General features: G+C 67.3%; 45 protein-coding genes (1 of these 45 running past the window's edge). 20 read left to right on the forward strand and 25 right to left on the reverse strand.

Annotated features, from left to right (window positions below; all coding sequences use genetic code 11):
* The coding region (locus tag C0V75_RS19705; RefSeq protein WP_216821484.1) for a peroxidase family protein at positions 1-8005 on the reverse strand (8005 nt) is incomplete at its 3' end.
* Positions 8006-8657: 652 nt separating this feature from the next.
* On the opposite strand from C0V75_RS19705, the gene C0V75_RS19710 reads away from it, so the two are divergent.
* The 4 genes from C0V75_RS19710 to C0V75_RS19725 all read left to right on the forward strand — a co-directional run bounded on the left by C0V75_RS19710 (position 8658) and on the right by C0V75_RS19725 (position 12911).
* Positions 8658-9320 (forward strand): response regulator transcription factor, encoded by a 663-nt coding sequence (locus C0V75_RS19710; protein WP_101922702.1) that lies wholly within the window; start codon positions 8658-8660, stop codon positions 9318-9320.
* 229 nt (positions 9321-9549) lie between these two features.
* Entirely contained in the window at positions 9550-10068 is a 519-nt protein-coding gene (locus C0V75_RS19715; protein WP_101922703.1) for a hypothetical protein, read from the forward strand.
* A gap of 236 nt (positions 10069-10304) precedes the next feature.
* Positions 10305-11690 carry a glutamine synthetase family protein gene (locus C0V75_RS19720; RefSeq protein ID WP_101922704.1) on the forward strand — a complete coding sequence of 462 codons (1386 nt, stop codon included), beginning with the start codon at positions 10305-10307 and terminating at the stop codon, positions 11688-11690.
* A 60-nt stretch (positions 11691-11750) separates the two neighbouring features.
* Positions 11751-12911 carry a sialidase family protein gene (locus C0V75_RS19725; protein ID WP_101922705.1) on the forward strand — a complete coding sequence of 387 codons (1161 nt, stop codon included), beginning with the start codon at positions 11751-11753 and terminating at the stop codon, positions 12909-12911.
* A 23-nt stretch (positions 12912-12934) separates the two neighbouring features.
* Here C0V75_RS19725 and C0V75_RS19730 read toward each other — a convergent pair whose 3' ends face one another.
* The 3 genes from C0V75_RS19730 to C0V75_RS19740 all read right to left on the reverse strand — a co-directional run bounded on the left by C0V75_RS19730 (position 12935) and on the right by C0V75_RS19740 (position 18073).
* Positions 12935-13957: an SCO family protein gene (locus C0V75_RS19730; protein ID WP_101922706.1), complete on the reverse strand. Its 1023-nt coding sequence runs from the start codon at positions 13955-13957 to the stop codon at positions 12935-12937.
* A 17-nt stretch (positions 13958-13974) separates the two neighbouring features.
* Positions 13975-16308, reverse strand: coding sequence for a multicopper oxidase family protein (locus C0V75_RS19735; RefSeq protein WP_101922707.1), 2334 nt, complete (start codon positions 16306-16308; stop codon positions 13975-13977).
* 364 nt (positions 16309-16672) lie between these two features.
* Positions 16673-18073 carry a GspE/PulE family protein gene (locus C0V75_RS19740; RefSeq protein ID WP_101922708.1) on the reverse strand — a complete coding sequence of 467 codons (1401 nt, stop codon included), beginning with the start codon at positions 18071-18073 and terminating at the stop codon, positions 16673-16675.
* 81 nt (positions 18074-18154) lie between these two features.
* Here C0V75_RS19740 and C0V75_RS19750 point away from each other — a divergent pair, with 81 nt between their 5' ends.
* Genes C0V75_RS19750 through C0V75_RS24005 form a run of 7 tightly spaced genes read left to right on the forward strand, consistent with a single transcriptional unit; the run spans position 18155 to position 24255 of the window.
* Complete coding sequence (locus C0V75_RS19750) at positions 18155-19096, forward strand: PilN domain-containing protein (protein WP_158241896.1); 942 nt, start codon at positions 18155-18157, stop codon at positions 19094-19096.
* Positions 19093-19617: a GspMb/PilO family protein gene (locus C0V75_RS19755; protein ID WP_101922710.1), complete on the forward strand. Its 525-nt coding sequence runs from the start codon at positions 19093-19095 to the stop codon at positions 19615-19617. The genes C0V75_RS19750 and C0V75_RS19755 overlap by 4 nt, the downstream gene beginning before the upstream one ends.
* Positions 19614-20093: a hypothetical protein gene (locus C0V75_RS19760; RefSeq protein WP_101922711.1), complete on the forward strand. Its 480-nt coding sequence runs from the start codon at positions 19614-19616 to the stop codon at positions 20091-20093. The genes C0V75_RS19755 and C0V75_RS19760 overlap by 4 nt, the downstream gene beginning before the upstream one ends.
* A gap of 33 nt (positions 20094-20126) precedes the next feature.
* Positions 20127-22130 carry a type II secretion system secretin GspD gene (gene gspD / locus C0V75_RS19765; RefSeq protein ID WP_101922712.1) on the forward strand — a complete coding sequence of 668 codons (2004 nt, stop codon included), beginning with the start codon at positions 20127-20129 and terminating at the stop codon, positions 22128-22130.
* Between the two features lie 10 nt (positions 22131-22140).
* Positions 22141-23346, forward strand: a complete 1206-nt coding sequence (locus C0V75_RS19770; RefSeq protein ID WP_101922713.1) for a type II secretion system F family protein — start codon at positions 22141-22143, stop codon at positions 23344-23346.
* A complete protein-coding gene (locus C0V75_RS19775; RefSeq protein ID WP_101922714.1) occupies positions 23330-23695 on the forward strand; it encodes a type II secretion system protein in 366 nt (121 codons plus the stop codon). Before C0V75_RS19770 ends, C0V75_RS19775 begins: the two co-directional genes overlap by 17 nt.
* Entirely contained in the window at positions 23692-24255 is a 564-nt protein-coding gene (locus C0V75_RS24005; protein WP_101922715.1) for a type II secretion system protein J, read from the forward strand. The genes C0V75_RS19775 and C0V75_RS24005 overlap by 4 nt, the downstream gene beginning before the upstream one ends.
* On the opposite strand, the gene gspG is transcribed toward C0V75_RS24005, so the two are convergent.
* Complete coding sequence (gspG, locus tag C0V75_RS19785; protein ID WP_158241897.1) at positions 24213-24632, reverse strand: type II secretion system major pseudopilin GspG; 420 nt, start codon at positions 24630-24632, stop codon at positions 24213-24215. The two genes, C0V75_RS24005 and gspG, sit on opposite strands and share 43 nt — an antisense overlap.
* A 22-nt stretch (positions 24633-24654) precedes the next feature.
* Positions 24655-25194, reverse strand: coding sequence for a prepilin peptidase (locus tag C0V75_RS19790; protein WP_101922717.1), 540 nt, complete (start codon positions 25192-25194; stop codon positions 24655-24657).
* Between C0V75_RS19790 and C0V75_RS19795 the strand changes: the two genes are divergently transcribed.
* Positions 25184-25810, forward strand: a complete 627-nt coding sequence (locus C0V75_RS19795; protein WP_143710466.1) for a hypothetical protein — start codon at positions 25184-25186, stop codon at positions 25808-25810. The two genes, C0V75_RS19790 and C0V75_RS19795, sit on opposite strands and share 11 nt — an antisense overlap.
* Here C0V75_RS19795 and C0V75_RS19800 read toward each other — a convergent pair.
* From C0V75_RS19800 to C0V75_RS19820, 5 genes are all read right to left on the reverse strand, one after another.
* The gene (locus C0V75_RS19800; protein WP_101922719.1) at positions 25807-27099 is read right to left on the reverse strand and encodes an enolase C-terminal domain-like protein; all 1293 of its coding nucleotides are present in this window, start codon (positions 27097-27099) and stop codon (positions 25807-25809) included. The genes C0V75_RS19795 and C0V75_RS19800 overlap by 4 nt on opposite strands.
* A 36-nt stretch (positions 27100-27135) precedes the next feature.
* Positions 27136-28356: an RNA polymerase sigma factor gene (locus C0V75_RS19805; RefSeq protein ID WP_101922720.1), complete on the reverse strand. Its 1221-nt coding sequence runs from the start codon at positions 28354-28356 to the stop codon at positions 27136-27138.
* Positions 28353-28721 (reverse strand): YciI family protein, encoded by a 369-nt coding sequence (locus tag C0V75_RS19810; protein ID WP_101922721.1) that lies wholly within the window; start codon positions 28719-28721, stop codon positions 28353-28355. The genes C0V75_RS19805 and C0V75_RS19810 overlap by 4 nt, the downstream gene beginning before the upstream one ends.
* 43 nt (positions 28722-28764) lie before the next feature.
* Positions 28765-29202, reverse strand: a complete 438-nt coding sequence (locus tag C0V75_RS19815; protein WP_101922722.1) for a hypothetical protein — start codon at positions 29200-29202, stop codon at positions 28765-28767.
* A gap of 97 nt (positions 29203-29299) precedes the next feature.
* Positions 29300-30172: a LysR family transcriptional regulator gene (locus tag C0V75_RS19820; protein WP_101922723.1), complete on the reverse strand. Its 873-nt coding sequence runs from the start codon at positions 30170-30172 to the stop codon at positions 29300-29302.
* Between the two features lie 100 nt (positions 30173-30272).
* Between C0V75_RS19820 and C0V75_RS19825 the strand changes: the two genes are divergently transcribed.
* From C0V75_RS19825 to ilvD, 4 genes are read left to right on the forward strand one after another with little or no spacing between them, the layout of a single operon-like run.
* Positions 30273-31835: a proton-conducting transporter membrane subunit gene (locus C0V75_RS19825; RefSeq protein ID WP_101922724.1), complete on the forward strand. Its 1563-nt coding sequence runs from the start codon at positions 30273-30275 to the stop codon at positions 31833-31835.
* A gap of 19 nt (positions 31836-31854) precedes the next feature.
* Positions 31855-34233: a YbcC family protein gene (locus C0V75_RS19830; protein WP_101922725.1), complete on the forward strand. Its 2379-nt coding sequence runs from the start codon at positions 31855-31857 to the stop codon at positions 34231-34233.
* Positions 34230-35066, forward strand: coding sequence for a DUF6671 family protein (locus C0V75_RS19835; RefSeq protein ID WP_101922726.1), 837 nt, complete (start codon positions 34230-34232; stop codon positions 35064-35066). Before C0V75_RS19830 ends, C0V75_RS19835 begins: the two co-directional genes overlap by 4 nt.
* Before the next feature lie 22 nt (positions 35067-35088).
* Entirely contained in the window at positions 35089-36819 is a 1731-nt protein-coding gene (gene ilvD, locus C0V75_RS19840; RefSeq protein ID WP_101922727.1) for a dihydroxy-acid dehydratase, read from the forward strand.
* Positions 36820-36821: 2 nt separating this feature from the next.
* On the opposite strand, the gene C0V75_RS19845 is transcribed toward ilvD, so the two are convergent.
* The 13 genes from C0V75_RS19845 to C0V75_RS19905 are packed head-to-tail and all read right to left on the reverse strand — an operon-like array spanning position 36822 to position 52085.
* Positions 36822-37598, reverse strand: a complete 777-nt coding sequence (locus tag C0V75_RS19845; protein WP_101922728.1) for a methyltransferase domain-containing protein — start codon at positions 37596-37598, stop codon at positions 36822-36824.
* A 25-nt stretch (positions 37599-37623) separates the two neighbouring features.
* Complete coding sequence (locus C0V75_RS19850; RefSeq protein ID WP_101922729.1) at positions 37624-39231, reverse strand: amidohydrolase; 1608 nt, start codon at positions 39229-39231, stop codon at positions 37624-37626.
* Positions 39224-40075, reverse strand: a complete 852-nt coding sequence (locus tag C0V75_RS19855; RefSeq protein WP_101922730.1) for a dimethylsulfonioproprionate lyase family protein — start codon at positions 40073-40075, stop codon at positions 39224-39226. Before C0V75_RS19855 ends, C0V75_RS19850 begins: the two co-directional genes overlap by 8 nt.
* Positions 40068-40907 carry an ABC transporter permease subunit gene (locus C0V75_RS19860; protein ID WP_101922731.1) on the reverse strand — a complete coding sequence of 280 codons (840 nt, stop codon included), beginning with the start codon at positions 40905-40907 and terminating at the stop codon, positions 40068-40070. The genes C0V75_RS19855 and C0V75_RS19860 overlap by 8 nt, the downstream gene beginning before the upstream one ends.
* Positions 40904-41818: an ABC transporter permease gene (locus C0V75_RS19865; RefSeq protein ID WP_101922732.1), complete on the reverse strand. Its 915-nt coding sequence runs from the start codon at positions 41816-41818 to the stop codon at positions 40904-40906. Before C0V75_RS19865 ends, C0V75_RS19860 begins: the two co-directional genes overlap by 4 nt.
* A gap of 4 nt (positions 41819-41822) precedes the next feature.
* Positions 41823-42938, reverse strand: coding sequence for an ABC transporter ATP-binding protein (locus C0V75_RS19870; protein ID WP_101922733.1), 1116 nt, complete (start codon positions 42936-42938; stop codon positions 41823-41825).
* Between the two features lie 2 nt (positions 42939-42940).
* Complete coding sequence (locus C0V75_RS19875) at positions 42941-44044, reverse strand: polyamine ABC transporter substrate-binding protein (protein ID WP_101922818.1); 1104 nt, start codon at positions 44042-44044, stop codon at positions 42941-42943.
* Positions 44045-44085: 41 nt separating this feature from the next.
* Entirely contained in the window at positions 44086-45303 is a 1218-nt protein-coding gene (locus C0V75_RS19880) for an SRPBCC family protein (protein WP_101922734.1), read from the reverse strand.
* Positions 45300-46436, reverse strand: coding sequence for an aromatic ring-hydroxylating dioxygenase subunit alpha (locus C0V75_RS19885; RefSeq protein WP_101922735.1), 1137 nt, complete (start codon positions 46434-46436; stop codon positions 45300-45302). Before C0V75_RS19885 ends, C0V75_RS19880 begins: the two co-directional genes overlap by 4 nt.
* Positions 46436-47620, reverse strand: a complete 1185-nt coding sequence (locus C0V75_RS19890; RefSeq protein WP_101922736.1) for an aminomethyltransferase family protein — start codon at positions 47618-47620, stop codon at positions 46436-46438. Before C0V75_RS19890 ends, C0V75_RS19885 begins: the two co-directional genes overlap by 1 nt.
* Complete coding sequence (locus tag C0V75_RS19895; RefSeq protein ID WP_101922737.1) at positions 47617-49128, reverse strand: NAD(P)/FAD-dependent oxidoreductase; 1512 nt, start codon at positions 49126-49128, stop codon at positions 47617-47619. The genes C0V75_RS19890 and C0V75_RS19895 overlap by 4 nt, the downstream gene beginning before the upstream one ends.
* On the reverse strand, positions 49115-50728 hold the full coding sequence (locus tag C0V75_RS19900) for an NAD(P)/FAD-dependent oxidoreductase (RefSeq protein WP_101922738.1): 1614 nt from the start codon (positions 50726-50728) through the stop codon (positions 49115-49117). Before C0V75_RS19900 ends, C0V75_RS19895 begins: the two co-directional genes overlap by 14 nt.
* Positions 50721-52085 (reverse strand): aspartate aminotransferase family protein, encoded by a 1365-nt coding sequence (locus C0V75_RS19905; RefSeq protein ID WP_101922739.1) that lies wholly within the window; start codon positions 52083-52085, stop codon positions 50721-50723. The genes C0V75_RS19900 and C0V75_RS19905 overlap by 8 nt, the downstream gene beginning before the upstream one ends.
* A gap of 150 nt (positions 52086-52235) precedes the next feature.
* Between C0V75_RS19905 and C0V75_RS19910 the strand changes: the two genes are divergently transcribed.
* Positions 52236-52880 carry a TetR/AcrR family transcriptional regulator gene (locus tag C0V75_RS19910; protein WP_101922740.1) on the forward strand — a complete coding sequence of 215 codons (645 nt, stop codon included), beginning with the start codon at positions 52236-52238 and terminating at the stop codon, positions 52878-52880.
* On the opposite strand, the gene C0V75_RS19915 is transcribed toward C0V75_RS19910, so the two are convergent.
* Complete coding sequence (locus C0V75_RS19915) at positions 52865-53755, reverse strand: LysR family transcriptional regulator (RefSeq protein WP_101922741.1); 891 nt, start codon at positions 53753-53755, stop codon at positions 52865-52867. The genes C0V75_RS19910 and C0V75_RS19915 overlap by 16 nt on opposite strands.
* 105 nt (positions 53756-53860) lie before the next feature.
* Here C0V75_RS19915 and C0V75_RS19920 point away from each other — a divergent pair, with 105 nt between their 5' ends.
* The 3 genes in view from C0V75_RS19920 to C0V75_RS19930 are tightly spaced (each overlapping or abutting the next) and all read left to right on the forward strand, a layout consistent with a single transcriptional unit that may run on beyond the window.
* On the forward strand, positions 53861-56050 hold the full coding sequence (locus C0V75_RS19920; protein WP_101922742.1) for an alpha-ketoacid dehydrogenase subunit alpha/beta: 2190 nt from the start codon (positions 53861-53863) through the stop codon (positions 56048-56050).
* Complete coding sequence (locus C0V75_RS19925) at positions 56047-57087, forward strand: acyl carrier protein (RefSeq protein WP_101922743.1); 1041 nt, start codon at positions 56047-56049, stop codon at positions 57085-57087. The genes C0V75_RS19920 and C0V75_RS19925 overlap by 4 nt, the downstream gene beginning before the upstream one ends.
* Positions 57084-57671 carry the 5' end (the start) of an aldehyde dehydrogenase family protein gene (locus C0V75_RS19930; protein WP_101922744.1) on the forward strand. The gene runs 915 nt beyond the window's last position, so the window shows 588 of its 1503 coding nt (coding positions 1-588); it begins with the start codon at positions 57084-57086; the stop codon falls past the right edge of the window. The genes C0V75_RS19925 and C0V75_RS19930 overlap by 4 nt, the downstream gene beginning before the upstream one ends.

Raw genomic sequence — 57671 nt, forward strand, 5'->3', positions numbered from 1 at the left:
CGACCATGACACCCGCCGAAGACCCCGGCATCAGCACCACACCCTCGACAACCGGCGCCGTCGTCCCGCCGCCCGTGCCGGAGCCGGAGCCCGAACCCGTGCCAGTGCCCGAACCCGAGCCGGTGCCCGAACCCGAACCGCTGCCCGAGCCGCTGCCGACGCTGTCGTCGTCGCCATCGTCATCGCCGGTCCCGCTGTCGCCACCGCCGACCGTATCGTCGTCGCCGTCGTCATCATTGCCGCCGTTGCCGGTGTCGTCATCGCCATTGCCGTTGCCGTCGCCATTTCCGGCGCCGTCACCGTCGCCGTTCCCTGCGCCGCCGCCATTGTCTTCATCCGAGACTTCGAAGATCCGCTCGTCGAGGCCGGTGAGGCCCGTGTTGCGCATCACGATGTCGGCGAAGCTCTGGCCTTCGACGAAGTTCGGGTAGAGGTCGAAGTTTTCCAGCCGGTCGATATAGTAGAAGCGGTCGCCTTCCTGGAGCCGGTCGAGCTGTTCGTGGATCACCACCCAGAAGGTCGAGCCCACGATGCCGCCGTTGACCTTGGCTTCGGCCAGGCCGCCGACCCAGAGATCGACGCGGTCGATGCCTTTCACGGTGAAGGTGCCGTCCCCGTTATCGACAAGGTCGATATCCGGGTTGATCGCCGCGAAGGCATCCGCCGCCGCCTGGTTTTCCAGGACGAGATCGGGGTAGGCTTGGCGGAACTGGTTCAGCACTGCCGCCGACAGGTTGTTGCGGGCCCCGAAATCCTCCCAGCTGACATAGGGTTGCAGCAGGTCGGCATCGACGAAGCTGAGCGCTTCTTGGATGAAGGGGCTTTGCGAGGCCAGAAGCGCCGCCTTGACCTGGTTCAGCGTGCCGATCCCCACATCGCGGCCACGGGCCACGTTGAAGGAGAAGAGGTCGGCGCTGACGCGGACCAGATCGTTGCGGACGCCATCCACCACGTTCACGTCCACCTCTTCGGCGGCCTGTCCGGCGATGCCTTCGAGGACAGCACCCGCGCCATATTGCAGGTAGCCGGGCTGCGGCACGTAGCCATATTGGGCCAGTGTCGCGAGGCTTTGCGTGAAGGCGCCTTCGGCATTGGTCGGGTTGAGGAAGGCATCGAAGAGCGACACCTGCGACACCGTTCCATCCTCGTTCGTCACCGCGATGGTCTGGCCGATCATGGTGTGGCCGAAGCGATAGACCGCCGAGGCGAATTCATGGCTGATCGCCGCATTCGCATCGGGGTTCCATTCGGTGAAGCCATGGTCGCCCTCGCCGCGGATCCCTTCGCCGCCGAGCAGTTTTTCGGCGAATTCGGTGAAGACGACGCGCTGATATTCGGCCTCGTTCACGATCTTGGCGGCCTGGAAGAGTTCTTCCGCCGTCAGGACGGTGCCGTTGTCGGCATAGACGCCTTCAAGCTGATCCACGTGGAAGTTGTGGTTGCGGGCAAAGATCGTGTGCATCGAGGTAAGGGTGATGTTCTCGTTCACACGGCCGTCGCCTGCCACGATATGGTCGAGCAGGTTGATGTAGGGGTTGGCATCAAGAAGGAGCGGCTGCCCCTCGCCCATGAAGTTGGCGGCGAGTTGCGCCACGACGGCGGCGTTGAAAGTGCCGTCGGCATTCTTGAGTGCCGGGTAGTATTCGAGCAGGGTCTGACCGCCGTTGGGCAGGTAGTCGCCCTGGAAGATCGTGCCATTCTCGATGTGGTGTTCCAGCACCTCGCGCAGTGTGGGCAGGAGTTTGTAGCCCGGTGCCGAGGGATCGTCCGCGCCCAGAAGGACGCGGGCGCCCAGACCGCCGCTGCCGTCGCCTTCGCGCAGAAGCTGGCCGATCATGCTGGTGGACCCATAGACCTGGTTCTGATCCACGAAGGGCGAGGTGATGTTGAGGTGCTGTGCGGCACCGTCTGCATCGAAACCGTCCACCGAGGCGCGGGTCAGGTCGGCCGGGTTCTGGGCGCGGGCGCCCGTGCCGGGTTCACCGATCTGGACCGTGCCGGCACCGCCTTTCGGGATGAAGCTGAGGCCGTGGTCGAAGTATTGCGCGAAGGCCATGAAGAAGATGTTGGCCTGCGAGCTGGGTGCGAGATCGGCCTCCTGCGTGCCGATGATGTTGGAGATGCTGCGCGGATCGAGCCCGTCGAAGATCGGGTTGATCTCGTTGTTGACGCCGCCTTCCTCGCGTTCGCCCGAGCGGTTGGGCGTGATGCGGATGAAGGGTTCGCCATGGGCGCCCATCGTCGGGTTGTCGGGATTGTTGCCGACACCGGTCAGGGTGCGCACGCCGAGCGCGTTGGCCGCATCGTCGTTGCCATCGGGATTGATGCCGCGGACAAGGTCGAGGAGGCCTGCCGCATCATTCGCCGTCAGTAGCGGCGCCGGGGTTTCGCCGCCACCCGAAGTGCCGGCCGGAACCAGCAGCGGCAGGGCGGAGAGCGAGCCGGTGAAGGTCACCGAATGGGTGCCGTTCGACATGGTCACGGTGCCGTTGCCATTGGCCGTGGGCGTGTAGCTGGCCGGGTTGGCGCCTGCCGGAACCTCGATCACGTCCTGCGCCCGCAGGGTGCCGACCACCATGTCGGTGCCGCCGCCGGTACGGAAGAGGATCCGGTGAGCGGATTCCAGTGTCGTGATATCGACCGTGTCATTCTCGGTCGAACCGTCGATGGTGATGGTGGAGAAGTTGAGGCTGGTCGGGTTGAAGTTGCCGATGGCAACGATGCTGTCGCCGCCGACGCCACCTTCGTTGACCACACCGTCGCCGTCATTCGCCGTCGCGTTGAAGGTGTTGATGGTGATCTCTTCGATATTGTCGAGTTCGGCGATGAGCGTCGTCACGGTGCCAACGGTGCGCGTGATGACGATTTCGGTGCCGGTCGCCAGCGGGCCGAACTGCGACTCGAGCAGTGCGCGGTTTGCACTGTTCGCCGCGCCGTTGCCCTGGACGGCGAAGATGCGGAAGGTTTCGGCCTGAGCGTTGCCGTTCACGACGAAAGTGTCGCCGATTGCCGTATTCGCGCCGCCATCGACGATGTCTCGTCCGCCGCCCGCTGCCCAGATGATGGTGTCATCACCTGCGCCGCCCGCGATGACGTCGTCACCTGCACCGCCGTTGATCGTGTCGGCGCCGCCGTCACCGTTGAGCACATCTGCCGCCGCGCCGCCGTTGATGATGTCGGCCCCGGCCCCGCCGTTGATGAGGTCGGCATCGCCCTGACCGTTGATGACATCGGCACCGTTGCCGCCGTCGATCGTATCCGCGCCACCAGCCCCGTTGATGGTGTCGGCGCCGCCGAGACCATTGATGAGATCATCAGCCGCGGTTCCGTTGAGGAGATCCGGTCCATTGGTGCCTTCGAAGGCGGCAATCACGCCCGTCTCGCCGGAGATGATCTGGGTGACATTGCCCTGCCCGTCGGTCGCGGTGACGACGACGCGCAGCGGTTCGCCCAGTTCATCCGCGGTCGGCACGAAGGTTGCGCCGGTTTCGCCGTCGAGATCGGTCCAGGTGCCGTCATGCAGGTGCTGCCATTGCAGCGTGAAGGTCACCGGCAGAGCCGTGTCGATGATGTTGGCCACCGACACCGTCAACGCCTGGCCCACGACCGGGGTCAGGTCCGACAGGGTGATGTCGGCGGTCGTCGGGGTGTCGATGGGGAGGGAGCCGACCGCCACGCGCTGACCGCCGAAGAATTCCAGCGCTTCGATGTTGCGGAGCGTGTCGGTGCCTTCGTTGACGAGTTTCAGCGCCTCTGCCTCGGTGAAACCAAGGGCTTCGGGATCGCTTTCGGTGACATGGGTCACGATCACGCGGCCATCGGCCAGGCGGGTGACGGTGTAGTTCGCCCGCACGTCCCAGAACTTGGCCACGTCGGTGGCCGAGTTGGTGGTGTCGCCGTCCACGACTTCACGGACCATGACGAGCTGGCCGGGCGAGATGGAGCCGTCCAGCAGATGCGTCATGATTTCGGACAGGCTGTCGATCGATTCCGGCACGCCGTTCGGGCGCGGTCCGGTGATCTGGATGCGCACGTTGAGCCAGTGGTCACCGTCGATGAAATCATCGCCGCCGCGGCCCATGATCGTGTCGGACCCGCCGCCGCCGAGCAGGATGTTGCCCTTGGTGAAGGCGGCATCCGTGGCGTTGACATAGGCGCCGAGCAGTTCGCGCAGGCCGTCGATCCGGTCGATGCCTTCCTGGGTCAGTTCATGGCCCGCGAAGGTGGTTTCGTTCTGGCCGAGAGTCACCGCCGGGTCGAGATCGTTGCCGGCACGGTCGTCACCCCAGATCATGTCGTTCTGATCGAAGCCCGAGGCGCCTTCGACGCGGTCGAAGCGGTTGCGCAGAACGTCCTGCTGGTCGGTGGCGAAGAGCTTGCGGTTGAGGTCGAGATCGGCCTCGATTGCCACGTCCTTGTAGGTCACCCAGTCGAAGCCGAACATGCCTTCGGCGCGGATGACGCTTTCGCCCATGACCATGATGTCGTCGCCGCTTTCGGCGTCGAAGTCGGTTTCGTTGTCACCGGCGAACATGATATCATGGCCGATGATGGTGGAGTTGAAGAAAAGTTCGGAGTTGTCGCCCGAGATGACGTCGAACCCGCCCTTGCCTTCGATCCAGTCATCGCCTTCGTTGCCGTTCAGAAGGTCTGCACCGGCGCCGCCGAGGATGAAGTCGTTGCCTTCACCCGCCGTGGCATGCTTGGCATCGTCTTCGCCCATGATCAGCACGTCGTTGCCGTCGCCGCCGAAGATCAGTTCGGCCGCGCCTGCGCCGGAATGGAGCACGTCGTCGCCGTCATCGCCATGCAGGAAGGAGACATCGCCGCCGTCGAGGATGATGTCATTGCCCGCGCCACCATGGAGGTGGTTGACGCCTGCGCCGCCGATGATGAGGTCGTCGCCGCCGTCGCCCCAGGCGGTATCGTCGCCGACATCGCCAATCAGGATGTCGCGGCCGCCGAAGAGACCGGCAATCGCGCTGGTCCCGCCGAGCACCACATGTTCGCCGCCGGTGAATTGCAGGCGGTTGTCATACTGGCGGGCGCCGACGGTCTGGAGGACATCTACATCCCGTTCGACCTTTTCGCGTCCCAGGCCGCCGAGGAAGGGATCGAAGGCTTCGTCGATCGGGTCATCCTCGAACTGGTAGCGGGTATCGACTTCGAGGATGTGGTCCACGTTGCCGAACACCTCGCCGGGCAGGTGGCTGCCGCCGTTGCCGAAGTCGGTGTTCTTCATGATGATCGAGGCGAAGGAGTTGTTCTCCAGCTCGTTCAGCATGTTCAGACCCTGGGTCCGGGTCAGGTAGTAGAAGCGGTCGTTGTTCTGAAGGTTCTCCATCTGCACTTCGAAGACGAAGGCGAAGGTGGAGCCGAGCATGCCGCCGAAGGGCATGATCTTTTCGGCCAGACCGCCGATCCAGAATTCGACATTGTTCAGGCCGCCGAGATCGCCGGCATAGATGCCGGTGCCCTGAAGGAAGGCCACCCGATCCGGCGGGGCATCGGGCCCGCCGAGGACAAGGTTCATCGCGGCGATGCGCTTGGCATCCACGGTATCGGCCAGAAGAATGGTTTCATGCGTGCCATAGGCCGCGATGAAGTTTATGATCGAAGCCGGGTTCTTCAGGTTCGAGGCGTATTCGATCCAGTTCGCATAGGGTTTCAGCCAGTCGGAACCCGAGGCTTCGTAGAAGGTCTGGCGGGCGGTCTGGAGCGAGGGGATGCCGGTGTCGCGGCCGCGTGCGATGTTGAGCGCGGCAAGGTCGAGCGGCAGGCCGACGAGGTTGTTGCGCAGGGCGCTGGTGACGAATTCGTCAATCGCATTGCCGGTTTCGCGGATCACGCCGCGGATGACGGCCCCGGCGGCTTCGGCATCGGTGACGCCCAGTTCATCGAAGGCGATGGGGTTGAGGAAGGCGTCAAGCAGCTTGGCCGAACCGGAGGTATCGGCGACCTGCTGCCCGGTCGCGGTATCGAGCACCTTGGAGAAGGCGATGGTATCGACGTTCTCGGTCAGCATCGAGTGGCCGAAGCGATACACGACATGGGCGAATTCGGCGACGATGGCCGGGTCGATGTCGGTGATCGAGTTGAAGATGAAGGCGTCGATGGCCGGATGCACGCGGCGGCCGAATTCTTCGAACACCATGTGCTGATACTGCATTTCGGTGGCGAAGCGGGCCGACTGGAAGAGACGCGCGCCGTCCCAGTCGAGTTCGGTGGTGCCGATCTGGGCGAGCGAGGTCAGATCCGTCGAGAGCCACTTGTTGATGAATTCAAGATCGTTGGTGGCAAGGATCGTGGCCTTCATCTCGGCAACCTGGCGGTTGTGTTCCGAGTGGAAGATGTGGTGGACGGCGGTCAGGCCGAAATTCTCGTTCGCGCGGCCGTCGCCGGCGATGTAATGCGCGTTCAGGAGTTCGTCATCATAGGTGGTGAAGACGCCGAATTCGTTCGGGGTCTGCGGATTGCCGGCGATGCTGTCGGCATCGGCCAGCTTTTCCTCCAGCCCGCGGGGGCCGGTGCTGCGGTCGGGGTCCACGAAGCCGGGATTGGCGTCATGGGCGATGTCTTCGAGGAAGGCATGGCCCGTCGGGATCGCGCCGATCGTGTCATGCACATCGGCATAGGAGGTGAGGACGGCGGTCGGCTGGCCGGTGACGCCATCGACCTTCATGATCTGCACCTTGCCATCCTGGAGGATGAGGTTGCCGTAAGCATCGGTGGCCAGCAGCGGCACGCGATGGACGTCGAGATCGGAGAGTTCGATCCCGAGCATTTCGAGCGCCTGACGCTTTACATCCGCCCAAGTGGCCATGCCGTCCCCTGCGCCATGCAGCAATTCCCCCGTCGGGACGGGCATGAACTGCGGGTGCAGGCCGGGATTGGCAGGGTCATAAGCCGGGTTGGCGACCATCTTGTATTCGCGCAGGAAGACCTGGTGCGAGGCGTGAGAGGAATAGGTCTGGTTCTGGTCCACCCAGGGGGTGGTCTTGTTGGAATGTTCGCGGATGTCGTCGCTGGGGATATCGTCCGCGGTGCCGAAGATGCCGTCGGCGCCCGGCAGGTTGGGGGTGCCGACGATGCCGTCGGGCCCGGCCTGATTGGTGGCGCGGGTCAGGACCATGAAATTGGAGCGGCCGCCTTCGACATAGAGCGGATCATCCTGGGCGAGGGGGATATAGACGGTGCCGGAGCCGCCCTTGCCGACGAGATCGAGCCCGTGGTCGAAGAACTGGCCGAAGAGCGTCATCCAGGTGTTGAAGGGCGCGGTCAGGCCTTCGTCCGGCGAGACATCGGGGATGAGGATGTTGATGTCGCCCTTGGGCGAAAGGTCGACCGGAATGGAGTACTGGAAGACCAGGGAATCCACACCGGCGCGTTCCGTGGCGACGATTGCCTGCTGGGCGGCGATGGCTGCCGCGTCGGGGATGGGTGCGGCCTGGAGCGTTTCGAGGACCTTCAGCGCGTCGGTGTATTCCGTATAGGCGGTGATGATGGTCTGGGCGGTGGGAACGACCTGGTTCGATGCCACGCCCGAGAAGCGGATCAGGGCGGCCGAGACGGCGGCGATGTTGGCCAGCGACTGGTCGGCCACGAGGTTGGAGATCAGGCGCGGGTCGCCGTCGATGACGTTGCCCGAGGTCTGGGTGTAGCTGTTGTTGCCTTGCGTGGGCGTCGCGAGGAAGCCGAAGCCGGGTGCGACCGGACCGGCATCCTGGAAGACCGGGTCGAGCAGGCGCGGCATGACCTGATCGGCCGAGCCCCAGAGTTCGCGGCCTTCGATCAGGTTGTTGTAGGTGCCGTCCACCGTCCGAACCCCGAAGGGCAGGTGCGGATCGGGGACCAGCGCGCGGAGCGCGTTCCCGATCTCGATCTGCTTTTGCTCCATCGTCAGGTCGGTGCGGGCCATGATCGTGGCCGTCACGGTGGCGTGGGCCTCGGAGATTTCGATCTGCTTGAGAATGAATTCGAGGTCGTGACGGTTTGCGGTGACCATGTTCGTAATCCTGTGTCGAGGGTGATGCGCGTTGCGGCCGTGCGCGAATGGGAATGATTTACGTTCGCAAGTTGGGGGCGTTCCGACAAATGGCGGGGGTCCAACGATCCATCCGTCTACGGTCCAATGCGGGATGCGACCTTGGTCTGAAGAGGTCGGAGGCGGCGGTGTGCTGTTGGCGTGGCGTGGAGGCGGGGGGTGGGGGAAAGGGCATCCACCTTTCGTTTAAGGCGGGGTTTCGGGCGGGAATCCGCCGCAGGCCTTTCACGACAGGAAAGAATGCTTCGCCGCGATTGCAGGCGCCGGCCTTGCTGGACGAATCAGTTTACGTAGCGCCAATAACCGACAGTTTCCGCTGACTCCCGGCATTCAACCTATGGGAGAACCCCATCGGTGATCGCGCCCAAGTTCCGCCCCATTTCAGGCCAAGTCACGGATGGGGAAAACTTTCTCTGTTTGCAACCTGGAAACGAACACCGGGCAACTGATTGAATTATCAAGTCCCCGGGGGGGCAATCGTGGCCAAACTATGTCCGAAAGCCGACAAGATATAAACTTTCGTTTAGACCTGAGCCCAAATTAAGGTAGGTTAACTGTGGGGGCATTGGGAAGCGACCGGGACAACCGGTCCGACTCTGCAAGTGGGACTGACATGCTGAAACTCGTTCTTATCGACGACCATCCGATCGTTCTTGCCGGTCTGGTGGATATCCTGCGCAACCACGCGCAGTACCAGGTCGTGAACACCGGATCGACTGCGGAAGCTGCACTCCGCCATGTCCGTGAAGGTGAATGCGATGTGCTGATCGCGGACCTGAACCTTCCGGGGGACATGGTCGAGACGATCCGCCAGATCCGAGCCGAAAATCCGGTCGTGAAGATCCTGGTCTTCACCGCCAGCGCCAGCCCCGACTCCTGCTTGCAGGTGATGGCGGCCGGGGCGAATGGATTTGTCCTTAAGGGAAGCTCGGGCGGTGACCTGTTCTACGCGATCGAAGAGGTTGCGGCGGGCAAGGAATTCATCTCCTCCTCGATGGCGTCGAAGGTGATCCGCGAGATGCGGATGGCCGAGCAGCGGAAGCAGGAACGTGCCTCCGTCGCGCTGAATTCGCGCGAGGATCAGGTGGTTCGGGAACTGCTGAACGGCGCGTCCAACAAGGAAATCGCGAACAAGCTGAACCTGTCGGACAAGACGGTGAAGCACTACATGACGCAGATCATGCAGAAGTTCAACGCGCGCAACCGGCTGGAAGTGGTGCTGGAAGTGCAGCGGATGAACGGTTCGGCGACGACCCCGCCGCGCTATTACGCCTGATCCCCGAAGCCTTGCCGTAACCGGTGCTTGGACCGGAGGCGGCAGGCGGGGCGCAGGTCCGACGTAGGCAGAGATTCCCATAACAATCATGCGGTTGCAGCCCGCCCCCTTTGGGGCGGGGGCGGAGCCTTGATGCCCTTTCCCGCCCGTCGGCGGCGAGATTGGCACAGAGAAATGAACACTTCCGCAGGGCCGGGACCGGCTGCGGACAGGATCGGAGTAAAGTGACATGACAAGCCGGGCGCAGGATGTGGCAATCTATCTTTCCCATCACTTCCACCATGCGTGGGAAGGGTTCGGGTTCTTCGACCTTCAGCGGCTGCTGTATCTGGCGCAGGGCTGGCACCTTGCCTCGGGCCGCGGCGTGCTGTTCACCGAGAGCATCGGAGCGCACAAGGCGGCACCGCTGACCTATTCGGTGAAGGGCCTGCTGCCGATGGAAGAAATGCTTCCGCATCCGGAGCTTGCGCCGGCGGACGAGGATTTCCTCGACAGTTTCTGCCTGACCTATGGCGTGGCGGACCGGGATGCGGTGAAGCGGCAGGTGGACCGCGAGGACAGCGCCTGGAGACTGGCGCAGCTGGTGGGCGGGGAAGGGGCGACCATTCCGCCGCAGCTTATGGAAGCGACCTTCCGCCTGATGCTGCTGGATCATGCGGAGTCGAACCGGAAGATGCGGAATACCCAGATCGGCGTGCAGATGCATCGTGCGGCGGGTGGCAATGTGGTGGCGTTCCGGGCGCGATAAGCCCGGGCGCAGAGTCTTTACGTCGATGTATTTCAACGGGTTGCCCCGTATCGGCTGTGCCGCGGACTGTGCCGTATTCTGTGCAGCAAACTGTGGCCACGCGCGGCGGGGTAGGATTTCAGCAGCTATTGGTTAACGGGGGGCCTTCGTGCCCCCCTTTTTGCTGCCCCTCTTTGCCCGCCGGACGCGCCATGCTAGGGCCGCGATGAGGGGCGACGGGGCGGGAGGATGCCGGAATGCGCGACGATTTCACCGGGCCGGGCGGGGCCAGCCTTGCCGAGGCGCGGGCCTTTCTGGATGCCCATCCCGAGGTGCAGGGCATCGACCTTGCGCTGATCGACTGCCACGGCATCGCGCGGGGCAAGACGATCCGCCGGCACGAACTGGAAGGCCTGTTCACCCGGGGCCGGGGGATACCCGGTTCGATCTTTGCGCAGGACGTGACCGGGGACGATGTCGAGGAGACGGGTCTGGTCTGGGCGGGGGCGGGCGGGGATTGCCTGTGCTGGCCGCTGGGCGGGACGCTGGGACTGATGCCCGCCACGGGGCGGGGGCATGTGCTGATTTCCATGTGGGGGCCGGATGGCCAGCCCTTTGCGGTGGAGCCGCGCAACGCGCTGCGGGCGCAGGTGGCGCGGGCCGAGGCGATGGGCTTTGCGCCGATGGGGGCGCTGGAACTGGAATTCTACCTGATCGACCGCGAGCGGGACGGCGACGGGCGGCACCGCCCTGCGCGCTATCTGCTGAGCGGGCGGAAGACCACCGCCAACAACTGCATGTCGGTGGATGAGCTGGACGAGATGTCGCCCTTCTTCGATGCGGTCTATGCGGGCGCGAAGGCGCTGGACCTGCCGATGGAGACGCTGATTTCGGAGTATGCGGCGGGGCAGTATGAGCTGACGCTGCGCTATCGCGGGTTGATGCGGGCGGCGGATGATGCGGTGATCGGCAAGCGGCTGATCCGGGCCACGGCGCGGCGCCTCGGGATGGAGGCCTGTTTCATGGCCAAGCCATTTGGCGATCAGGCGGGATCGGGGATGCATCTGCATCTGTCGCTGGCGGATGGGGCGGGGCGGAACCTGTTCGCCGATCCGGCCGAGGGGGGGCTGTCGCCGCTGATGTTGCAGGCGATAGGGGGGATACGGGCGACCATCGGGGATACGATGCTGGTGCTGGCGCCGTTCCAGAATTCCTGGCGGCGGTTCGCGAGTGCCGTCTATTCCCCCGCCGATGACACCTGGGGGGTGGAGAACCGGACGGTTGCGCTGCGCGTGCCGGGGGGCAGCGCTGCGGCCCGGCATTTCGAGCATCGGGTCGCGGGGGTGGATGCGAACCCCTATCTGGTGGCGGCGATCACGCTGGGCGCGGCGCTGGACGGGATCGAGGCGAAGGCCGATCCTGGCCCGCCGGTGACAGGTGTGGCGGCCGAGGCGGGCCATGTGCCGGACCTGCCGCGCGGCTGGCTGGAGGCGATCGAACGGTTCGAGCGGTCGGGGTTCTGCCACCGCATCCTTGGCCCGGCGCAGCATCGCGGTTTCGCCGCCGTGAAGCGGGCGGAGTATCAACGCCTTGCCCTGACCGTGACCGAGGCGGAGTGGGAGCTTTACGGCTTTACCGTCTGAGGAGGCGACTCGGTCCTTTTGGTGTTACCCTGTCTCCGTCGGCATCGGGGAGGGTGGCGCATGGACGGGGCGGTTTCCGGGGTGGTGACGGTGCTGGTCGGCACCTCGAAAGGGGCGTTCCTGCTGCGGTCGGATGTGGCGCGGCGGGAATGGGAGGTGGAGGGGCCGCATTGTGACGGCTGGCCCATCAACCATGTGATCGGCGATCCGGAGACGGGCATGCTCTGGGCCGCCGGGGGAAGCGACTGGCATGGCGCGGGCGTCTGGCGCAGCGCGGATGGCGGGGTGAGCTGGACGCTGTCGCTGCTGGCGAATGGCGGGATGGATGCGATGCTGGCCGCCGATCCGGGGATGGCGGCCTATCTGGGGCGCGGGCCCGCGCCGGATGCGCCGTTCAGGGGGAAGGTGGCGGCGCTGTGGTCGCTGGGTCTGGCGGGCGGGGTGCTCTATGCCGGGGGAAAGCCGGGGATGCTGTTTGCCAGCCGGGATGGCGGGGCAAGCTGGGAGGAGGTGACGGCGCTGACCGGGCATCCGTCGCGGGACAGCTGGGAGCCGGGTGGGGCGGGGCTGGTGGTGCATACGATCGTGGCCGATCCGGCGGATGCGGCGAAGCTGTGGGTGGGGATATCGGCGGCGGGGGTCTTTGCGACGGAGGATGGCGGCGCGACCTGGGAGCGGCGGAACCGCATGTCCAATGTGGCGGGGGAGGCACATGGGCATGACCACGGGGCCTGCGGGCATGAGGTGGGGCATTGCGTGCACAACATGGTGCGCGCGTCGGGCGGTGGGGATCTGATGTATCAGCAGAACCACCATGGCGTGTTCCGCAGCCCGGATGGCGGGCGAAGCTGGCAGGAGGTGACGGCGGGGTTGCCGTCCGGGTTCGGCTTTCCCATCGCGGTCGATCCGGCGGATGCGCGGCGCATCTGGACCTTTCCCCTGAACGGCGACACGCAGGGGCGGTTTCCGCCCGGCGCTGCGGCGGCGGTGTGGCGGTCGGAAGATGGGGGGGAAAGCTGGCAGGCGTTGCAGGAGGGGCTGCCGGAGCGGAACTGTTTCTTCACCGTGCTGCGGCAGGCGATGGCGGTGGACCATGGCACGCCGTCGGGCATCTATTTCGGGACCAACAGCGGATCGGTCTTTGCCAGTGCCGACCGGGGCGATCATTGGCAGGAGATCGCGCGGCATCTGCCGACCGTTCTGAGCGTGGAGACGGTGTAAGGGGGGGGCCGGGCGGCCCCCCGTCATTCGGCCAGACCGTGCGCCTTTTCGAAGGCCTCGAAGGAGGCGGCGGCCTCTTCTTCCGACATGGCGAGGCGGGCGTCGGCGGCCTTGAGGTAGCTGAGCAGGTCTTCGACATCGACCGGGTTCAGGCCGAGGTTCGGCATGACCACGCCGGGATAATCGGCGTTCAGCACCTCGGCGATGGGATCGCCGGATTTCAGTACGAGGTCGGGGTTCATGATGAAGGCCTTGAGCCAGTCTTCCTCGCGCCGGAGCGTCACGGCGGCGAGGTCGGGGGCGTAGCGTTCGCCATAGCCGATGGTGTGGCAGGAGGCGCAGGCGGACAGGAAGATCGCCTCGCCCGGATGGGCGGAGAGATCATAGACCGTGTTGATCTTGAGCGCGGCCTGAAGCGCCTCGGCATTGGTCTGGGCGCTTTCGTTGTGGTCGGGGTCGAGTTCCAGGATGGATTGCAGGGCGATGGTCAGGCTGCCCATGACCGAGGAGCGGCGCCAGACCCCGGTCTTGGCGTTGCCGATCACCATGTCGGTGCGGTGCAGGTTCAGGGCGCGGGCCTTTTCGCCCAGCTTGAAGCGGATGGCGTCGATGTTTTCGCGCGTGCCGGTGAGGAAGGTCCAGCCCTTGTCGGCGTTGAAGCCCTGTTTGAAGGCGTGGAGTTTCTCGGGCGTGTCGCGTTCGGGATCGAGGGTGATGGAGACGAAGAAGATGTCGCGCCCCATGCGTTCGCCCAGCCATTCATAGACCTGCGCCAGCCGCGCGGTGGTGAGCGAACAGTAATCAGTGCATTCGGTGTAGAAGAAATTCACGACGACGATCTTGTCCTTCAACATGTCGTCGAAGAAGGCGACCTCTTCCCCTTCGCTGGTGACGAGGGGGAGGTTGGTGAAATACTCGGCCCCGCGCGTATCGGCGGCGCGGCTGTCGGTGGCCGCGAGGAGGACGAAGATCGCCAGGGCGAGGGCCATGAGGGAGTGGGGAAGGAGGCGGATCGCCTCCTTCAGGATCGGGGTAAAGCGGTGCATGTCTGGTTCCCCCGTCCTCAGGTGCCCATCTTGGGGAAGGGCTTGAAGCTGCGGTGGAACGGGTTCCCCTCGGGCATGATCTCGGGCATGACATAGGTCACGCCGTCGGGTGTTGCGTTCGGGGTGGGGATCACCTGCACATGCGTCTGTGACGTCTTGGGATTGTTCGGGTCCGTCAGGATGTCATAGCGCACGAGCATCGCGGCATCTTCATGCACGGTGTTGTGGCAATGGGTGACATAGGCCCCGCCATATTCGCCGAAGCGGACCTGGATCTTGACCGAGCCGCCTTCGCCGAGCCACCAGACGTCTTTCCGCGCGCCCTTTTCCGCCACGCCCAGCGGGAAGCCGGTGCGGGAGATTGTGACGCCTTCCTCGAAATGGAGGTGGGCGGGATGGTCCCAGCCGCCGCCGCCGTTGACCAGCGTCCAGTGTTCGACCTCGCCGGGGCGGGGGACGAGCATGGAGATGCGGTTGGCGTTGAGCGAATGCGTCTCTTCGCCGTTGATCCGCATGCCCCAGGGGGTTTCGCGTTCCAGCGGGCAGGAGGGGAAGCATCCGGTCGGCGTGTCGTCGCGGGCGTCATTGGCGCCGCGCTTGAACTCGATGATCCGTTCGCGCACGGGGGCGACGATCGGGATCTGTTCGGTGAGCTTGGCCTTCACCTTGCTGCGGTCGGCGTCCCTGGTGGTGCCGTGCTGATAGGTGTAACCCGGCAGGTCCACGCTGCGCATGGAGCTTTGCACCCGGAATTCGAGGATGCGGCCGACGGCGGGGTCGAGCGTCTTGCCCGCCAGCGCGTCCTTGAGCGAGAGCCGGTCCTTGGGACCGCGGCCGTTTTCGAATTCCAGCAGGTTGACGAGGTAGAGCCGTTCGCCGGGCAGGAAGCCGGAGAAATCCACGATGATGTCCTGACGTTCGCCGGTGGACAGCGTGTCGAGCATGGTCGTGGAGACCGGCGACGGGATCAGGTTGCCGTCATTGCCGATGATCGTCATGGGCACGAGCCGGCCCGCCGAGTTGACAAGGGCCAGACGATACCAGCGCGACATCGAGGCGCAGAGGATGCGGAAGCGGAACTTGCGCGGCATCACCTCGAAGAAGGGCTTGTAGGCGAAGTTCACGAAGACCATGTCGCCAAGGAATCCTTCGGTATCGAAGATATCGAAGAAATACTGGCCGTCCGGGTCGGTCGCGCCGTCCGAGATCATCAGGTTGATGTCGAAGTCGGTATTGCCCCAGTCGAGATGCCAGCCCGAGGGCAGTTGCAGGTTGACGCCGTCATTCAGGCGTTCGTTGCCGCGATCCGGGCCGGAATAGTAGTTCATCATCCCGACATGGCCCTTGTACACGTTTTCCGCCGTGTAGAAGGAGCGGTGGTCGTGGAACCAGAGCGTGCCCTGCAATTCGCGGAAGTCGCCCGGGACCTGGATCAGGCCGCCATTGCCATCGGGGCCTGAGGCGCGCTTGTCCAGCGCGCCGGTGTTGATCATGTCGGCGCGGGCCAGGGTGGTGGACCAGTGGTAATCATAGAACTGGCCAGGGTAAAAATGCGCGTTCGAGGCGCCGTCCGAGGTGGAGGCGTTGTGGCCGTTGTGGTTGTGCGTGGTCTGGCTGATGGAGCCGAAGCCGCCATTGACGGCCTGATCCGGCGAGACGTTGTTGTAATGGCGGAAGATGACCGGTTCGCCGTAGCGGATCTTCAGCAGCGGCGGCGGCAGAGCGCCATCGGCAAGGCGGCCCGCACCGAAGGACCAGATCTTTTCATCTTCCTGAACCGGCAGGCCGGGGTGGAAGCCGACTGTCCCTGTCGGCGGGCAGCCGAGCGACATCAGATAGCCCTTCTTGGGAAGGTATTCTTCCCAACGCTGATGGGCGAAATATTCCCCCGGCGGGCGGCCTTCCATCGGGCCGCGCCCGGTGAGCGGGTTGGTATAGAGCGGGTTGCCGCCGGAAGCCGAATATTCGGTGTGCCAGGAGGTGCGCTTGGAATAGGGTTCGTTCGGCAGGTCTTTCCATTCCAGCCAGCTTTCACCGTTCATCTCGACCCGTTTCAGATCGTGCGGCTTCACTTCGTTCAGGCGGGGCATCCTCTGGGTGAAGGGTTTGATGCCGAAGAGCGGGCTGGGCGGCGTCCCTGTCGGGATCGTCGGAAGGACCTGGCTGTGGGCATAGGGGCTGAGCCCGTTGATCATGGCGAGGGTGCCCGCCGAGGTGAAGATGCCCCATTTGAAAAGCTCGCGCCGCGTCACCTGACCCGTGGACAGCGCCTTGACAATTTCCGCCCGGTTGTTGCGGGCATTTTGTGCCTCGCGGATGCGGGCACGGGATTCATTCTTGTCGAGATACATTGCGACCCCATCTGCCTTTTGCCCACGCTCGGGCAAACCCGGCGCGGGATGAATGTTCCCCTGGATGGCGAAACGAATGAAACCGCCAACTCGTGAAAGGGCACTTGCCTTGCCCTCTCGGTTCCATGCCTGCGCGCGTGGGTGAGGAACCGGACCCGCCGCCGGGCTTCGGGAGGAACATCCGAAGGGGTTGCGGGCATCTGAAAGAATAGCACCGGGGGGGCGGTCCGACTTCTGACAGAGGTCGCACGGATGAATCAGACTAAGGTCTGATGGAACAACCACGGCGTGTGGAAGTTGGGGGAAAGGCCCCGAAAAGCGTATGAAAATTGGGCATTTCGAGGATGGAGGTGAACTGTCGAGTTCAGTCGAAGGTCACGAGATCGGCCTCGAGCCGGCGGGCGGCGGAGCCGGTGAAATTGCAGCTTCGGCAGCCGGCGCCGCCGCAATCGGGGCAGTCGGTGAGGGCGAGGTTCTGGGCGAGGACGCCGCGCAGGACATCGCTGACGATGTAATCGGGGACGCCCAGATCGACGAGCCGGGTGCGCGCGCCGCGGGCATCGCGGGTGTGCAGGGTGGAAAGGACGAGGCGGCCGACTTGGGCGGCACGGCAGGCGATTTCGGCGGTTTCGGGATCGCGGATCTCGCCCACCATGATGACGTTCGGGTCATGGCGGAGGATGGAGCGCAGGACACGGGCGAAGGTGAGGCCGATCTCTTTCTGGACCTGCACCTGCTGGACGCCGGGGAGGGAGTATTCGACCGGGTCCTCGACCGTGACGATCTTGCGGCGCGGCGCGTTGAGATGGGCGAGCGCGGTGTAGAGCGTGGTGGTCTTGCCCGATCCGGTGGGACCGGTGACGAGGAAGAGGCCCGAGGGGCGTTCGATGCAGGCGGTGATGCGGGCGACCATGTCGGGGGCGAAACCGAGCCTGTCCCAGCCGAGGCGGAGCGATTGCGGATCGAGGATGCGCAGCACGATGCTTTCGCCGTGCTGGGTGGGCAGCGAGGAAAGGCGGAAGTCGATCCGGCGGCCGGAGAAGGTGGAGGAGAAGCGGGCATCCTGCGGCAGGCGGCGTTCGGCCACATTGGCGCGGGCCATGACCTTGAGCCTGGCGAAGACGGAGGGGGCCTGGATGGCCGGATCGGTGTTCATCGGCACGAGGAGGCCGTTGACGCGCATGCGGACGGCCAGGCCGGAGGGCAGGGATTCGACATGGATGTCGGAGGCGCCGGAGGCGACGGCCTCGGCCAGGGTTTCGGCGACGAAGCGGATGACGGGGCCGTCATCGGCCGCCTCGGCCGGGGCGGCATCGGGGGTGGGTGCGGGATCGGCGGGGGTTTCGGACAGGAGCGCGCGGAGGGTGCGCAGCGTGGCCACGCGGGGGGCGACGGGGCGGTCGAGGTGAAAGGCCAGTTCCGAAAGCAGGGCGGCATCGGCGGGATCGGCCATGAGGACGGGTTGCGGGCCGGTTTCGGAGAGCAGCGGCACGGCGGCGCGGCTGCGCAGGAAGGCCGGGGTGAGGCGGGCGATGGCGGCGCTGTCGATGCTGCCGGCCGACCAGGGATCGGCGACGAAGGGCAGGTCCAGCGCGGCGGCGAGGGCGGGGAGGACGGCCTCTTCCTCGACCAGGCCGCGGTCGATCAGCAGGCGGTGGAGGGGCAGGCCTTCGGCGGTGGCCTGCGCCTGGGCGCGGACAAGATCGGCGGTCAGGCCGGGGCGCGCGGCGAGATGGCGGGCCAGAGCGGCATCGGAGGGTGACACTGGCTTGCCCCCAGGCGTTAGATTTCATTAACGTGTCCCAAGTGACCGCAGGCGGGTGCGCCTCGTCAATGGGGGTTCTACGTGATCGGACTGCGGGAGAGACTGGAGGGCGCCCTGCCGGATTGGCTGATCCGGGCGGGTCTGCCGCCGCGGGCCGTGCGGCGGGTGCGGGTGGCGGCGCTGCCTCTGGAACCTGCGGCGCGGGCGGTGCTGGCCTCGGCGGGACAGGGCGGCGCGGCGGTGGAGGTGGCGCTGGCGCCGGAACTCTTTCTGAAGCGGGCGGTTCCCCTGCCGGCAGCGGCGCGGCGCGATGCGGCAGGGGCGGTGGCCTTGCAGATGCGCCAGTCGATGCCGGGACAGGCGGAAGGGTTGATCTGGCGTCATGCGGAGGGCACGGGCGAGACGGTGGAAGTCTATGTCCTGAAGGAGGCGCGGCTGACGGAGCTGCTGCGCGAGGCGGGGGTGCGGCTGCGGCGCGTGGTGATCGACGGGGTGGCGACGGCACCGCTGCATGATGCGCGGGGCGAGACGGACCGGGCGGAGCGGTTCTGGAACTGGGCGATGCCGATGCTGGCCGGGCTGGTGCTGCTGGCGGTGTTGGGCGGGCAGGCGGTGCGGCTGTGGCAGGCGGATCAGGCCGTGGCGGCGGGCGAGGCGCGGCTGGCCGCGCTGCGCGACGAGGCGGCGGCGGCGCGGGCCACGGCGGAGGCGCGCGACGCCGAAGGGGCGGCGCGGCAGGCGGATGCGCTGCGGATGGCGCGGGATGGCCGGAGGATGGCGCTGCTGGCGGATGTGACCGGCGCGCTGGGGGACGAGGTCTGGCTGACCTCGCTGATGGTGCAGGGCGATGTGCTGCGGCTGGGCGGGTTCGTCGCGGGGGATGTGGCGCAGGTCCTGGCGGCGGTGAAGGCGCTGCCCTGGGTGGCGGCCGCCGATCTTGACGGGGCGGTCGGGCTGGGCGAGGGGACGGGCGAGCGGCGGTTCCAGGTGATTGTCACCTTGCGGGCGGAGGACGGGACATGAGCCGGGCCTTGACGGGGGTGCTGGCGCTTGCCGCCGTGGGGGCGGGGGGCGCGCTGTTCTGGCTGGTGACGGAGCCGATGCAGGACGCGATTGCCGCGCGGCAGGACCGGCTGGCCGGGATCGTCAAGGAAGAGGCTGCGCTGGCGGAGCGGATTGCGGAATTCGGATCGGGGGTCGCGGTGCCGGAGTTGCCACCTGCGGTGATGCTGCCGGGGGCGACGCGGGCCGAGGCGGAACTGGCCTTGCAGGAGCGGCTGGCGGTGCTGGCCGAGGCGGCGGGGGTGATGTTGACATCCCTGCGGGAGGGGGCGGCGCCGGAGGGCGTGACCCAGCCCACGGTTGCGGTTCTGGCCGAGGGGGAAGGCGGTTATGCCGAGGTGGCCGCGCTGATCGCGGCGCTGGAGGCGGAGACGGTGCCGCTGGGCGTGGAGGAACTGGTGCTGCGGCCGGTGGTGGAGGGACAGCAGCGGGTGACGCTGCGCCTGTCGGTCTGGGGGTTCATCGGCGGGGAGGCGGGATGATGCGCTGGTGGCCGCCGCTTTTGCATCTGTCGGTTCTGGTGGTGATCCTGCCCCTGGCCTGGGAACGGATTGAGGTGCTGCGCGCCGGGCCGGAGATCGCCCCGGTGGCGGAGGGACCTGCGGGCGAGACGGCGGTGCAGGATCTTGCCGCGCTGATGCAGGCCGGGGAGGCGGTGACGCCGGCGGCGCTGCTGGCGCGGCCGCTGTTCACGCCGGGGCGGCAGGGGGATGCGGCAGAGGTGCCAGAGACCCCGGTGAATGAGGAGGCGACCGAGGCCGAGGTTCCGCGTATGGTGGGCTATGTCAATGACGGGTCCAGACCGCGCGCCATCCTGGCCTCGGAGGCAGGGGGGGAAGAGGGGATCGTGCGGGAAGGGGATGAATTTCTTGGCTTTACGGTGTTGCAGGTGAAGCCCGATGCCGTTGTCCTGCGCGGCGACGGCGAAGAAATAACTGTTAAAATGTTCCCCCAATAGCTAATCGGGATCAGGGATTCGGGGTTGTCTGTCATGCCCTTCCGGGGAGTTGCCATCGTTCTTTGCGCCGGTCTGGCGTTGCTTGCGGCCTGTGTCGAGACTGACAGGGGCCGCAGTGCGGGAGCGTTTGGCCCGGACGGGGCGCGGTCTTCGGGCGGGTCATCCGGCGGGTCGAGCTTTGGTCTGGCCGAGGGTGGCGACCGGGTGGCGATGCAGCGCGGGTCGGATGTGTTCTTCGACACCGAGGCCATGGCCGACAGCGCGGCGCGGGCCGAGATCACGGCGACGGGCGGCGGCAATGTGCAGATCAGCCTGGTGAATGCCTCTATCGCGGCGGCGGCGCAGGCGGTTCTGGCCGATACGCTGGGCCTGCGCTATGCGATCGCGGACGGGTTGCAAGGGCGGATCACGATCCAGACCACCAGCCCGGTGCCGCGCGAGGTGCTGCTGGACCTGTTCGAGGCCGGGCTGAACGCCAATGGCGCGCGGATGCAGAAGGCTGGCGACACGGTGCAGATCGTGGCCGGCGTGTCGGGCAGTTCCAGCTTTCGCCTTGCCGGGCAGGGCGGGCGCGGCGGATCGTCGATCATCGTGGCCCCGCTGCAATATGTGTCGGCTTCGGAAATGCTGAACCTTCTGAAGCCGCAGATCGACCAGGGGCTGAATGTGGTGCCGGATTCGCGGCGCAACATCCTGCTTCTGTCCGGCCCGGCGGAGGTTACGGAAAGCGCGCTGGATGCGCTGAACATCTTTGATGTGGATGTGCTGTCGGGGAAATCGGTCGCGCTGGTGCGGCTGACCTCGGGCGAGCCGGAGGCGGTGGTGGAACAGGCGCAGGCGCTGTTCGAGACGCAGGAAGGCGGTGCGCTGCGCGGGGTGGTGGAATTCGTGCCGAATGAGCGGCTTGGGTCCGTCCTCGTGATTTCGTCGCGGGCGGCCTATCTGGACCGGGCGGTGGGCTGGATCCGCGAGCTGGACAAGCCGGGGCCGGGCGCGGGGATGTATCTGGCGACCTATAACCTGCAAAACCGCAGTGCGACGGAAGTGGCGCCGATCCTGGCCGGGTTGCTGGGCGCGGGGGATGTGGCCGAGGGCGAAGAGGCGCTGGCCGGGGCGGGCGAGGGCACGCGGGTTGCGGCGGATGATGCGCGCAACGCGCTGGTGGTGCGGGCGCCGCGGGCGCAACATGCCGAGATCGAGGGGCTTTTGCGCGAGCTGGACAGCCCGGCGCGGCAGGTGCTGCTGGAGGCGACGATTGCCGAGGTGACGCTGAACGACCGGCTGGATATCGGCACGCGCTGGTTCTTTGAGAACGGGAATTTCGACTTCCGGTCCTCGGATCAGGCGGGGGCGATTGCGGGGAACGATACGGGCTTTACCGCCGTCTTCGGATCGAACAGCGCGAATGTCGCGCTTTCGGCGCTGGCGGCGGTGACGGATGTGAAGGTGATCTCGGCCCCGACACTGATGGTGATCGACAACAAGGAAGGCGTGTTGCAGATCGGGGATCAGGTGCCGATCGTCACCTCGCAGTCGCAGGACCAGACGGCGGATGCGCCGATCCTGACGCAGGTGGAGTATCGTGACACGGGCATAATCCTGCGGGTGCGGCCGCGCATCGGCAATGGCGGGCGGGTGACGCTGGATATCAGCCAGGAGGTGAGCGATGTGGCCGAGACGGATACGTCCGGCATCGACAGCCCGACGATCCGGCAGCGGAAGGTGCAGACCTCGGTTGCGCTGACGGATGGGCAGACGCTGGCGCTTGGCGGGCTGGTGCAGGAATCCGACAATGTCTCGCGGTCGGAAGTGCCCGGGCTGGGGCGCGTGCCGGTGGTGGGCAACCTGTTCCGCAGCAAGGACAGCCGCCGGGGGCGGACGGAACTCCTGATCCTGATCCGGCCGCGGGTGATCCTGAATGATGGCGATGCCAATTCGGCGACGGCCTATTGGCGGACGAAGCTTTCGGGGGCGAATTCCACGCTGGAAACCGGGCTTGGCCGTCCGCGCCACACGATCAGCGATGTGATCGAGTAACGGGCGGGCCATGCCCACCTATTCCTACAGGGCCTATGGGGCGCGCGGCACGGTCGAGACCGGGTCGCTGGACAGCCCATCGGAGGCGGCGGCCTATCAGACGCTGACGGCGCTGGGTCTGACGGTGGTGGAACTGCGCGAGGGCGCGGCGGTGGCGGCGCTGCCCTGGTGGAAGCGCGACATCAGCCTTGGCGATGGCCGGTTGCCGCTGGCGGATCAGGCGGCGCTGGCGGAACAGATGGCGACGATGCTGCGGGTGCGTCTGCCGGCGCTGGAGATGCTGCGCATCCTGGTGCAGGGGGCGGGCAAGGCGGAGACGCGGGAAAGGCTGGAGCGGACGGCGCGGCTGGTGGCGGAGGGGATGCCGCTGGCGCAGGCCTTCGCACAGGCGGGGCCGAAGGTGGCCCCCGTGTTCCTGTCGCTGCTGCGGGCGGGGGCTTTGTCCGACGCGCTGCCGGAGCAGTTGACCGACCTGGCGCGCCTGTTGCGGTTGCAGGAGCAGTTGCGCGGGCAGGTGGCGACGGCGCTGCTTTACCCTGCGATCCTTGTGGCGGCGGCGGTGGCGGTGATGCTGATCGTGGCGCTGACGCTGGCCCCGGCGCTGGCCCCGCTGTTTCAGGGCGAGGGGCGGGACATGCCCGGATCGCTGGCTTTCTTCCTTGGGTTGGGGACGGTGATCCGGGGCTGGTGGTGGCTGATCCTTGCCGGATTGGCCGCGCTGGTGGCGGGGGTGATGGCACAGCGGGCGCGGTGGGGGCGGGTGGCGTTCCGGCTGCCTTTGTTCGGGCCACTGATGCGGGATGCGGCGCTGCTGGCGCTGGTGCGGTCGCTGGCGCTGATGCTGAAGGCGGGGCGACCCTTGGCCGAGGCGCTGCGCGGGATGGTGGAGGCCGACCCTGCCGGGCCTTTCGCGCCGGACCTGCGGGCGGCGGTGGCGGCGCTGGAGGGCGGTGGGCGGGCGCATCTGGCGCTGGCCGAAGGCGGGCGGTTGCCGCCCCTTGTGCGCGAGCTGTTCCGGGTGGGGGAAGAGGCGAATGCGCTGGTCCCCGTGCTGGAGGCGGTGGCGCAGTCGGTGCAGGGGCAGATGGATCAGAGCACGCAGCGCCTGCTGCGGCTGCTGACGCCGATCCTGACGCTGGTGATCGGCGGGGCGGTGGGGGCGCTGGTCTATTCCATCATGGGGGCGGTGCTGTCGATCAATGACCTTGCCTTCTGACCAGCGGCGGCGGCGGCTTGGGTTCAGCCTGCTGGAGGCGATGATCGCCATGGCGATCCTTGCGCTGGTGCTGGGGGCGGCGCTGTCGGGCGTGGGGTTTACCGTGGGGCGGGTGGCAGAGCGGGCGGAGGCGGCCTGGGCCACGGAACTGGCCCGGTCGGTGCTGGACGAATATGCGGTGACGCGCGATGCCGGGCTGGCCGAAGGCGCGGTGGGGGAGTGGCGCTGGAGCCTGACCGTTGCGCCTGCGGGTGCGGGGCTGGTGGAGGCCGAGGCGGTGGCCTGGCGGGCGGGGGGGCCTGCGCGCGAGGTGCGGTTGTCGGTGCTGCTGCCGGAGATCGCGCCATGAGGCGGAATGGCCGGGCGGGCGTGACGCTGCTGGAGATGCTGATTGCGCTGTGGGTGATGGCGGCGGCGGCGGTGATCCTGTCTTCGTCGCTGGGCCTGACGGGGCGGGCCTTGCAGCGGGTGGGGGCCGAGGCGGCGGATGTGGATGCGTTGGCGGCGCGGGCGGTGCTGCGGCGCTGGCTGGAGGAGATGCCGGTCGCGGCGCGGCTGTCGGGTGATGCGCGCGGGATGGAGTTCGGGACGCTGATCGACACGCCGCCCCTGACGGCGGCGCGGGTGGAGGCGGTGCGGGTGACGGCGGAGGCGGGTGCGCTGCGCGCCGTGGCGGGCGAGGGCGCGGTGGTGGCGGAATTGTCGGCGGAGGGGGAGTTGACCGGCATCCGCTATCTTGCGGATGGAGTCTGGCGCGAGGATTGGCCTGCTGCGATGGGGCGGCTGCCCGATGCGCTGCGGATCGACTATCTGGACCGGGGGCGGGTGGTGCCGCCCTTGACCGTGATCCCGGCGCGGCGGGCGCGTCAGAGCGAGATGTCGCTATCCTCGCCCGAACCGCCCGGCTGACCGTCGCGGCCGAGGGTCGTCAGGCCGAAGGGGCCGGTTTCGCCCGGGGCGGTATAGGTGAAGGGGCGTCCCCAGGGATCGGCGAGGTCGGTTTCGCCGTCGAGATAGGGGCCTTTCCAGTTCGCCACGCCTTCGGGGGCGGCAAGGAGGGCGGCCAGACCTTCGCCTTCGGTCGGATAGCGGCCGGTGTCGATGTAGAAGAGTTGCACCGCGCCCTTGAGATTGGCCATCGCCACCTCGGCCGCCTGCGACTTGGCGCGACCGAAGCTTTCCATCAGCCGCGGCGCGCCGAAGCCGACGATCAGGGCGATCACGGCGAGGACGATCATCACTTCCAGAAGCGTGACGCCGGATTGCGGATTGCGGGGGCGGGTCATGGGAGGGCGGGTCCGGGTTGCGTCAGGTTGAGATGGGAAAGTTAACGAGTATGAACAATGCATAGGCGAGGAAGGGGCCGAAAGCGATACCCGTTGCGGCCTTTTCGCGCCGACGTGACAGGAGGAGGGCGAGGATGCCCCCGGTCGCGGCGAGGAGGAGCAGGGCCCAGACGGCGGTGACGCCAAGGCAGAGGGTGCCCGCGCCGATGAGTTTGGCATCGCCGATGCCGAGCGCCTCGGTCCCGCGACGGCGGTGGTAGAGACTGCCCATCAGCCAGAAGGCGGCGGTGAGGGCGGCGGCGCTGGCCAGGGTCAGGGCGAAGGGCGGGGTCAGGCCGTGGAGATGCCACTGGAAAACCGCCCCGGCGAGGGCGATAATCGCGGTGGCGGTGTCGGGGATTTCGTGGCGGGCGAGGTCCGTCAGTGACAGCCAGATCAGCGGCGCGGCGATGGCGGCGGCGAGGATCAGGCGGTCGGTCGGGGCGGTGGCGAGGGCAAGGCCGAAGGTCGCCAGATAGGTGGCGGCGAGGGCAGCGGGCAGGAGGAAGCGGGTGTCGGTCATGGGCGGGGATCATCGGCTGCGCCGCAACGGGCGGCAAGGGGTGGTTCTGCTGGCCGTGCTGGCGGGGGTGGTGCTGATCGCGGCGCTGGCCGGGACGTTGCGGGCGCGGGCCGGGGCGACGCAGGCGGCGTTGGCGCGGCTGGCCGAGGGGCATCGGGTGGCGCTGGCGGAGGTGTCGGTCATCAACCGGGTGCGGGCGGAATGGGCGGCGCCGGGCGTGCTGCGGCCTGTGGCGGACGGGTCGCCTGTGGTGGTGACGCGCGACGGGATGCGCTGGGAAGTGCGGGTGAGCGATGTGGAGGGGCTGGTGGACCTCTATCAGGCGCCGGGGTCGGTGCTGGCTCTGGCGGGGCTGCCAGTCGGGGCGCGGAACGGGATGCTGGCCGGGCTGACGCCGGGGGACAGGTATCTTTCCACCGTGCAGACGCTGGCGGCGATGGGGGTGGCGGCGGATGACCGGGCGCGGCTGCTGCCGCTGGTGACGCAGCGGGCGCGGACGGGGGAGATCAATGCGGATCTCGCCCCGCCGGAATTGCGCGCGGGGGCCGCGCTGCTGCCGGAGACGGATATCGCCGGGGGCGATCTGGCGCAGATCAGCGCGCGGCGGGTGGATTAGGCCTGCCAGGCGGCCCCGCTGGGCCAGAGATGGGCGGCGATGCTGTCCGGTTTCATGGTGATGGAGTAGCCCGGTTCCTCGGGCGGGAGGTAGTGGCCGGCCTTCATCCGCACGGGCGTTTCGAAATGGTCGTGCAGGTGATCGACATATTCCAGCACGCGGTCGGTCAGGCTGGCCGAGACGCAGACATAATCGAAGATCGACAGGTGCTGCACATATTCGCAAAGCCCCACGCCGCCCGCATGGGGGCAGACGGGGACGCCGAAGTGATCGGCCATCAGGAAGACGCCGACGATTTCATTCACGCCGCCAAGGCGGGCTGAATCCAGTTGCAGGATTTGCAGGGCATCGGCCTGAAGGAACTGCTTGAACATCACGGCATTCTGGCAGTGTTCGCCAGTTGCCACCTTGATCGGGGCAACGCCGCGGGCGATGGCGGCATGGCCGAGGATATCGTCGGGGCTGGTGGGTTCCTCGATGAACCAGGGGTCGAAGGCGGCGAGCGGTTTCATGTGGTCGATGGCCTGACGCACGCCCCAGACCTGATTGGCATCCATCATCAGGCGGCGGTGGGGACCGATCTCTTCGCGGATGATGCGGGCGCGGCGGATATCGTCATCGAGATTGCCGCCGACCTTCATCTTGAAATGGTTCCAGCCCTGCGCGATGGCGTCCTGGCACAGGCGGCGCATCTTTTCGTCGGAATAGCCCAGCCAGCCTGCCGAGGTGGTATAGGCGGGATAGCCGGTGGCGCGCATTTCGGCGATGCGGGCGGCGCGGGTGGGGAGGTTCTCCTCCAGCCGTTCGCGGGCGCGACCGGGGTCGAGCGCATCGGAGAGATAGCGCCAATCGACGAGGGCGACCGTTTCGGCGGGGGTCATGTCGGTGAGGAGGCGCCAGACGGGTTTGCCTTCCACCTTGCCCTTCAGATCCCAGAGCGCGTTGACAAGGGCGGCGGTGGCGAGGTGGATCACCCCCTTGTCGGGGCCGACCCAGCGGAGCTGGCTGTCGCCCGTGATGCGGCGCCAGGTGGCGCCCATGTCGGAGAGCAGGTCTTCGACCGGGATATCCTGGATCAGGGGTGCGAGGGCGGTGATGGCGGCGACGCAGAGTTCATTGCCGCGCCCGATGGTGAAGGTCAGGCCGTGGCCTTGGTGGGTGCCATCGGTTTCGAGGATGCAATAGGCGGCGGAATAGTCGGGGGCGAGGTTCATCGCATCGGAGCCATCAAGGCTGCGCGAGGTGGGGAAACGGATATCCAGCGCGCGGATGGCGGTGATGCGGGTCATGGCGGCCTCCCTTTGCGGGGAGTGTATGCTAGCATGTCAGTTGGGGGAAGCGTTGCCTTGCGCCGTGAGGAAGGCGCGGGTGGCGGGGTCTTCGGTGAGGGAGATCGCCTGTACCAGTGCTGTTTCGGCAAGGGCGGTGTCGCCGGAGAGACGTGCGATGCGGTGACGAGCGACCCACCAGGGTTGATGCGTGGTGATACGGGCGGGATCGAGCGCGTCGAGTGCGGCCAGCCCGGCGGTGGGATCGCCGCTTTCGGCAAGGATGACGGCGCGGCCGATCCTGGCACCGATCCCGTCGGTATGGGCGACGAGCAGGTCGTAGAGCGTGCGGAGTGCCGCAAGGTTGAGCTTCCCGGTGATCGGGCGCTGAATGTGGACGGATTGGATTGCGGCTTCGCATTGATAGCGGCCAAAGCGGGCGGCGCGGGCGGCGGCAGTGAGGAGGTTTTCAGCCTCAATGATCTGGTCGCGGTTCCAGAGGCGGCTGTCCTGCGCCGCGAGCGGGATGAAGGCCCCGGTGGCGTCGCGGCGCGCGGCATGGCGGGCGGTGCAGTACAGCATCAGGGCGAGCAGACCCTTGGGTTCGGGTTCCTCGGGCAGCCAGTGGGTGAGGAGGCGGGCGAGCCAGATCGCCTCGCCCGTCAGGGCCTCGGGTGCGTCTGGGGTGTCGAGACCGTCCCAGCCTTGCGTGAAGGCGGCGTAGAGGGCATCCAGCACCTCGGCAAGGCGGTCTGGGAGGTCGGCGGGGTCGGGCAGGGCGAAGCGGAGGCCGGTATCGCGGATCCGGGCCTTGGCGCGGACGAGGCGTTGCGAGAGGGCGGCGGGTTCGACAAGAAAGGCGCGGGCGATGCGGGCGGCGTCGAGACCGAGGATGGTTTGCAGCATCAGGGGCGCGCGGGCGGCGGGGTCGATGGCCGGGTGGGCGCAGACGAAGAGGAGGCGGAGGCGTTCATCGGGGATGGGCGCGTCGTCGGAGGGGGTGAGGGTGAGGAGGAGGTCGGGTTCGGCGTTCTGGCGGAGCGTCCGGGCGCGGGCGGCGTTGCGCTGGCGGTTGCGGGCTGCGGTCAGGAGCCAGGCATCGGGATTGGCGGGGATGCCTGTGCGCGGCCAGTGGTCCAGCGCGGCGAGGAGGGCATCGGAAAGCGCATCCTCGGCGGCGGCAATGTTGCGGTCCTGCGCAGCCAGGATCGCCACGAGGCGGCCATAGCTGGAGCGCGCCGCCTGTTCGGCGGCGCGTCGGGCGGTTTCGGTGGTCATGCGCCGGGGGCGGGCATGGGCGGCAGCACGGGGCGCACCTCGACCGAGGCGGAGAGCGCGGAGGGGGCGCGGGCGGCCCAGTCGAGCGCGGTATCGAGATCGGGGACGTCGATCACGAAATAGCCGCCAAGCTGTTCCTTGGTGTCGGCGAAGGGGCCGTCCTGCACGATGCGCTTGCCGTCGCGGATGCGGATGGTGGTGGCGCTGTGCGGGCCTTGCAGGCCGTCGCCTTTGACGATGACCCCGGCCTGCGCCATCGCGCCGATGAAGGCGTTCCAGCCGCCCCAGTATTCGCCGGTGGTGGCGGGGTCCATGCGGCGGGCGAAGTCTTCGGCGGTTTCGTTGAGGATGAGCATGTAGTGCATATCAGTCTCCGGGTTCGGGGTGAGGGTAGCACGGGTTGTGCGGTCAGGCGCGGGCGGAATGGCGGGTGGCGGCAAAGAAAAGGCCTGCCGCGATGGCGACGACGAGGGTGAGGATGATGACCTGGGGCGCACCCATCGCGGCAAAGACGCCGTGGATGGCGTCGCCGATCCAGAGCGCGACATAGGCCAGAAGCGAGGCGAGCAGGACGGGGCGGGCGAGGCCGGAGCGGAGCGCAAGGAGCAGGCTGCCGAAGAGGCCGCCCGCGACGCCGAGGAAGAAGACGGCGGTCATCCATCCGGGGTAGCCGGTCATCACGGCAGCCTGTTCGGGCGTAAGGCCGGAGGCGATGAGGCTGCTTTCGGTGGCGGTGACGGACGCGGCGAATTGCGCAAGGCCGAAGATATTCCAGCCGATGCCGCCAAGGGCAGCAAGGGTGACCCAGCGTGGGCGGGCGGAAGCGGGGGAGAAAGTGGCGGTCATGGCGTGTTCCTTCCGGGTTCGGACAGGGCCGGGATGGCGATGTCTGACCGGATGACACGCGAGGATCGGCGATTTCGACAAATCGCCAAAAAAAGGTTCAGCCGCGCAGAAGGCTGGCCAGGGTGGGGTTGGGGAAGCGGCGTTCGCGGGTGATGGCGTAGAAGGTTTCGCGCATCCCTTCGATGCGCGCGACCTGAACGAGGATGCCGCTGGCGAGTTCGTCCTGCACGACGATGGTGGGGATGACGGCCAGACCGGCATCTTCGCGCGCAAGAAGGCGGAGCATGGCCATGTCGTCTGCCTCGGCCGCGATGGTGGGGACGATGCCGAGGCGCGCGGCCAGGGCATCGAAGGCGGCGCGGAGGGCGGTGTCGGGGGCGGGCAGGATCAGGGGTTCGGCGGAGAGGAGCATGGCCAGATCGCGCGGCGGCCCGGCCAGGCGGCCCGGCGTGCCGATCAGCGAGACGGGCTGTTCGGCGATGCGATGGACAAGCCAGGGGCTGCCCGGTTCGCGCGCGGGGGCGAGGTTCGTCAGCACCACGTCGAGGGCGAGCGCGTCGAGATCGCGCAGGAGTTCGGTCTGCGACCCGGAGCGCAGCACCACTTCGACATCCGTGCGGCCGATCAGGGGGCGCAGGAACTGCATCTGGAAGTTGCGCGACAGGGTGGCCAGCGCGCCGACGCGCAGGGGGCGGCGGGCGCGGCCGGTTTCGCGCAGCGTGGCGGTCAGGTCATCGGCGGTGCGGAAGATCGCCTCGGCATGGTCGAGCGCGATGCGCCCCGCCTCGGTCAGCGTCAGGCCACGGCCCCGGCGTTCGAACAGGGCATGGCCGAGCGTGGCTTCCAGCGTCTTGATCTGGGTGGAGAGGGCAGATTGCGACAGGTTTAACCCCCGCGCCGCCCCGGTGAGGGTGCCGTCGCTGGCCACGGCGCGGAAGAGGCGGAGATGGTGGAGGTTGATCTGGGCCATGACTTCCACAAAACAGAACGATTTGGCAGAAAATATGTAATTTTCTGGAAAATGGGCAAGGGCTATCTGCACGTCAGCACATATCTACAGGAGACGATCCATGGCCTTCCTGCCGGTACTGACCTTTCTTGCCCCCCTGCCGCTGCTGCTTGTGGCGCTGTTTGCCGCGACGCGGCCCGGACGCCGACCTGCGGCCGTGCCTGTTCTGGCCGAGGGGGCGGCGGCCCTGGGGATGGTGCTGGCGCTTGGCGGGGTGGTGCAACTGATCCTGGCGGGGCCGCAGGTTGCGGGTTTCGGCGAGGGGATGGGCCTCGTGGCGCTGCGTCTGGACGCGGTGAGCGCGACGATGGCGCTGCTGGTGTCTTTCGTCGGCTGGGTGGTGGTGCGCTATTCGCGCAGCTATCTGGACGGCGAGGCGCGGGAGGGTGCCTTTCACGGGCTGATGCTGGCGGTGTTGGCGGCGGTGCTGTTGCTGGTGCAATCGGGCAGCCTTGCGGTGCTGGTGCTGGCCTTCGCGGCGGTGGGCATGGGGCTGCGGCATCTGCTGCTGTTCTACCCGGAGCGGGCCGAGGCGCGGCGGGCGGCGGCGAAATTCGCGCTGGTCTGGGGCGCGGGGGACCTGGCGCTGATCGGGGCGGTCGCCCTGTTGTGGATGGCCTTCGGGACGGCCGATATCGCCGTGCTGACTGAGGCGGCACAGGCCGGGTTGCCGGTCGCGGGGCAGGTGGCGGTGGCCCTTCTGGTGCTGGCGGCGCTGCTGAAGACGGCGGCCTTCCCGCTGCATGGCTGGCTGACCGAGGTGATGGAGGCGCCGACCCCGGTCTCGGCGCTGCTGCATGCGGGGATCATCAACGGGGGCGGCTTCCTGCTGGTGCGGCTGGCCGAGGTGGTGCAGGGCAGCCCCGGTGCGATGGCCGCGCTGGTGATGCTGGGCGGGTTCACGGCGCTGTTCGGGGCGGCGGTGATGTTGACGCAATCGGCGGTGAAGACGGCGCTGGCCTGGTCCACCGTGGCGCAGATGGGGTTCATGCTGCTGCAATGCGGGCTGGGCCTCTGGGCGCTGGCGGTGCTGCATATCGTGGCCCATTCGATGTACAAGGCGCATGCCTTCCTGTCGTCGGGCGGGGCGGTACAGGCGGTGGCGGCGGTGCGGCGGCCGGGTCCGGTGGCGGTGCCGGGGCTGGCGGCGGTGCTGCGGGCCTTCGCGCTGGCCCTTGTCCTTTACGCGGTGGTGGCGGCGGTCTTCGGGCTGTTCGTCGGGCCGAAGTCGGAGCAGGCGCTGGCCCTTGGTGCGATCCTGATTTTCGGGGTGGCCTATCTGGTGGCGCAGGGGCTGGCCGATGCCGCGCCGCGCGCCCTGACGCTGCGGACGGGGGCGGCTTCGCTGGCGGCGGCGGTGGCCTATTTCGGCTTCCATGTGCTGGCCGGGGCGGTCTGGGGGCCGCATCTGCCCGCGGCACCCGAGGCGGGCGCGCTGGAATGGGCACTGATCGTGCTGGCCGTGCTGTCCTTCGGCATCGTGGCGGTGGCGCAGGCGCTGTTCCCGCTCTGGGCGCATCATCCGGCGGCGGCGGGGCTGCGGGTGCATCTGGCCAACGGGCTTTATCTGAATGCGGTGCTGGACCGGCTGATCGGCGGGTTCCGGGTTTCCAAATCCCTCTGACGCACAGGAGTTGATGGCGATGTTTCTGAAACATGCACAGATCGCACCGGCCCGGATCACGGGCCTTCTGACGGCGGCAGAGGCGGCGGCGCGGGCGATCCCCCCGGCCTTTCCCCTGTCGGCCACGGTGGCGGTGAACCCCTTCCTTGGCCAGACGGGCGAGGATCTGGCCACGGCGCAGGCGCGGATGGCCCGCGTGGCGGGCGTGCGGCTGATGCGGCCGCGGGAGGAGTTTGCGGCGATGGTCCGCGACGGGCGGATCGACGAGGATGATCTGGCGGCGGCGCTGATCGCCTGTCCTTCGGCGCTGAAGCCGGTCGATCTGGCGCTGCTGAAGGCACGGGCGGCGCAGCCTGCGCCTGCGCCCGAGGCGCTGCCTACTGTGGCGGAACTGGCGGCGAAGGCGACGGGGGTGGACTGGCCCGCCGTGATCGCGCGCTGCATCGGGCTCTGGGCGGCGGGGCGGTTCGACCGGGGGCAGGCGCTGTGGTCGCCCGCGCCGGGGCAGGGGGCCTTTGCCGCCTGGCGGGCCTGGGCGACGCATGACCTGACGCCGGAGATTGCCGGGCTGGCCGGGTTCTGCGCCCATGTGGAGGCGGCGCCGGATACGGCGGAGCGCGCCATCCTGCGGGCGGCGGAGCGGTTGGGGCTGGCCGAGGCCGCGGCGGAAACGACCTTCCATCGGCTGCTGGTCGATCTGGGCGGCTGGGCGCAGCATGCGCGCTGGCTGCTGTGGCAGGCGGAACTGGCGGGGCAGTCGGATGCGACGCTGATCGACCTGCTGGCGATCCGGCTGATCTTTGACGAGGCGCTGCTGGCGATGGTGCCGAGGATTGCCGAGGACTGGGCCGGGGTCGCGGCGGCCCATGCGGTGCCGCCGCAGCCGACCCCCGAGATGGTGGTTGATGCGATCCTGCAAGAGGCGGCAGAGCGCGCGGCGCAGCGCGGGATGGCGGCCCGGCTGACAGGGCCGCGCATGGCAGAGGGCCGGCCCGCGTTGCAGGCGGCCTTTTGCATCGACGTGCGGTCGGAGGTGATGCGGCGGGCGCTGGAAGGCGTGAATGCGGGGATCGAGACGATCGGCTTTGCCGGGTTCTTTGGCCTGCCGCTGGCGCATAAGGCGCATGGCACGGATGAGGTGGCGGCGCATCTGCCGGTGCTTCTGAACGCCAGGATCGACTCGGCGGCCCATGCCGCGCCGGAGGTGGAGGCGCAGGCGCGGATCGCGGCACGCACGGCGCGGGCCTGGGGCCGGTTCCGGCAGGCGGCGGTTTCGTCCTTTGCCTTTGTCGAGGCGGCGGGGCCGGCCTATGGCTGGAAGCTGGTGAAGGACTCGTTGCATCTGGGTGCGGGTGTGAAGCCGCAGGAGCCCGCGCCGCGGTTCGAGACCGCCCTGGATGCGGCGGCGAAGGCCGCGACGGCGGCGGCGGTGCTGCGGGCGATGAGCATGACGACGGGCCATGCGCGGTTGATCCTGCTGCTGGGTCATGGTGCGCAGGTGACCAACAACCCGCATGAAAGCGCCTATCATTGCGGCGCCTGTGGCGGGCAGACGGGCGAGGTTTCGGCACGTCTTCTGGCCGATCTGCTGAACGATCCCGAGGCACGGGCGGGCCTGCCGGAGCAGGGGATCGACCTGCCGGAGGACACGATCTTTGTTGCCGGGCTGCATGACACGACGACGGACAAGGTGACGCTTTATGCCGAGCGGCTGGCGATCAGCCATATGGCCGATCTGGCGCAGGCGAAGGGGTGGCTGGAGACAGCGGGGAGGCTTGCGCGTGCGGAACGGGCGATGCGCCTGCCCGGGGCCACGGGTGACGGGCTGTTGCAGCGGGCGGTGAACTGGTCGGAAGTGCGCCCGGAATGGGGTCTGGCGGGCTGTGCCGCCTTCATTGCCGCACCGCGCGCGGTGACGGCGGGGAGGGATCTGGGGGGCCGGGCCTTTTTGCACAGCTATGACTGGCAGGCGGATCAGGGTTTCGGCACGCTGGAACTGATCCTCACCGCGCCGGTGGTGGTGGCGAGCTGGATCAGCCTGCAATATTACGGGTCATCCGTCGCGCCGGGGCTGTTTGGTGGCGGCAACAAGCTGATCCACAATGTCGTGGGCGGGATCGGTGTGGTCGAGGGGAATGGCGGAATGCTGCGCCCCGGTCTGCCCTTGCAGGCGGTGCATGACGGCGCGGCGCTGGCGCATGATCCGCTGCGCCTGTCGGTGATGATCGAGGCCCCGGTGGAGGCGATGACGGCGGTGCTGGAGGCGCATCCGGGGGTGCGGGCGCTGTTCGACAATGGCTGGTTGCATCTTTTCGCGCTGGAGGGCGGGCTGGTTGCTGCGCGCTATCGCCCCGGCCTGCGCTGGGAGGGTGAGGCGGTGGAACGGCGCGCGGCATGAGCCTGCCCAAGCGGGTGGCGCTTGGCACGATGCATGGGAAGGCGGCGGTGATTGCACCGCCGCTTTCGGCCTTGGGGATTGCGGTCGAGGTGCCTGCTGGGCTGGACACCGACCGGTTCGGCACCTTTTCGGGCGAGGTGGCGCGGGTCGGGACGATGCTGGATGCCGCGCGGGCCAAGGCGAAGGCGGCAGTGGAGGCGACCGGGCTGCCGGTGGGGATGGCGAGCGAAGGGGCCTATGGGCCGCATCCCGTGGTGCCGTTTCTTGCGCTGGGGCAGGAGTTGATCCTGTGGCACGAGGCGGCGACCGGGCGCGAGATCGTGGAATGGCAGCGCGACGACCAGCCTGCCCATGACCAGGCGTGGGTGACCTCGGTCGCCGAGGTGGAGGGGTTTCTGTTCCGCATCGCCTTTCCGGATGTGGCCGTTGTGGTGGCGGGCGAGGGGGTGACGCGGCCGGTGGCCAAGGGATTGCGCGACCCGCGCGCCGTGGAGCGGGCGGTTGCGGAGGCGCTGGCGCTTTCGGAGAGCGGGCGGGCGCTGCTGATGACGGACATGCGGGCGCATGTGAACCCGCGCCGGATGGCGGTGATCGGCGCCTTGGCGCAGCGGCTGGCGGCGCGGCTGGCCAGGCCTTGCCCGGCCTGCGCGGCCCCCGGATGGGGGCGGCTGCGGCTGGAGGCAGGGCTGCCCTGCGGCGATTGCGGCACGCCGACCGGATTGATCCGCAGCGAAATCCTTGGCTGCACGGCCTGTGGTGCCGAAGCGGAGCAGCCCGTCCCGGGCGCGCCGGACTTTGCGGAACCCGGACAGTGCCCTATGTGCAATCCCTGACCCGAACGAAGAAGGACAGACCATGACCCAGCGTTTCGACAAGGCCCGCCTGCCCAGCCGTCATGTGACGGAAGGACCGGCCCGCGCCCCCCATCGCAGCTATTTCTACGCGATGGGCCTGACGGAGGAGGAAATCCACCGCCCGTGGATCGGTGTGGCGACCTGCTGGAACGAGGCAGCGCCTTGCAACATCGCGCTGAACCGGCAGGCGCAGGCGGTAAAGCTGGGCGTGAAGTCGGGGGGTGGGACACCGCGCGAATTCACCACGATCACCGTCACCGACGGGATTGCCATGGGGCATGAGGGGATGCGGTCCTCGCTCGCCTCGCGCGATGCCATTGCGGATACGGTCGAGTTGACGATGCGCGGGCATTGCTATGACGCGCTGGTGGGGCTTGCGGGCTGCGACAAGAGCCTGCCGGGGATGATGATGGCGATGGTGCGGCTGAATGTGCCGTCGGTCTTCATCTATGGCGGGTCGATCCTGCCGGGCCGCCTGAACGGGCAGGACGTGACGGTGCAGGATGTGTTCGAGGCGGTGGGCAAGCATCAGGCGGGCAGCCTGAGCGATGCGGAACTTGCCATTCTGGAGCGGGTGGCCTGCCCGAGTGCCGGGGCCTGCGGCGCGCAATATACGGCGAATACGATGGCCTGCGTTTCCGAGGCGCTGGGGCTGGCGTTGCTGAATTCGTCCGGCGCGCCTGCGCCTTATGAAAGCCGGGATCAGTATGGGATGGCCAGCGGCGAGGCCGTGATGAAGCTGATCGAGAAGAACATCCGCGCGCGGGATGTGGTGACGCGGAAGAGCCTTGAGAATGCGGCGCGGGTGGTGGCCTGCACGGGGGGCAGCACCAATGCCGCGCTGCATCTGCCTGCCATCGCGCATGAGGCGGGGATCGCGTTCGATCTGTTCGACGTGACCGACATCATGCGCGACACGCCCTATTTCGTGAACCTGCGCCCCGGCGGGGATTATGTTGCCAAGGACATGTACGAGGCGGGCGGCGTGCCGGTGGTGATGAAGGAACTGGCGAAGGCCGGGCTTCTGCATCTGGACTGCATGACGGCGAGCGGCCGCACGCTTGGCGAGGAGCTGGAGGAGATCCGGGGCGAGGCGGATGGGCGCGTGATCCATCCGATCGCTGCGCCGATCACGGCGACGGGCGGCGTGGTGGGGCTGCGCGGCAATCTTGCGCCCGACGGGGCCATCGTGAAGGTGGCGGGGATGAAGCCGGAGGAGCAGGTGTTCACCGGCCCCGCCCGTGTGTTCGAATGCGAGGAAGAGGCCTTCGAGGCGGTGCGGAAGCGCGCCTACAAGGCGGGCGAGGTGATCGTGATCCGCAATGAAGGCCCGGCAGGCGGGCCCGGGATGCGCGAGATGCTGGCCACTACGGCCGCGATTTCCGGGCAGGGGATGGGGAAGAAGGTGGCGCTGATCACCGATGGCCGTTTCTCGGGCGCGACGCGGGGCTTTTGCGTGGGCCATGTGGGGCCTGAGGCCGCGCATGGCGGGCCGATCGCGCTGATCCGGGATGGTGACATGATCACCATCAATGCGATCACGGGCGAGTTGTCGGTTGCGGTGGATGAGGCGGAACTGGCCCGGCGCAAGACCGAATGGAAGGGCCCGCGCCAGACGATCTATGCCACGGGCGCGGTGTGGAAGTTCGCCAAGCTGGTGGGGGGCGCGCGCTGGGGTGCCGTCACCCATCCGGGGGCGGCGGCCGAGCGGCATATCTACATGGATCTGTAAGCCTAGCCCGGTTTTCGGGCCGCCAGATGCGTGGGGCAGTGTTCGCCGCTGTCCAGCACCGGGATCATCCGCGACCAGATGCCGATGTTCTGGTCCACGAAATCCTGCCCCACGATCCGCGCGGCGGCGGCCCCCACATCCCCCTTCAGGCGCGCGAGTTCCTCGCGCGCCTTTTCCCTGTACCATGCGTTGCGCGAGGTGGCGCCGGTCTCGGTGAAACCGGCCTTCGCCATTGCGTCGAGATAGCGGGGGGCGGTGGCCATGCCGAAATCCAGCCCCTCGGCGGCGATGTAATCGGCCATGAGGGGGCTGATCTCTTCCGTCCCGATCAGCCAGTCGGAGGCAAGGAACCACCCGCCCGGTTTCAGGACGCGGAACACTTCGGCCATCAGGGTGTGCTTGTCGGGGATGTGGATGATGGAGTCCTTTGAGAAGACCACATCAAAGGTTCCCGGCGGAAAGGGCAGGGGGCCGGGGGCGACCTTTACAAGGCCGATACGGGGGGTCAGTCCCGCCGCTTCGACCAGCCCGCGCGCATGGGTCAGGACCGGGTCTTCGACATCGAGACCGGTCACGTAACCCGCGCCATGCGTCTGGACGAGGGCGATGTCGATGCCGCCCGCGCCGCAGCCGATATCCAGCACGGATTTGCCGGTCAGGTCATGCGATCCGATGACGCGCGCCACCTCTTCCGGGCCACCGGGGGAGAGGAAGCCCTGTCCCCAGATCGCCTCGAGCATCGCGATCAGGCGGGGCGGGTAGTGGTCATGCTCGCTCATCTTTCGGCTCCGGTCAGGGGGTGGGTCAGAGGGTGGGGGCCTGCCAGACGGGGCGGCCCTTGAAGAGGGTGAGGAGGACGGTGGTGTCGGAAACCTCATCCGCCGGGCAGGTGAAGATGTCGCGGTCCAGCAGGATCAGATCGGCGGAGAAGCCGGGGCGCAGGATGCCGGTGAACCCGTCGCGCCAGCAGGCGCGGGCGGCATGGGCGGTGTAGCCGAGGACGGCTTCTTCGATGGTGAGGGCCTGTTCGGGGAAGAACGGCGCTTCCGGTGCATCCCCCCGCCGCTTCTGCCGGGTGAGGGCGGTTTCGATGATCTCGAACGGGTTCAGCGTGCTGACCGGCCAGTCGGAGGAGAGGCACCAGTCGGCCCCGTGATCGAGGAGGGTGCGGAAGGCATAGGTGTCGCGCCAGCGGGACTTGCCGATCATGGCCAGCGAAGGGTCGGAAAACGGCGGTTCCAGCCGTGCCCAGAGCGGCTGGATATTGGCGGTGGCGAGGCCAGGAAGGCGGGCGGCATCGTCGGGGTCAACGAGTTGCAGGTGGGTGAGTTGATGCTGCGCGGGCCAGGGCCCGTTGGCGGCGCGGGCAGCGGCGAGGCCGTCCAGCGCGCGGCGGGTGGCGGCATCGCCGATGACATGGACATGGATCGCGAAACGGGCGGCATCCAGCGCGGTGAAGAGGGCATCCGTTTCCGCCGCGCCGAACATGCAGGGGGCGTTGCCGCCGGGGCCATCGGCATAGGGGGCGAGGCAGGCGGCGGTGCGGTTTTCGAACACCCCATCCATGAAGAACTTGGCGGAATGGATGTGGTACTCCGGCCCCGGATGGGCGGCGCGCAGGGCGGTCAGGCGGGCGGTGGCGGTTTCGGGCGTGTCCGCCTCGGTCACCAGCGCCGCGCCGCAGATGCGGAGCGTCAGGTCACCTTCGGCCAGCGCGGCGGCGTAGATGCGGTTTTCCTTTTCGGTCACGCAGGGATCGAGGACGCCGGTGATGCCGTGGCGGTTGGCATGGGCCATGGCAGCGGTCAGGCCCTGGCGCAGATGGGCATCGGTGAGGTGGGGCAGGCGCTTGAGGGCCCAGGCGATGACCTCTTCATGCAGCATGCCCGTCGCGCGGCCCTGCGCATCGCGGACGATATGGCCATTGGGCGGATCAGGCGTGTCATCGGTGATGCCGGCCATGTTCAGCGCGCGGCTGTTGAGGCAGGCGTTGTGGAAGGAACTGTCATAGATCAGCGCGGGCCTGTCGGGCAGCACGCGGTCAAGCAGTGCGGCCGTCAGGTTGTGATCGCCGAAGATCCCCGGTTGCCAGCCGCTGCCCAGCACGAGGGGCAGGTCGGGATGGGTGTCCGCATGGGCCTTCAGCGTGGCGAGAAGGTTGTCCTCTGTCGTCGCGTCATAGAGCATGGCCGAGGTGGCGAGATCGGTGCCGCCGGAGAGGAGGTGGATATGGGGGTCCTGAAAGGCGGGCAGGATCAGGCGGCCTTTGGCATCCATCCTGTCGGGTGCCTCGGGCGGGGTGCCTTGGCCGAGGGCGATGATGCGGCCGTCGCGGATCAGGATCCAATCGGCGCTGGGGCGGGCGGCATCCATCGTGCGGATGCGGGCGTTGTGGATCACGAGGTCAGGCATGGGCGGCGGACTCCAGTTCCGGCCAATCGTCGGCGGGGATGACTTCGGCGGTCTGGTTCACGTCCTGCGTCCAGACGAAGAAGGCGAGGAACGGGGTGGGGCCGGTCCGCGTCAGATGCGGGCGGTGGGGCGGGTTCCAGACCGGGTCATGGGCGGGTTTCGCCTGCAGGCTTTGCCCCGGGCCGAAGCGCCAGTCATGCGGGCCGGTGAGCGGGGCGTAGAGTTCGGGCGCGGCGTGGCGGTGATCGCGGTAGAGCGTCCTCGGGGCGATGAGGAAGAGGCCGAGGTCGAAATCGGTGGCGGTGAAGGGGGCATCCTCGCCCCGGATCGAGGCGAAGGCATGGCCTGTGGCGAAGGCGTCGCCGATCAGGGCGCGGGGATAGGCGTCATAGGTGACCCAGTGCAGATGCGGCGCGGCGGCGCGGATGGCCTGTGCCAGCAGGGGATGGGTGGGCGCGAGGGCGTGGAGTGCCGGGTCAAGCCATGTGGTGGCGACCGGATTGGGCTGGGCTGTGACGGCGGTTTCGGGCCCCGGATCGGCGGGCAGGCCCGCGCGGACATCCGCCGCGCCGGGATGGTGCAGCGTGAGCAGGTAATCGCGCGCGGCGTGGTAGAGGGTGCGGAGGGGGCTGGCTGCCGCTGCCCCCGGCACGGGCGGCAGGCCACGTTCGGCAAGGATGGGTGCAGGGTCGCGGCCGTCATGGGCGGAGGCTTCGCGATAGACCTCCAACTGTGCCTCGGTGATCTGTCCCTCGCGATAGAGCGCCATCGCCGCGCCATAGCGGACGCGCCCCGATCCGGGCACGCCCAAGGGCGCATGCAGCAGGGCGCGGGCGTCAGTCATTGCTGCGATAGGCCATCCGTTCATCGGCCAGACGCCGCGCCTCGGCCCGGTTCAGGATGATGCCTGCGAGGATGACGCCAAGACCCACAGTCACCACCATCAGCGTGGCCAGCGCGTTGATGTCGGGGGTGACGCCCAGCTTGACCTTGGACCAGATCAAGAGCGGAAGGGTCGTGGCCCCCGGCCCGGTGGTAAAGGTGGTGATGACGACATCGTCGAGCGAGATGGTGAAGGCCAAGAGCCAGCCGGACAGGATCGCCGGGCTGATGACCGGAAGGGTGACGTCGAAGAGCACCTGCCAGGGGCGCGAGCCGAGGTCCATCGCCGCCTCTTCGATCGCGCGGTCGGCCTGCACCATGCGGGCCTGCACGATGGTGGTGACGAAGACCATCGAAAAGGTGATATGCGCCAGCGTGATGGTGGTGAAGCCGCGCTGGCCGGGCCAGCCGATCCATTCCGCCATCAGGATGAAGAAGATCAGGCTGGAAATGCCGGTGATGACCTCGGGCATGATGAGTGGCGCGGTGACGAGGCCGGAGAACATCACGCGGCCCTTGAACTTGCGGAACCGCGCCAGCGCGATGCCCGCCATGGTGCCGAGGATCGTGGCGAAGGTGGCCGAGACGAGGGCGATCTTGAGGGACAGGATCAGCGCATCCATCACCTGCTTGTTCGACAAAAGCGAGACATACCATTTCGTCGAAAAGCCGCCCCAGACCGTGGCAAGGCGCGAGGCGTTGAAGCTGTAGACGATCATCGACAGGATCGGGATGTAGAGAAAGGCAAAGCCGAAGCAGAGGACGGTGATCAGGAAGACGGGGCTGCGCTTCATTTCGACCCCTCCGCCCTGCCCTGGAAATGGGTGTAGATCATTGTCGGGATCACCATGAGCACCAAGAGCGCGACCGCGACGGCCGAAGCCATGGGCCAATCCCGCGCGGTGGCGAATTCGTCCGAGATGACGCGCCCGATCATCGGATCGGCGGCGTTGCCGACAAGGGTGGGGATCACCAGTTCGCCCGCCGCCGGGATGAAGACCAGCATCCCGCCAGCCACGATGCCGGGAACGGATTGCGGCAGGGTCACATCGCGGAAGACCTGCGAGGGTCTGGACCCAAGGTCCATCGCCGCCTCGTCCAGCGTGGGGTCCAGCCTTTCGAGGCTGGCGTAAAGCGGCAGGATCATGAAGGGCAGGTAGGTATAGACCATCACGAGGATGACCGCGAAATTCGTGTTCATCATCGGGATGGAGCGCACCGCCCAATCGACCGGGACGAGGAAGTTCCACGCGTCGGTGAGCATTCCGTTGAACCAGCTGTTGCGGCCCATCAGCCCCATCCAAGCATAGACGCGCAGAAGGAAGGAGGTCCAGAAGGGCAGGATCACCAGCATCAGCAGGATGTTGCGCCAGCCCCGCGACACGCGCGTCAGCGCCAGCGCCATGGGATAGCCCAGAAGCAGGCAAAGGATCATCGCCACGGCGGCATTGGCGAGCGAGGTGAGGAAGGCCCGCAGGTAGAGGTCATCGGTGAAGATGCGCTGATAGGCCTGAAGGTTGATCAGCGGGTGTTCCCCCCCGAAGGAGAAGGGGGGGGCTGTCGCCGTCTTGGTGGCCACGCTCATCGCCACGACGATGAGGAAGGGCAGCAGGAAGAAGATCACCAGCCAGACATAGGGCGCGCCGATGATGATGTCCGACCAGCCCCGGCGATCCATGTATTTCGTGCGGGGGCTGTCGGTCATGCCGCTACTCCGCCAGAACGATGGCCGCGGCGGGATCGAAGGAGAGCCAGACGGCATCGTCCCAGTCCGCCACCCTTGCGCCTTCATCACCGCGGCGGGCGTTCACCGCATGGGCCTGAACGAGGGCACCGGAGGGAAGGGTGATGCGATAGAGGCTGTCCTTGCCGAAGTAGGCGAGATCCTTGACCGATCCGCGCAGGGCGTTCGGGCCTTCGGGCGTGTCGCGGCTGATGCGGATCTTTTCGGGGCGGATGGCCAGCGTGACGGATTGCCCCGGCGTGACGTGGGGCACGTCGCGCGCCGTCACCTCGGCCCCCAAGGCGGGCAGGGTCAGGCGCAACTGGCCTGCGTCGCGGGCCGCCACCCTGGCCTCGAAGGTATTGATCGACCCGATGAAGCCCGCAACGAAGCGGCTGTTGGGGAATTCGTAGATCTCTGTCGGGCTGCCGATCTGGCGCACCTCGCCCTTGTCCATCACGGCGATGCGGTCGGAGAGGGTCATCGCCTCTTCCTGGTCATGGGTCACGACGATGAAGGTGACGCCCGTACGTTGCTGGATCGACATGAGTTCGAATTGCGTGTGTTCGCGCAGTTTCTTGTCCAGCGCGGCGAGGGGTTCATCGAGGAGCAGAAGCTTCGGCTGCCGTGCCAGCGCGCGGGCCAGCGCCACGCGCTGCCTTTGGCCGCCGGAAATCTGATGCGGCTTGCGGGTAGCGAAGGGGGTGAGTTGCACCAGTTCCAGCATCTCGCGCACGCGGTCGGCGCGATCCTTGGCCGACATGTCTTCGTGCTTGAGCCCGTAGGCGACGTTCTTCTCCACCGTCATGTGGGGAAAGAGGGCATAGCTTTGGAACATCATGTGGACGGGGCGCGACCAGGGGGGAACCCCCGCCATGTCGCGCCCGTCAAGGAAGATGCGGCCTGCCGTGGGTTCTTCGAACCCGGCCAGCATCCGCAGGAGGGTGGTCTTGCCACAGCCGGAGCCGCCGAGAAGCGAGAAAATCTCGCCCTTCTGGACGGTGAGGGAGACGTTCTTCACCGCCTGAAAGGTACCGAAGACCTTGGATACTCCTTCGATCCGAAGGAAGGGTTCGCCCGCGCCGGGCGCGTCGGCGGGCATGATCAGCCACCCGTCTTGATTTCGGTCCAGGCGCGGTTCAGATCCGTTTCCTGCTGTTCGGTCTGCGGCAGGGGCGTGTACATGCGCGCCAGCGCCTCGCTATCGGGATAGACGGCGGGATCGGCGGCGATGGCCGGATCGACGAAGGGCAGCGCCGCCTTGTTCGCGCTGCCATAGCCGGTGAAGTTGGTGCAAGCGGCGATCACTTCGGGGCGCAGCAGGTAATCCATGAAGAGATGCGCGTTTTCGACATTGGCCGAATCCGACGGCACCGCCCAGACATCGAACCATGCGGGCGCGCCGGTCTTGGGGATGAAATAGCCCAGATTGAGTTCGATCCCCACTTCGGCCCCGCGGGCCTTGGCCACGCCATAATCGCCCGACCATGTGTTGATGGCGCAAAGCTCGCCATTCGGGATGCCACTGAGATAGTTCGAATTGTCGAAGGTCGCGATGTAGTCGCGGACCGGTCGCACCGCCTCGACCAGTTTGGCCCATTCTTCGGGGCCGGCGGTGTTGGGGTCGATCCCCAGATGGCTGAGGATCATGAAGCCGATATCGTTCGGGCTGTCGAGCAGCGAGATACCGCAATCGGCCAGCGCCGCCGCGTTTTCGGGGTTCAGGATCGTGTCGAGCGAATGGAGATCGGCATTGGGAAGGCGTTCCTTCACCATGTCGAGGTTATAGGTCATGCCGACCGACCCCCACATGTAGGGAACGCAGTATTCGTAGCCCGGATCGTAGGTTTCGCCGATGCGGAGGATTTCCGGGTCGAGATTGCCCCAGCCGGTGAGTTTCGACTTGTCGATCTTTTGCAGGACACCCGCCTGGATGGACCGGGGCAGGCCCTGCCCGGAATGCAGCACCACGTCATAGCCGGTGGAGCCGGCCAGAAGCTTTGCCTGCATTTCCTCGGCGCTGGAATAGAGGTCATAGACCACTTCGATGCCGGTTTCGGCGGTGAAATCGGCCAGAGTGGTTTCGCCGATATAGTCGGACCAGTTGTAGACATTCACGACCCCGGCCTGCGCCCAGGAGGGGCGAACAAAGGGGGCCGAGAGCGTTGCACCCATCCCGAGAAGGGTGCTGCGGCGGGTGAGTTTCATGGCATTCTCCCTGTTGTTCATTTGTATCATTGGGGTTCAGCTTACGCCGGGGGGTGATTCCGGCAAGCCATTTGTGCGTTCAGGGCCGGGATTTGCGCCTCGTCCGGGGGATCGGCCAGCGAGAGCACCGGCAGGAGCGCGCGTAGGCCGTCATGGTGGCGACGCAGGCCATATTCCAGATCGGAGAGATGGAAGCCTTCGAAGGATTGCGACTTCATCGACTCGTTGGACCAGATCGACAACTGCTGATCTTCGGCCGAAGTGGCGCGGTCGATCCGCATGGCAAGGTAGCGCGCAAGTCGGGTTTCGCGGCTTTCGTTGGCCCAGCGATAGGTGCGGCCCGTGAGGCGGGTGTTGCCGACGGAAAGAGGAATGTCCTGGTAGAACTGCACCCCTTCCGGCGTCATCGCAAAGACGGTGCTGGGGAAGATGCCGTAATAGGTCCAGGCCTTTTGCAGATGGGGCGGCAGGTCCGGGCGGTCGGGCGAGTGCTTTACATATTCCCGGACCGACCAGCCCCGCCCCGGCGCATCGCCATACCATCCGATGGACATGGAGAGGCCGTTTTCCAGTTGGTGATCCCGATAGGTGCGGCCGTAGAGTTCCTGAAGCGCGGGATGGGCGAGGGCGACGTGATAGCCTTCATTGTCCACATCGCGGACGGATTTCCAGTTCACGGGCAGTTCGGTGGACCAGTCGGGGGTCTGCACGGGCAGAAGCTCGGTCATCCGATAGGCGGCGAAATCGGCGGCGAAGGGGGCCAGAAGGTCCGCCATGGGCGGCTGCGGGCCCGGCTTGAAGCGGATGAAAAGAAAGCCGTGGGCGATGGACAGCTCGATGGGCTTGAGGCCGAAATCCTCGCGCTTCATCTCGCCGAAGGTGGAGGGGCGGGCGGCGCCGCGCAGGGTGCCGTCGAGGTTGTAGACCCAGCCGTGGAAGGGGCAGACGATGGAGCCCTTGCAGGTGCCTTCGGCCCCGTCCACCACCCGCGCGCCGCGATGGCGGCAGAGGTTGTGGAAGGCGCGAACGACGCCATCCGCGCCGCGCATGACGACGGCGCGTTCGCCCAGCAGATCGAAGGACAGCCAGTCGCCCGCATCGGGGATGTCGCATTCATGGCCGACGAGTTGCCAGTGGGTCAGGAAGACATGGTCACGTTCGAGATCGAACAGGGCCTGCGAGTGATAGGCCCAGGCGGGCAGGCCGCGACGATCCCAGTCATTCGGGACGGGCAGGGTGGCATAGGGCAGATCGGTCATGGGCGATCCTCCATTTCGGACAGAATCCAGCGGTGGAAATTGTGAATCTCGTATTCCTCGGGCATCAGCCGCGCAGCGGTGAAGGCGGGGGAACGGATGCCGCGCTGGTTCATCTCGGCCGCCGTGCCGTCCTGTTCCAGCACGGTGATGGCGAAGGCCGCGACGGCGGCGGGGTCGAGGGCTGGCAGCGTCTCGGGCGCGAAGTGCCATTCGGCGGTGAGGCGGGTGCGTTCCGGGCCGAGCGGTTCGATGCGGACGGAACGGACGTAATCGGCATGGGCCACGACATAGGCCGTGGGCCAGAGCGTGACGAAGGTATAGCCCGCCGCGCGTTCCTGGTCTGTCAGGTCGGGGAAGGGGGGGGCGCAGAGGGCGCCGTCAGGCGTCCAGCTTGCCGCGCCTGGGCGGAGATTGGGCTGGGCGGGCTGGCCGGGCTGCCAGTCATGCGCCTCGGTCGCGCCCATGATGCCGCGCCCGTAAACGGGGACCATGTCGCAGAGTTCGGGATGGATGCCGGGGCAGTGCAGGCATTCGGAGTAATTTTCCCAGAAGGTCTTCCAGTTGCAGGCAAGCTCTGCCTGCCAGCGATGGCCGGTGACGAGGTCTGCCATCGGCCAGTTGTCCAGCGTGGAGAGCGGGACATCGGCATGAAGGGGCGGGGGATCCTTGGCCAGCGACAGGAAGAGGAAGCCGTTCCAGACCTTGTGCGCGACGGGGCGCAGGCCGTGGGCGGCGCGGTCGAAATCCTGTGTCGGGCGGGCATGGCCGGTGGCGACGAGGCGGCCATCCTCGGCCGCATAGGCGAAGGCGTGATAGGGGCAGCGGATGAGGCGGCCGATCTCTTCCACCTCGGTGCGGCAGAGTTCGGAGCCGCGATGGGGGCAGGAATTGTGATAGGCGGAGAGGGCGCCTACCGTTGTTCGCGCCACGATCACCGGGGCGGTTCCTACGGTGACGCGCCGCATCGTGCCGGGGGTGAAGTCGGCCAGCCGCCCGACCATGATCCAGTGCCGGGCGAAGATCGTGGCCATCTCGCGCGCCTGCCAATCGGCGTCCAGATAGGCCGAGCGGGGCAGGCCTTCGGGGCAGTGCCCAAGGCGGGGGGAAAGCGGGTGGCGGTCTTCCTGTCCCATCAGAACCTCGCCGCTGGGGTCAGCGTGCGGCGGGCGGGGGTGTAGAAGGGACGGTCCACCACCCGGGCGCGCATCATCATCTTGGCATAATGCAGCTCGCGGAGCGCATAGATTTCCGCCCAGAGATCGGGGCTTTTCACCAGATCGGCGCGAAGTTGCGCCAGCGCGATGTTGCGTTTCAGGGTGGGCGACCAGCAGGCCCCCGTCACCACGCCGGCCTCGTGCTTTTGCGCGCGGTAGAGGATTGCGCCATCGGCGGGGATGTTGCCGTCAATCTCCAGCCCCACGAAGGCCCATTCGGGGCCCTTCGCGCGCTGCTTCAGCAGGGCGTTGCGCCCGGTGAAATGGCCCTTCTCCCAGTCGATCAGCCAGCCGAGGCCCATGTCGAGCGGGGTGCGGAGGCGGTCTTCGCGCAGGCAGACATGGGCGGGGGTGAAGTCGTAGCCGGTGATGATGAAGCCCGCCTCCAGCCGCGCGATATTGAGCGCGTCGGAACCGATGGGGCGCAGGCCGTGGAGATGGCCCGCCTCCATCAGCCGATCCCAGAGCGGGAGGGCGAGGTCAGGCGTCGTCCAGAGTTCGTAGCCCAGATCGCCGGTGAAACCGGTGCGCGAGATCATCAGGCGACCGGTGGCGAAGGGCACGTCCATCATGCGGAAGGGTTTCAGGGCGTCGATGTCGATGCCCGCGCGGCGCAGGATTTCGGCGGAGGTCGGGCCTTGCAGGGAGAGGGCGGCGATATCTTCCGTCTCTTCCGTTACGGTGACGTCGAAGCCGTGGGCGCTGTCGAGAAGCCAGGGCAGGTGACGTTCCTGGCAGCAGAGGCGGAAGCGCGTGTCGGTCAGGCGGAAGAGGGTGCCGTCATCCAGAAGGTGCCCGGCATCATCGCACCAGATGGTGTAATGCACCGATCCGGTGCGGAGTTTGGCCACGTTGCGCGGGGTGAGACGGTCGAGGAAGGCCACCGCATCGGGCCCTTCGATCCGGTATTTGATCATCGGGCAGAGGTCATAGACCGAAGCGCTGTTGCGGATGGCGGAATGTTCCATCGCAAGGTCTTCGAACGTCGTGACGGTGCGATAGCCGCCCCAGTTTGCCCAGGCGTGGGTCTTGCAGGCGGCCGCGGTGCGCGCGTCGAAGGGCGTGGGCAGCAGGGGCGTTTCGTAGTGGCGCAGGTCGTTCATCTCTCGGCCTCCATCGCAAGGGCCGCGTTCCAGCCGGGGGTGCCCGAGACGCCGCCGCCGGGATGGCATCCCGCAGAGGCGAGCCAGAGGCCGGTGATCGGTGTGCGATACTGGGCGATGCCGGGGAGGGGGCGGAGGAAGAGCATCTGTTCCACGCTGAGTTCGCCCGCATGCCAGTTGCCGCCGGGAAGGCCGGTTTCGGCTTCGATGTCATAGGGCATGCGGAGGCGGGTCTCGGTCACGCTCGCGGTCAGGCCGGGGGCGTGGCGTTCCAGTTGCAGCAGGCAGGCGGCCAGCATTGCGGCGCGTGCGGCATCGCGGTCGGCTGGTGCATGGGGGGCGTATTGCACGATGGCCGACAGGCGGTGCTGGCCGTCTGGCGCGGGGGTGCGGGCGGTGGGGATCAGGAGTTCCATCACCGGTTCCTCCGGCACCTCGCCGTATTTCACCGGGTTGAAGGCGCGTTCGACATGCTGGTCCGACGGGGCGATCAGCAGGCGATGTGTCGGATCGGCCCCGCGGAAATCGGGCAGGGACGATAGGGTGAGGTCCAGCCGCGCCGCGCCACCGCGCGCCTTCTGGTGGCGGGCACGGGTGTAGAGGCCGTTGTCGAGATGGCGGGGGCCGATCAGGGCAGTGAGCGTTGTCTTGGGTGCCAGGGCCGAGACGATGCGTTTCGCGGTGATCTCTTCGCCCGACGTCAGGGTGACGCCGGTGGCGGTGCCGTCGGTCACCTCGATCCGGGCGACGCGGGCATTGCAGCGGATCGTGACGCCCGCCGCGACGGCCGCCTTGGCCATGGCGGTGGCAAGGGCGGGCATGCCGCCTTCGGGCAGGCCGAGGGCGCCTTGCTGGCCTTGGGTTGCGCCGGACAGGCGGTAGAGCCAGGGAAGGACGGAATTGGGAGAGCGCGGTCCGAGCCAGGAGCCGAGCGTGGCGTCGAAGGCGAGCGCGCCTTTCAGGAGGGGCGAGCGGAGTTCGTCATCCAGCAGGTCGAAGACATTGGTCAGGAAGATGCGGCCCAGTTCGCGGAACTCTGCCGCGCCCATCATCCGCGCCTTCAGCCCGATCATGGCAAGTTTCAGGAGCGGGTTCTTCGCATCGGCGGCGGGGCGGGGCGGCGTCATCGTATTGAGCGGCGCGAGGATCGCGGCGAAGCGCAAAAGGCGGGCGCGGAGGTCCGCCCATGCCTTGGCATCGGCGGGGTCGATGTTGCCCGAAAGGCGGGCGCCCAGAACCCCGTCCATCCGCAGATGGTTGCCATCGGCGGCCAGCGCCGTGGTGGGCAGCGCTGTGGTTGCCCATGTCAGGCCGTGGCGGGCGAGGTCCATCCCCTGCTCTACCCGCGGGTCGAGATTGTAGGACAGATGGGCCAGTGCCGCCGCGCCGCCCCCCGGTGCGGCCCCGGCCTCCAGCACCAGGACGGAGGCCCCGCCCTTGGCCAGCCGGTGCGCAGCGGCAAGGCCGTTGGGGCCTGCGCCGATGACGATGGTGTCAAACGATGGCATAGGCGTCGCTCATGTGGGAAACGGGTTGGCGCAGGTCGCGCAGCACTTCGCGGGCGGCGTTGCGGCCCGGCGCGCCCATGACGCCACCGCCCGGATGGGTGGAGGAGCCGCATATCCAGAGGTCCTTCACCGGCGAGCGGTAGTTGGCGTAGCCCGGAACGGGGCGGTTGAAGAACATCTGGTCGAAGGTCAGTTCGCCCTGGAAGATGTTGCCTTCGGTCAGGCCCACTTCTGCCTCCAGCTCGCGCGGGGTGCGCACCTCGACATGCAGGATCAGGTCGCGGAAGCCGGGGGCATGGGCCTCGATCTGGTCGATGCAGGTCTTGGCAAAGGCGTCGCGGTCGGCATCGCTCCAGGCCTTTCCTTCGATCTGGGGCGGGGCGTATTGCACGAAGCAGGACATGAAATGCTTGCCCGGGGGGGTCATCGTCGGGTCGATCATCGTGGGGATCATCACGTCCTGGAACGGGTGGCGGCTGAAGCGGCCCGCCTTCCAGTCGTCATAGGCGCGTTCCATCTGGTCGATCGTGTCGGTGAAATGCAGATCGCCCTTGATGTTGGGCGCCCCCTCGGGGAGCGCGGTGAAGCGCGGCAGGCCGTCGAGCGCGATGTTGAGCTTGCCGGAGGAACCGCGGGTCTTGAACCGTTCCACCCGTTTCACGAAATCGGGCGGCAGTTCCTTGCGGTCAACATGGCCAAGGAAGGTGCGGCGAACATCCATGTTGGACAGGACGCGGCGGGCGGCGATTTCATCGCCATTGGCCAGCACGACACCAGTGGCGCGGCCATTGGAAATGCGCACCTCCTGCACGCCTATCCCTGCGCGGATTTCCCCCCCCGCAGCGCGGAAGCTTTCGGCCAGGGCGCGGGTGATCGACCCCATGCCACCCCGTGCGTAGCCCCATGCGCCCACATTCCCATCCACGTCGCCCATGGCGTGATGGAGAAGGACATAGGCGGTGCCGGGCGACATCGGGCCGAGTGCGGTGCCGATGATCGAGCCCACGGCCTGATAGGCCTTTACTGCGGGGTTTTCGAAGTATTCGTCGAGGAAGTCGCTGATCGACATGGTCCAGAAGCGCAGCATGTCGCAGAGAGCGGCTTCGGACTGCCCGGTGATCTGGCGGCCGAGCCAGAGCAGTTCGGATAGGTCGCGGGGATGGAAACTGGCGAGGTCCGGCGGGCGGCGCATCAGCATGGGCCGGATCAGGCGGCAGTTGCGCAGGATATCGCGGGCGTAGCGGTCATAGGCTTCGGCATCGCGGCGGGAATGGCGGGCGATTTCGCGGCGGTTCGATTCATGGTCGCGGAACATGCCCAGATAGCCGCCGTCGCGCGTCATCAGCGCGCCGCCCTCATAGGGCAGGATTTGCAAGCCGTGGCGCGACAGGTCCAGATCGCGCATGATCTCGGGCCGGAAGAGGCTGCTGACATAGGAGCAGTTGGAATAGGTGAACCCAGGATAGAGTTCGCGGCTGACTGCGGCGCCACCGATCCAGTCGTTCTTTTCGACGATGACGGTCTTCAGCCCGGCGCGCGCCAGATAGCAGGCCGCGACAAGGCCATTATGTCCTGCCCCGATAACGACGGCATCATACATGGGCGGGTTCCCTGGCCGCCTCAGACTCCAGATCCTCCAGCGTCAGGTCCACGGCGGTTTCGACGGCGCGCAGCGTGTCGGTCAGGCAGGTCGGATCAAGACCATGGGCCTCGCACATGAACCAGGGTTCGCGGCTGTCGGGTTCGCAGATGATGCCCAGATCGTGCAGGTAATACGCCATGCGGTCGTAGAAGCTGTAATCCGACGTCTTCCAGGCGCGATAGTTGTCGGGCGGTTCGGGCGCGAAGAAGAGGCCGAACATCGAGGGATGGCCGGAAAAGGAATGGACGATCCCGCGCGCGTTCAGGATGGCCGAGATGCCCGCCTTCAGGCGTTCGCCATAGTTGGCCAGGGTTTCCAGTGCCGGGGTTTCGTCCAGGATGCGCAGACATTCCTCGGCGGCGGCAAGGCTGACGGAATGGGCGGTATAGGTGCCGCCATGGCTTGCCCCGCCATAGCGGAAGGAGCGCATCACCTCTTCCCGCCCGGCGACGACGGCGATTGGATAGCCGTTCGCCACGGCCTTGGCGAAGGTGGTGATGTCGGGGGTGACGCCAAGGATGCCCTGGATGCCGCCCTTGCCGACGCGGAAGCCCGATTTCACCTCGTCGATGATGAGCATGACGCCGTAGCGGGTGCAGAGTTCGCGGGCGAGGCGGACATATTCGGCGCTGGCCATGATCGAGCAGCAATTGCCCTGGATCGGTTCGATCAGCATGGCGGCGAACTGGTTGCCATGGCGGCGGAACACATCTTCCAGCCGTTGCAGATCGTTCATCGGTGTCAGGTGGGCGAGGCTGCGGACGGTGGGTGGGATGCCCTTGCCATAGGGCACAACTTCGGGGTCGGCATTGCCGCCCTGCTGCCAGCCCTCGACATCGGCCTGCCACATCGCGGCATCGAACAGGCCGTGATAGCCGCCTTCCACGAGCAGATAGGATTCCCGTCCCGTATGGGCGCGGGCAAGGCGCAGCGCGGCCATGACCGCCTCGGTCCCCGAATTGGAGAAGCGGACGAGTTCGGCGGCGGGGACCATCTTGGCGATGCGGTCGGCGACGATGAGTTCGCGTTCGGTCGAGAGGGCGAAGACGCCGCCAACCTCCATCCCCTTGCGGGCGGCGGCATCGACGCGGTCATCGGCATAGCCGAGGATCGCGGGGCCATAGCCGAGGCGGTAATCGACATAGCAATTGTCGTCGATATCCCATGTCCGCCCGCCCTTGCCGCGCGCAACATAGATCGTGCGATCCTCGCCCCAGTAGCGGAAGGTGGAGGAAACGCCCAAGGGCAGCCGCTTCACGGCGCGTTGGAACTGGGCGTTCGATTTCGTGAGGGTGCGATGGGGCGGGAGGGTCATGCAGGACTCGCGCAGTTGTGATGACCAAGGCTGGCATTCGATTGACTGGGTTGTCAATCAATTCTTTTCCCGTGCAGGTTTTCGCGCTAGTCTGCCTTTGTCTGGCGCGGCTTTGCCGCTACATGGGCATCAGTTTCCGAAAGGTGAGCCGTGACACGACCTGCGCTTCAGACCGACCCGCGCCCGCCCCGCACCCTGAGCAAGGATGCGCGCCGGGCGCAGCTGATCGAAGCGACGATCAGCACGATGGCGGAATTCGGCTATTCCCGCACCACGCTGACGGCGGTGGCGAAGCGGGCGGGCCTGTCGCATGGGCTGGTGCTGTTCCATTTCGACACGAAGGAGAACCTTCTGTCCGAGACGCTGGATTTCCTGTCGGAGGAATATCGGGCGAACTGGCAGGCGGCGCTGGCCGCGGCGGGGGATCGCCCCGAGGCGCAGCTTGAGGCGCTGGTGCGGGCGGATTTCAACCCGGTGATCTGCACGCGCGACCGGTTGGCGGCCTGGTGCGCCTTCTGGGGGGAAAGCCAGAGCCGGCCGATCTATCAGGCGCGCTGCGGATCGAATGACGAGCATTACAATCGCGTGCTGGAGGGCATCTGTGCCGAGATGAACCTTCGGCATGGCTATTCGCACGATCCAGCACGGGTGTCGCGGCTGATCCGCATTTCCATCGAAGGGGTCTGGCTGGACCTGATGACGATGGCGGCGCCCTATGCGACGGAAGAGGCGATGGCGACGGTCTGGCTGGGGCTGTCGGCCTTGTATCCCCGGCAGTTTCAGCCCCTGACCTGATCCGCCCTGAGCCAGCGCAGGAACAGCGCCAGCGGGCGGCTGGCCGGGCGCATCTGCGGCCAGACGAGGGCGTAGCGCCCGTCGAGCGTGAGATAGTCCGACGCGGCCGGGACGAGGCGGCCACGGGTGAATTCCACCTCGGCGAGGAAGGACGGGAGCAGCGCCACGCCGAAGCCGAGTGCGGCCGCCTCGGCCATATGGGCGAACTGGTCGAAGAGCATGCCGCGCAGCCGGTCGGCCGCCAGACCCTGGCGGCGGAACCAGTCTTCCCAGGCGCCGGGGCGGCTTTCGAGATGGAGGAGGGGGAGCGACAGCAGCGCCTCGGGGGCGGGCGGGCCGTCGGGGCAGAGGGAGGGGGCGCAGGCGGGGATGATGCGGTCCTGCATGAGGTCGAGGTAATCCACGCCGAGCCAGTCGCGCGCGCCGAAATGGAGCGCGGCATCGAAGCTTTCGCGGGCGAAGTCGAAGGGGGCGAGGCGGGTGGAGAGGTTCACGGTGATGTCGGGGTGATCCTCGGCGAAGCGGCGAAGGCGCGGCATCAGCCAGTGGGTGCCGAAGGCGGGCAGGACGGCGAGGTTGAGGCTTTGCCGCGTGCCGGCCGCGCGGATCTTGAGCGAGGCGCGGGCGAGATCCTGAAGGTAGTCGCGGATGGAGGCGGCATAGTCGGCCCCGGCAGGGGTGAGAGCGAGCCCCTTGCCCTGGCGGTGGAAGAGGGTGACGCCGATCTGTTCTTCCAGATGCTTCAACTGCCGGCTGACGGCGGAATGGGTCAGGGACAGTTCCTCGGCCGCCGCCGTGGCGGAGCCGAGGCGTTCTACCGCCTCGAGAGCGAGGAGGGAACTGACCGAGGGAAGCAGGCGGCGCGGGGCGATCATGTGCGGTTTCCTCCAGCCATATGGAGAAAACATCGCTCATATGTGCGAAACATTCCAGATAGTATGGCGCGCGACGGGGCGAAAGCGCCCTGAAGGATGGGTTGGATGGATCGCTGCGAGATCGTGCATGAGAATTTCCTGCGCCGGGTGGCCGCGCGGGATTTCCCCGAGGGCCGGGCGCCGGGCGGGCCGATGACGGCGGAACAGGCAGTGGCGGCCTATCGCGCGGCCTGCCTCACGCGGGCGCTGGACCGGCAGAGCCGGGCGATGCAGAGGGCGGGGCAGGGGTTCTATACTATCGGGTCATCAGGGCATGAGGCGATGGCGGCGGTGGCGCTGGCGCTGCGACCCGACGACATGGCCTTCCTGCATTACCGCGATGCGGCCTTCCAGATCGCCCGCGCGGGGCAGGTGCCGGGACAGAACCCGACATGGGATATCCTGCTGTCCTTTGCCTCTTCGTCCGAAGACCCGATCTCGGGCGGGCGGCACAAGGTTCTGGGGTCGCGTGCGTTGATGATACCGCCGCAGACATCGACCATCGCGAGCCATCTGCCGAAGGCGGTGGGGGCGGCCTATTCCGTGGGGGCGGCACGGCGGCACCGGCCGGAACATGCCATCCTGCCGGAGGATGCGGTGGTGATGTGCAGCTTCGGCGATGCATCGGCGAACCATTCCACGGCGCAGGGCGCCTTTAACGCGGCGCAATGGACCGCCTATCAATCGGTTCCTCTGCCGCTGATGTTCGTCTGCGAGGATAACGGGATCGGGATTTCGACGCGGACGCCGGCGGGATGGATCGAGGCGACCTTCGGCGGGCGTCCGGGGTTGCGCTATTTCAAGGCGGATGGGCTGGACCTGTTCGACGCCTATCGCGTGGCGCGCGAGGCGGCGGATTGGGTGCGGGCGCGGCGGAAGCCCGCCTTCCTGCATCTGCGGACGATCCGGCTGTTCGGCCATGCCGGGGCGGATGTGCCGACGACCTATCTGCCGCGCGAGATGGTGGAGGCGGAGGAGGCGCAGGACCCGCTGCTGCATGCAGTGCGGCTGCTGGATCAGGCGGGGGTGATGGCGCCGGAGGCAGCACTTGCGCTGTATGAGGAGAGCTGCGCGCGGGTGGCGCGGGTGGCAGGCGAGGCGGTGACGCGGCCCCGGTTGAAGACGGCGGCGGATGTGATGGCGAGCCTGATCCCGCCGCGCCGGGAGAACCGGCCGACGAACGGCCCGACGCCCGAGGCGCGGGCGGCGGCTTTCGGGGCCGATCTGAAGGCCATGGAGGAGCCGCAGATCCTGTCGCGGCTGGTGAACTGGGCGCTGACGGACCTGATGCTGGCGCATCCCGAGATCGTCATGATGGGCGAGGATGTGGGGAGGAAGGGCGGCGTCTATGGCGTGACGCAGAAGTTGCAGGCGCGGTTTGGGGCGGATCGCGTGATCGACACGTTGCTGGATGAACAGTCGATCCTTGGCCTTGCCATTGGCATGGCGCAGAACGGGTTCGTGCCGCTGCCGGAGATCCAGTTCCTCGCCTATCTGCACAATGCCGAGGATCAGATACGGGGCGAGGCGGCGACGCTGCCCTTCTTTTCCAACGGGCAGTTCAGCAACCCGATGGTGCTGCGGATCGCGGGGCTGGGCTATCAGAAGGGCTTTGGCGGGCATTTCCACAATGACAATTCGCTGGCCGTGCTGCGCGACATTCCGGGGGTCATCCTTGCGGTGCCGTCGAACGGGGCGGATGCGGCGATGATGCTGCGCGAATGCGTGCGGCTGGCGCGCGAGGAGCAGCGGGTCGTGGTGTTTCTGGAGCCCATCGCGCTTTATCCGATGCGGGACCTGCATGCGGAGAAGGACGGCGGCTGGATGCGGACCTATCCCGATCCGTCGCGGCGCATCGCCTTTGGCGAGGTGGGCGTAACGGGGGAGGGGACGGAGCTTGCCATCGTGACCTTCGGGAATGGTGTGTATTTCTCCAATCAGGCCTTGCCCGCGCTGGAGGCGGCGGGGATCGGGGCGCGGATCGTGGACCTGCGCTGGATTTCACCCTTGCCGAAGGCGGGCATCACGGCGGCGGTGGAAGGCTGCGCGCATGTTCTGGTGGTGGATGAGACACGGCATTCGGGCGGTGTGGCCGAAGCGGTGATGGCGCATCTGGCGGAGGTGTCGGCGGCGCGGGTCGCACGGATCACGGCAGAGGACAGCTTCATTGCGACCGGGCCTGCCTATGCGGCGACGATGCCGTCGAAGGAGGGGATCGTCGCGGCGGCGCTGCGGTTGACGGGGCGGGTGGCATGACGACGGCGGTGGTGATCTGTCCCGGACGCGGCAGCTATAACGCGGCGGAGCTGGGTTATCTGGGGCGGTGTTTCCCGGATACGGGTCTGCTGGCGCGGTTCGATGCGATCCGGGCGGAGGCGGGGCAGGAGCCGGTTTCGGCGCTGGACGGGGCGGCGGGTTTTTCGATGGCGCGGCACGGGCGCGGGGATCAGGCGAGTGCCTTGATCTATGCGGCGAGCCTTGGGGATTTCCTGTCGATCTGGCCGGAAATCGACGTGGTGGCGGTCACCGGCAATTCGATGGGCTGGTACACGGCGCTGGCCTGTGCCGGGGCGGTGACGCCGGAGGACGGGTTCCGCATCGCCAATGGGATGGGCCGCCTGATGCAGGAGGCGATGATCGGCGGGCAGAGCCTTTATCCCTGGATGGGCGAGGATTGGGTGGCCGATCCGGCGCGCAAGGCGGCGCTGCTGGCGCTGATTGCTGAGATTGACGGGCGGCCGGGGCATCGGCTGGCGCTGTCCATCGACCTTGGCGGGATGCTGGTCGTGGCCGGGAATACCGAGGGACTGCGCGCCTTCGAGGCGGCGGTGGAGCCGGTGGGCGGGCGGTTCCCGATGCGGCTGGCCAATCATGCGGCCTTTCACTGCGATCTTCAGACGCCGGTGGCGGCGGCGGGGCGGGCGGCGCTGCCCGAAACCCTTTTCGGCCGGAACCGGGTGCCGATGATCGACGGGCGCGGGCATGTCTGGTGGCCGGGGGCGGCCACGCCGGGGGCCATCCACGACTATACGCTGGGGCATCAGGTGGTGGAGCCTTACGATTTCACCGCGGCGATCCGCAGCGCGGCGCGCGAGTTTGCGCCGGACCTCTTCATCCTTGCCGGGCCGGGCAATGCGCTGGGGGGTGCGGTGGCGCAATCCCTGATCCTTTCGGGATGGCGCGGCATGCGGGCCAAGGCCGATTTCCAGGCGCGTCAGGAGACGCGCCCCCTTCTCATCTCGATGGGCCTGCCGGAACAGCGCGGGACCGTGACCACAGGAGCCGACACATGACCAGCCATGCCACCACGCTTGCCGCAGCCGGGCTGACGCAGGCCGATCTGACGGGGGGAAGCCTTGTCGTGCGGTCCCCCATCGACGGGGCGGAACTGGGACGTATCCGCGAGACGGACCCGGCGGAGATGCCGGCGGTGATCGCCCGTGCGCAGGCGGCCTTTCGTGCCTGGCGCGAAGTGCCTGCGCCGCGGCGGGGGGAGCTGGTCCGGCTTCTGGGCGAGGAGTTGCGGGCGGCCAAGGCGGAACTTGGCGCGCTGGTGACGCTGGAGGTGGGGAAGATCACCTCGGAGGGTCTGGGCGAAGTGCAGGAGATGATCGACATCTGCGACTTTGCCACGGGGCTGTCGCGTCAGCTTTACGGGCTGACCATCGCGAGCGAGCGGCCGGGACACCGGATGGCGGAGACCTGGCATCCGATGGGGCCGGTTGGGGTGATCAGCGCCTTCAACTTCCCCGTGGCGGTGTGGTCCTGGAACGCGGCGCTGGCGTTGGTATGCGGCAATCCGGTGATCTGGAAGCCGTCGGAAAAGACGCCGCTGACGGCGCTGGCCACGCATCGGATCCTCGAGCGGGCGCTGGCG

The sequence above is a fragment of the Tabrizicola sp. TH137 genome (assembly GCF_002855575.1).
Taxonomy (GTDB): Bacteria; Pseudomonadota; Alphaproteobacteria; order Rhodobacterales; family Rhodobacteraceae; genus Paragemmobacter.

Bases quoted from the DNA above. Each gene is read 5' to 3' on its own strand.
- C0V75_RS19860 (WP_101922731.1), bottom strand. From the start codon at position 40,907: ATGAAGCGCAGCCCCGTCTTCCTGATCACCGTCCTCTGCTTCGGCTTT.
- C0V75_RS19820 (WP_101922723.1), bottom strand. From the start codon at position 30,172: ATGGCCCAGATCAACCTCCACCATCTCCGCCTCTTCCGCGCCGTGGCC.
- C0V75_RS19905 (WP_101922739.1), bottom strand. From the start codon at position 52,085: ATGACCCTCCCGCCCCATCGCACCCTCACGAAATCGAACGCCCAGTTC.
- C0V75_RS19715 (WP_101922703.1), top strand. From the start codon at position 9,550: ATGACAAGCCGGGCGCAGGATGTGGCAATCTATCTTTCCCATCACTTC.
- C0V75_RS19825 (WP_101922724.1), top strand. From the start codon at position 30,273: ATGGCCTTCCTGCCGGTACTGACCTTTCTTGCCCCCCTGCCGCTGCTG.
- C0V75_RS19845 (WP_101922728.1), bottom strand. From the start codon at position 37,598: ATGAGCGAGCATGACCACTACCCGCCCCGCCTGATCGCGATGCTCGAG.
- C0V75_RS19815 (WP_101922722.1), bottom strand. From the start codon at position 29,202: ATGACCGCCACTTTCTCCCCCGCTTCCGCCCGCCCACGCTGGGTCACC.
- gspG (WP_158241897.1), bottom strand. From the start codon at position 24,632: ATGACCCGCCCCCGCAATCCGCAATCCGGCGTCACGCTTCTGGAAGTG.
- C0V75_RS19915 (WP_101922741.1), bottom strand. From the start codon at position 53,755: ATGATCGCCCCGCGCCGCCTGCTTCCCTCGGTCAGTTCCCTCCTCGCT.
- C0V75_RS19770 (WP_101922713.1), top strand. From the start codon at position 22,141: ATGCCCACCTATTCCTACAGGGCCTATGGGGCGCGCGGCACGGTCGAG.
- C0V75_RS19810 (WP_101922721.1), bottom strand. From the start codon at position 28,721: ATGCACTACATGCTCATCCTCAACGAAACCGCCGAAGACTTCGCCCGC.
- C0V75_RS19735 (WP_101922707.1), bottom strand. From the start codon at position 16,308: ATGTATCTCGACAAGAATGAATCCCGTGCCCGCATCCGCGAGGCACAA.
- C0V75_RS19885 (WP_101922735.1), bottom strand. From the start codon at position 46,436: ATGGGACAGGAAGACCGCCACCCGCTTTCCCCCCGCCTTGGGCACTGC.
- C0V75_RS19830 (WP_101922725.1), top strand. From the start codon at position 31,855: ATGTTTCTGAAACATGCACAGATCGCACCGGCCCGGATCACGGGCCTT.
- C0V75_RS24005 (WP_101922715.1), top strand. From the start codon at position 23,692: ATGAGGCGGAATGGCCGGGCGGGCGTGACGCTGCTGGAGATGCTGATT.
- C0V75_RS19900 (WP_101922738.1), bottom strand. From the start codon at position 50,728: ATGTATGATGCCGTCGTTATCGGGGCAGGACATAATGGCCTTGTCGCG.
- C0V75_RS19925 (WP_101922743.1), top strand. From the start codon at position 56,047: ATGACGACGGCGGTGGTGATCTGTCCCGGACGCGGCAGCTATAACGCG.
- C0V75_RS19920 (WP_101922742.1), top strand. From the start codon at position 53,861: ATGGATCGCTGCGAGATCGTGCATGAGAATTTCCTGCGCCGGGTGGCC.
- C0V75_RS19835 (WP_101922726.1), top strand. From the start codon at position 34,230: ATGAGCCTGCCCAAGCGGGTGGCGCTTGGCACGATGCATGGGAAGGCG.
- C0V75_RS19760 (WP_101922711.1), top strand. From the start codon at position 19,614: ATGATGCGCTGGTGGCCGCCGCTTTTGCATCTGTCGGTTCTGGTGGTG.
- C0V75_RS19790 (WP_101922717.1), bottom strand. From the start codon at position 25,194: ATGACCGACACCCGCTTCCTCCTGCCCGCTGCCCTCGCCGCCACCTAT.
- gspD (WP_101922712.1), top strand. From the start codon at position 20,127: ATGCCCTTCCGGGGAGTTGCCATCGTTCTTTGCGCCGGTCTGGCGTTG.
- C0V75_RS19880 (WP_101922734.1), bottom strand. From the start codon at position 45,303: ATGACCGATCTGCCCTATGCCACCCTGCCCGTCCCGAATGACTGGGAT.
- C0V75_RS19870 (WP_101922733.1), bottom strand. From the start codon at position 42,938: ATGCCCGCCGACGCGCCCGGCGCGGGCGAACCCTTCCTTCGGATCGAA.
- C0V75_RS19755 (WP_101922710.1), top strand. From the start codon at position 19,093: ATGAGCCGGGCCTTGACGGGGGTGCTGGCGCTTGCCGCCGTGGGGGCG.
- C0V75_RS19895 (WP_101922737.1), bottom strand. From the start codon at position 49,128: ATGCCATCGTTTGACACCATCGTCATCGGCGCAGGCCCCAACGGCCTT.
- C0V75_RS19875 (WP_101922818.1), bottom strand. From the start codon at position 44,044: ATGAAACTCACCCGCCGCAGCACCCTTCTCGGGATGGGTGCAACGCTC.
- C0V75_RS19710 (WP_101922702.1), top strand. From the start codon at position 8,658: ATGCTGAAACTCGTTCTTATCGACGACCATCCGATCGTTCTTGCCGGT.
- C0V75_RS19800 (WP_101922719.1), bottom strand. From the start codon at position 27,099: ATGACCCGCATCACCGCCATCCGCGCGCTGGATATCCGTTTCCCCACC.
- C0V75_RS19720 (WP_101922704.1), top strand. From the start codon at position 10,305: ATGCGCGACGATTTCACCGGGCCGGGCGGGGCCAGCCTTGCCGAGGCG.
- C0V75_RS19730 (WP_101922706.1), bottom strand. From the start codon at position 13,957: ATGCACCGCTTTACCCCGATCCTGAAGGAGGCGATCCGCCTCCTTCCC.
- C0V75_RS19805 (WP_101922720.1), bottom strand. From the start codon at position 28,356: ATGACCACCGAAACCGCCCGACGCGCCGCCGAACAGGCGGCGCGCTCC.
- C0V75_RS19725 (WP_101922705.1), top strand. From the start codon at position 11,751: ATGGACGGGGCGGTTTCCGGGGTGGTGACGGTGCTGGTCGGCACCTCG.
- C0V75_RS19890 (WP_101922736.1), bottom strand. From the start codon at position 47,620: ATGAACGACCTGCGCCACTACGAAACGCCCCTGCTGCCCACGCCCTTC.
- C0V75_RS19775 (WP_101922714.1), top strand. From the start codon at position 23,330: ATGACCTTGCCTTCTGACCAGCGGCGGCGGCGGCTTGGGTTCAGCCTG.
- ilvD (WP_101922727.1), top strand. From the start codon at position 35,089: ATGACCCAGCGTTTCGACAAGGCCCGCCTGCCCAGCCGTCATGTGACG.
- C0V75_RS19865 (WP_101922732.1), bottom strand. From the start codon at position 41,818: ATGACCGACAGCCCCCGCACGAAATACATGGATCGCCGGGGCTGGTCG.
- C0V75_RS19855 (WP_101922730.1), bottom strand. From the start codon at position 40,075: ATGACTGACGCCCGCGCCCTGCTGCATGCGCCCTTGGGCGTGCCCGGA.
- C0V75_RS19850 (WP_101922729.1), bottom strand. From the start codon at position 39,231: ATGCCTGACCTCGTGATCCACAACGCCCGCATCCGCACGATGGATGCC.